Source organism: Pseudomonas sp. RIT288 (assembly GCF_000631985.1).
GTDB lineage: Bacteria > Pseudomonadota > Gammaproteobacteria > Pseudomonadales > Pseudomonadaceae > Aquipseudomonas.
Genome location: NZ_JFYN01000009.1, coordinates 115,344 through 165,150, shown reverse-complemented (window position 1 = coordinate 165,150; position 49,807 = coordinate 115,344). Strand labels below are relative to the sequence as shown.

Annotated in this window: 55 protein-coding genes (1 of these 55 running past the window's edge); 47 read left to right on the top strand and 8 right to left on the bottom strand. The window is 60.8% G+C overall.

Going from position 1 to position 49,807, the window contains the following annotated elements:
- Nucleotides 1-59 precede the first annotated feature (59 nt).
- A complete protein-coding gene (locus BW33_RS10575; RefSeq protein ID WP_047598816.1) occupies nucleotides 60-578 on the bottom strand; it encodes a DUF2062 domain-containing protein in 519 nt (172 codons plus the stop codon).
- A gap of 136 nt (nucleotides 579-714) precedes the next feature.
- Here BW33_RS10575 and BW33_RS10570 point away from each other — a divergent pair, with 136 nt between their 5' ends.
- The 12 genes from BW33_RS10570 to BW33_RS10515 all read left to right on the top strand — a co-directional run bounded on the left by BW33_RS10570 (nucleotide 715) and on the right by BW33_RS10515 (nucleotide 12,312).
- Entirely contained in the window at nucleotides 715-2,928 is a 2,214-nt protein-coding gene (locus BW33_RS10570) for a DNA internalization-related competence protein ComEC/Rec2 (RefSeq protein WP_047598815.1), read from the top strand.
- Between the two features lie 111 nt (nucleotides 2,929-3,039).
- Nucleotides 3,040-3,675, top strand: a complete 636-nt coding sequence (locus BW33_RS10565) for a MotA/TolQ/ExbB proton channel family protein (protein ID WP_007950766.1) — start codon at nucleotides 3,040-3,042, stop codon at nucleotides 3,673-3,675.
- A complete protein-coding gene (locus BW33_RS10560; RefSeq protein ID WP_027612340.1) occupies nucleotides 3,672-4,100 on the top strand; it encodes an ExbD/TolR family protein in 429 nt (142 codons plus the stop codon). Before BW33_RS10565 ends, BW33_RS10560 begins: the two co-directional genes overlap by 4 nt.
- Nucleotides 4,100-5,110, top strand: a complete 1,011-nt coding sequence (gene lpxK / locus BW33_RS10555; protein ID WP_047598814.1) for a tetraacyldisaccharide 4'-kinase — start codon at nucleotides 4,100-4,102, stop codon at nucleotides 5,108-5,110. Before BW33_RS10560 ends, lpxK begins: the two co-directional genes overlap by 1 nt.
- Before the next feature lie 21 nt (nucleotides 5,111-5,131).
- Entirely contained in the window at nucleotides 5,132-5,317 is a 186-nt protein-coding gene (locus tag BW33_RS10550) for a Trm112 family protein (RefSeq protein ID WP_003174668.1), read from the top strand.
- The gene (gene kdsB, locus BW33_RS10545) at nucleotides 5,314-6,078 is read left to right on the top strand and encodes a 3-deoxy-manno-octulosonate cytidylyltransferase (RefSeq protein WP_047598813.1); all 765 of its coding nucleotides are present in this window, start codon (nucleotides 5,314-5,316) and stop codon (nucleotides 6,076-6,078) included. The genes BW33_RS10550 and kdsB overlap by 4 nt, the downstream gene beginning before the upstream one ends.
- A complete protein-coding gene (locus BW33_RS10540; protein WP_047598811.1) occupies nucleotides 6,078-6,542 on the top strand; it encodes a low molecular weight protein-tyrosine-phosphatase in 465 nt (154 codons plus the stop codon). Before kdsB ends, BW33_RS10540 begins: the two co-directional genes overlap by 1 nt.
- Entirely contained in the window at nucleotides 6,539-7,558 is a 1,020-nt protein-coding gene (gene murB / locus BW33_RS10535; RefSeq protein ID WP_047598810.1) for a UDP-N-acetylmuramate dehydrogenase, read from the top strand. Before BW33_RS10540 ends, murB begins: the two co-directional genes overlap by 4 nt.
- A gap of 398 nt (nucleotides 7,559-7,956) precedes the next feature.
- The gene (locus BW33_RS10530) at nucleotides 7,957-8,427 is read left to right on the top strand and encodes a (2Fe-2S)-binding protein (RefSeq protein WP_047598809.1); all 471 of its coding nucleotides are present in this window, start codon (nucleotides 7,957-7,959) and stop codon (nucleotides 8,425-8,427) included.
- The gene (locus BW33_RS10525) at nucleotides 8,424-10,745 is read left to right on the top strand and encodes a xanthine dehydrogenase family protein molybdopterin-binding subunit (RefSeq protein ID WP_047598808.1); all 2,322 of its coding nucleotides are present in this window, start codon (nucleotides 8,424-8,426) and stop codon (nucleotides 10,743-10,745) included. The genes BW33_RS10530 and BW33_RS10525 overlap by 4 nt, the downstream gene beginning before the upstream one ends.
- The gene (locus tag BW33_RS10520) at nucleotides 10,745-11,725 is read left to right on the top strand and encodes an XdhC family protein (protein ID WP_047598807.1); all 981 of its coding nucleotides are present in this window, start codon (nucleotides 10,745-10,747) and stop codon (nucleotides 11,723-11,725) included. Before BW33_RS10525 ends, BW33_RS10520 begins: the two co-directional genes overlap by 1 nt.
- Complete coding sequence (locus BW33_RS10515; protein ID WP_047598806.1) at nucleotides 11,722-12,312, top strand: nucleotidyltransferase family protein; 591 nt, start codon at nucleotides 11,722-11,724, stop codon at nucleotides 12,310-12,312. Before BW33_RS10520 ends, BW33_RS10515 begins: the two co-directional genes overlap by 4 nt.
- Nucleotides 12,313-12,451: 139 nt before the next feature.
- Here the strand turns inward: BW33_RS10515 and rne are convergent, their stop codons facing one another.
- Nucleotides 12,452-15,694, bottom strand: a complete 3,243-nt coding sequence (rne, locus tag BW33_RS10510; protein WP_047598804.1) for a ribonuclease E — start codon at nucleotides 15,692-15,694, stop codon at nucleotides 12,452-12,454.
- Between the two features lie 699 nt (nucleotides 15,695-16,393).
- Between rne and rluC the strand changes: the two genes are divergently transcribed.
- Genes rluC through sppA form a run of 3 tightly spaced genes read left to right on the top strand, consistent with a single transcriptional unit; the run spans nucleotide 16,394 to nucleotide 19,017 of the window.
- A complete protein-coding gene (rluC, locus tag BW33_RS10505; protein WP_007950779.1) occupies nucleotides 16,394-17,356 on the top strand; it encodes a 23S rRNA pseudouridine(955/2504/2580) synthase RluC in 963 nt (320 codons plus the stop codon).
- Nucleotides 17,343-18,005: an HAD-IA family hydrolase gene (locus tag BW33_RS10500; protein ID WP_047598802.1), complete on the top strand. Its 663-nt coding sequence runs from the start codon at nucleotides 17,343-17,345 to the stop codon at nucleotides 18,003-18,005. The genes rluC and BW33_RS10500 overlap by 14 nt, the downstream gene beginning before the upstream one ends.
- A gap of 22 nt (nucleotides 18,006-18,027) precedes the next feature.
- The gene (sppA, locus tag BW33_RS10495) at nucleotides 18,028-19,017 is read left to right on the top strand and encodes a signal peptide peptidase SppA (protein WP_047598800.1); all 990 of its coding nucleotides are present in this window, start codon (nucleotides 18,028-18,030) and stop codon (nucleotides 19,015-19,017) included.
- A gap of 116 nt (nucleotides 19,018-19,133) precedes the next feature.
- On the opposite strand, the gene BW33_RS10490 is transcribed toward sppA, so the two are convergent.
- Nucleotides 19,134-19,712 (bottom strand): Maf family protein, encoded by a 579-nt coding sequence (locus BW33_RS10490; protein WP_047598799.1) that lies wholly within the window; start codon nucleotides 19,710-19,712, stop codon nucleotides 19,134-19,136.
- Between the two features lie 105 nt (nucleotides 19,713-19,817).
- Between BW33_RS10490 and BW33_RS10485 the strand changes: the two genes are divergently transcribed.
- The 27 genes from BW33_RS10485 (at nucleotide 19,818) to BW33_RS10355 (ending at nucleotide 44,858) form a co-directional block, all read left to right on the top strand.
- Nucleotides 19,818-20,345, top strand: a complete 528-nt coding sequence (locus BW33_RS10485; protein ID WP_003204262.1) for a YceD family protein — start codon at nucleotides 19,818-19,820, stop codon at nucleotides 20,343-20,345.
- A gap of 13 nt (nucleotides 20,346-20,358) precedes the next feature.
- Complete coding sequence (gene rpmF / locus BW33_RS10480; protein ID WP_003179396.1) at nucleotides 20,359-20,541, top strand: 50S ribosomal protein L32; 183 nt, start codon at nucleotides 20,359-20,361, stop codon at nucleotides 20,539-20,541.
- Nucleotides 20,542-20,545: 4 nt separating this feature from the next.
- Nucleotides 20,546-21,556 carry a phosphate acyltransferase PlsX gene (gene plsX, locus BW33_RS10475; RefSeq protein WP_081794203.1) on the top strand — a complete coding sequence of 337 codons (1,011 nt, stop codon included), beginning with the start codon at nucleotides 20,546-20,548 and terminating at the stop codon, nucleotides 21,554-21,556.
- A gap of 123 nt (nucleotides 21,557-21,679) precedes the next feature.
- Nucleotides 21,680-22,618 carry an ACP S-malonyltransferase gene (gene fabD / locus BW33_RS10470; protein WP_047598797.1) on the top strand — a complete coding sequence of 313 codons (939 nt, stop codon included), beginning with the start codon at nucleotides 21,680-21,682 and terminating at the stop codon, nucleotides 22,616-22,618.
- Nucleotides 22,619-22,634: 16 nt separating this feature from the next.
- A complete protein-coding gene (fabG, locus tag BW33_RS10465) occupies nucleotides 22,635-23,375 on the top strand; it encodes a 3-oxoacyl-ACP reductase FabG (RefSeq protein WP_027612356.1) in 741 nt (246 codons plus the stop codon).
- A 196-nt stretch (nucleotides 23,376-23,571) separates the two neighbouring features.
- Nucleotides 23,572-23,808, top strand: coding sequence for an acyl carrier protein (gene acpP / locus BW33_RS10460; protein WP_003175607.1), 237 nt, complete (start codon nucleotides 23,572-23,574; stop codon nucleotides 23,806-23,808).
- 108 nt (nucleotides 23,809-23,916) lie between these two features.
- Nucleotides 23,917-25,161 carry a beta-ketoacyl-ACP synthase II gene (gene fabF, locus BW33_RS10455; protein ID WP_027612357.1) on the top strand — a complete coding sequence of 415 codons (1,245 nt, stop codon included), beginning with the start codon at nucleotides 23,917-23,919 and terminating at the stop codon, nucleotides 25,159-25,161.
- Nucleotides 25,161-25,976 carry an aminodeoxychorismate lyase gene (gene pabC / locus BW33_RS10450; protein WP_047598796.1) on the top strand — a complete coding sequence of 272 codons (816 nt, stop codon included), beginning with the start codon at nucleotides 25,161-25,163 and terminating at the stop codon, nucleotides 25,974-25,976. The genes fabF and pabC overlap by 1 nt, the downstream gene beginning before the upstream one ends.
- A gap of 3 nt (nucleotides 25,977-25,979) precedes the next feature.
- Nucleotides 25,980-27,170: an endolytic transglycosylase MltG gene (gene mltG / locus BW33_RS10445; protein ID WP_047598795.1), complete on the top strand. Its 1,191-nt coding sequence runs from the start codon at nucleotides 25,980-25,982 to the stop codon at nucleotides 27,168-27,170.
- A gap of 19 nt (nucleotides 27,171-27,189) precedes the next feature.
- Nucleotides 27,190-27,822, top strand: a complete 633-nt coding sequence (gene tmk / locus BW33_RS10440) for a dTMP kinase (protein ID WP_047598794.1) — start codon at nucleotides 27,190-27,192, stop codon at nucleotides 27,820-27,822.
- Nucleotides 27,815-28,798, top strand: a complete 984-nt coding sequence (locus tag BW33_RS10435; RefSeq protein ID WP_047598793.1) for a DNA polymerase III subunit delta' — start codon at nucleotides 27,815-27,817, stop codon at nucleotides 28,796-28,798. Before tmk ends, BW33_RS10435 begins: the two co-directional genes overlap by 8 nt.
- A 42-nt stretch (nucleotides 28,799-28,840) precedes the next feature.
- Nucleotides 28,841-29,197: a PilZ domain-containing protein gene (locus tag BW33_RS10430; RefSeq protein WP_027612362.1), complete on the top strand. Its 357-nt coding sequence runs from the start codon at nucleotides 28,841-28,843 to the stop codon at nucleotides 29,195-29,197.
- Nucleotides 29,198-29,212: 15 nt separating this feature from the next.
- Nucleotides 29,213-29,998 (top strand): TatD family hydrolase, encoded by a 786-nt coding sequence (locus tag BW33_RS10425; RefSeq protein ID WP_047598790.1) that lies wholly within the window; start codon nucleotides 29,213-29,215, stop codon nucleotides 29,996-29,998.
- A 466-nt stretch (nucleotides 29,999-30,464) separates the two neighbouring features.
- Complete coding sequence (locus BW33_RS10420; protein WP_007950805.1) at nucleotides 30,465-31,103, top strand: TetR/AcrR family transcriptional regulator; 639 nt, start codon at nucleotides 30,465-30,467, stop codon at nucleotides 31,101-31,103.
- Between the two features lie 136 nt (nucleotides 31,104-31,239).
- Nucleotides 31,240-32,208, top strand: coding sequence for a GTP 3',8-cyclase MoaA (locus BW33_RS10415; RefSeq protein WP_047598789.1), 969 nt, complete (start codon nucleotides 31,240-31,242; stop codon nucleotides 32,206-32,208).
- A gap of 169 nt (nucleotides 32,209-32,377) precedes the next feature.
- The gene (locus tag BW33_RS10410) at nucleotides 32,378-32,983 is read left to right on the top strand and encodes a DUF4823 domain-containing protein (protein ID WP_007967613.1); all 606 of its coding nucleotides are present in this window, start codon (nucleotides 32,378-32,380) and stop codon (nucleotides 32,981-32,983) included.
- A 15-nt stretch (nucleotides 32,984-32,998) separates the two neighbouring features.
- Nucleotides 32,999-33,559 carry a DUF1285 domain-containing protein gene (locus BW33_RS10405; RefSeq protein WP_007967615.1) on the top strand — a complete coding sequence of 187 codons (561 nt, stop codon included), beginning with the start codon at nucleotides 32,999-33,001 and terminating at the stop codon, nucleotides 33,557-33,559.
- A gap of 191 nt (nucleotides 33,560-33,750) precedes the next feature.
- The gene (locus BW33_RS10400; protein WP_047598787.1) at nucleotides 33,751-34,467 is read left to right on the top strand and encodes a FadR/GntR family transcriptional regulator; all 717 of its coding nucleotides are present in this window, start codon (nucleotides 33,751-33,753) and stop codon (nucleotides 34,465-34,467) included.
- A gap of 129 nt (nucleotides 34,468-34,596) precedes the next feature.
- Nucleotides 34,597-35,472: an SMP-30/gluconolactonase/LRE family protein gene (locus tag BW33_RS10395; protein WP_047598786.1), complete on the top strand. Its 876-nt coding sequence runs from the start codon at nucleotides 34,597-34,599 to the stop codon at nucleotides 35,470-35,472.
- A 270-nt stretch (nucleotides 35,473-35,742) separates the two neighbouring features.
- Nucleotides 35,743-36,561 carry an SDR family oxidoreductase gene (locus BW33_RS10390; protein ID WP_047598785.1) on the top strand — a complete coding sequence of 273 codons (819 nt, stop codon included), beginning with the start codon at nucleotides 35,743-35,745 and terminating at the stop codon, nucleotides 36,559-36,561.
- A gap of 278 nt (nucleotides 36,562-36,839) precedes the next feature.
- Nucleotides 36,840-37,844, top strand: a complete 1,005-nt coding sequence (locus BW33_RS10385) for a substrate-binding domain-containing protein (protein WP_047598782.1) — start codon at nucleotides 36,840-36,842, stop codon at nucleotides 37,842-37,844.
- Between the two features lie 33 nt (nucleotides 37,845-37,877).
- Nucleotides 37,878-39,422: an L-arabinose ABC transporter ATP-binding protein AraG gene (gene araG / locus BW33_RS10380; protein WP_047598780.1), complete on the top strand. Its 1,545-nt coding sequence runs from the start codon at nucleotides 37,878-37,880 to the stop codon at nucleotides 39,420-39,422.
- 12 nt (nucleotides 39,423-39,434) lie between these two features.
- Nucleotides 39,435-40,403, top strand: a complete 969-nt coding sequence (araH, locus tag BW33_RS10375) for an L-arabinose ABC transporter permease AraH (protein ID WP_047598828.1) — start codon at nucleotides 39,435-39,437, stop codon at nucleotides 40,401-40,403.
- Nucleotides 40,404-40,592: 189 nt separating this feature from the next.
- The gene (locus tag BW33_RS10370; protein WP_047598779.1) at nucleotides 40,593-41,306 is read left to right on the top strand and encodes a GntR family transcriptional regulator; all 714 of its coding nucleotides are present in this window, start codon (nucleotides 40,593-40,595) and stop codon (nucleotides 41,304-41,306) included.
- Nucleotides 41,303-42,301, top strand: coding sequence for an ADP-ribosylglycohydrolase family protein (locus tag BW33_RS10365; protein ID WP_047598778.1), 999 nt, complete (start codon nucleotides 41,303-41,305; stop codon nucleotides 42,299-42,301). The genes BW33_RS10370 and BW33_RS10365 overlap by 4 nt, the downstream gene beginning before the upstream one ends.
- Before the next feature lie 168 nt (nucleotides 42,302-42,469).
- Nucleotides 42,470-43,936: a purine-cytosine permease family protein gene (locus BW33_RS10360; RefSeq protein ID WP_047598777.1), complete on the top strand. Its 1,467-nt coding sequence runs from the start codon at nucleotides 42,470-42,472 to the stop codon at nucleotides 43,934-43,936.
- Nucleotides 43,929-44,858, top strand: coding sequence for a PfkB family carbohydrate kinase (locus BW33_RS10355; protein WP_047598775.1), 930 nt, complete (start codon nucleotides 43,929-43,931; stop codon nucleotides 44,856-44,858). Before BW33_RS10360 ends, BW33_RS10355 begins: the two co-directional genes overlap by 8 nt.
- Before the next feature lie 116 nt (nucleotides 44,859-44,974).
- Here BW33_RS10355 and BW33_RS10350 read toward each other — a convergent pair whose 3' ends face one another.
- The 4 genes from BW33_RS10350 to BW33_RS10335 all read right to left on the bottom strand — a co-directional run bounded on the left by BW33_RS10350 (nucleotide 44,975) and on the right by BW33_RS10335 (nucleotide 46,878).
- On the bottom strand, nucleotides 44,975-45,355 hold the full coding sequence (locus tag BW33_RS10350; protein ID WP_047598774.1) for a Rho termination factor N-terminal domain-containing protein: 381 nt from the start codon (nucleotides 45,353-45,355) through the stop codon (nucleotides 44,975-44,977).
- Nucleotides 45,356-45,483: 128 nt separating this feature from the next.
- Entirely contained in the window at nucleotides 45,484-45,738 is a 255-nt protein-coding gene (locus BW33_RS10345) for a hypothetical protein (RefSeq protein WP_047598773.1), read from the bottom strand.
- Nucleotides 45,739-45,782: 44 nt separating this feature from the next.
- Nucleotides 45,783-46,127, bottom strand: a complete 345-nt coding sequence (locus tag BW33_RS10340; RefSeq protein WP_047598772.1) for a hypothetical protein — start codon at nucleotides 46,125-46,127, stop codon at nucleotides 45,783-45,785.
- A gap of 82 nt (nucleotides 46,128-46,209) precedes the next feature.
- Complete coding sequence (locus BW33_RS10335; protein WP_047598770.1) at nucleotides 46,210-46,878, bottom strand: HD domain-containing protein; 669 nt, start codon at nucleotides 46,876-46,878, stop codon at nucleotides 46,210-46,212.
- 223 nt (nucleotides 46,879-47,101) lie between these two features.
- Between BW33_RS10335 and BW33_RS10330 the strand changes: the two genes are divergently transcribed.
- The 4 genes from BW33_RS10330 (at nucleotide 47,102) to BW33_RS10315 (ending at nucleotide 48,999) form a co-directional block, all read left to right on the top strand.
- A complete protein-coding gene (locus tag BW33_RS10330; RefSeq protein ID WP_047598826.1) occupies nucleotides 47,102-47,581 on the top strand; it encodes a GNAT family N-acetyltransferase in 480 nt (159 codons plus the stop codon).
- A 314-nt stretch (nucleotides 47,582-47,895) separates the two neighbouring features.
- Entirely contained in the window at nucleotides 47,896-48,033 is a 138-nt protein-coding gene (locus tag BW33_RS30150; protein WP_236645208.1) for a hypothetical protein, read from the top strand.
- A gap of 16 nt (nucleotides 48,034-48,049) precedes the next feature.
- A complete protein-coding gene (locus tag BW33_RS10320; RefSeq protein ID WP_052032703.1) occupies nucleotides 48,050-48,493 on the top strand; it encodes a PAAR domain-containing protein in 444 nt (147 codons plus the stop codon).
- Between the two features lie 11 nt (nucleotides 48,494-48,504).
- Complete coding sequence (locus tag BW33_RS10315) at nucleotides 48,505-48,999, top strand: hypothetical protein (RefSeq protein WP_047598767.1); 495 nt, start codon at nucleotides 48,505-48,507, stop codon at nucleotides 48,997-48,999.
- Nucleotides 49,000-49,042: 43 nt separating this feature from the next.
- On the opposite strand, the gene BW33_RS10310 is transcribed toward BW33_RS10315, so the two are convergent.
- Nucleotides 49,043-49,489, bottom strand: coding sequence for a hypothetical protein (locus tag BW33_RS10310; protein ID WP_047598765.1), 447 nt, complete (start codon nucleotides 49,487-49,489; stop codon nucleotides 49,043-49,045).
- 190 nt (nucleotides 49,490-49,679) lie between these two features.
- Between BW33_RS10310 and BW33_RS10305 the strand changes: the two genes are divergently transcribed.
- Nucleotides 49,680-49,807, top strand: the beginning of a protein-coding gene (locus BW33_RS10305; RefSeq protein WP_047598764.1) for a 2-dehydro-3-deoxygalactonokinase. Its footprint extends 862 nt past the window's final position; the window shows 128 of its 990 coding nt (coding positions 1-128); it begins with the start codon at nucleotides 49,680-49,682; the stop codon falls past the right edge of the window.

The window sequence follows — 49,807 nt, the reverse complement described above, 5'->3', positions numbered from 1 at the left end:
GGAGCTCAGGCCAGACTGCACAAAACAAAACGGCCTCCACTGCGGAGGCCGTTTTGCATTCAGCGCATGCGGCTTTTCTTGCGCCGCGCCCATTGCCGCGCCACCCACCAGCGCCAGTACAGCATCACCGTGAAGTAGGCGAGGATGCCGAGTAGCAGTCCGCATACCACTGACCCCAGCAAAAACGGTTGCCACATGGTCGATAACTCTCCGCTGATCCATTCCCAGGTCAACGAATCGGGCAGGGTGCGGGCGGGCACATTTATCAACCAGGCCCCGGTCTGGTACGTGCAGAAAAACACCGCCGGCATGGTGATCGGGTTGGTCAGCCAGACCAGGCTGACGGCAATCGGCATGTTGCCGCGCACGGTGATCGCCAGAGCGGCCGCCACCAGCATCTGCGCCGGAATCGGCAGGAACGCCGCGAACAGGCCGACGGCCATCGCTCGGGCCACCGAATGACGATTGAGGTGCCAGAGGTTCGGGTCATGCAGCAACTTGCCGAGAAAGCGTAAGGATTTGTGTTCCCTGATGCTCGTCGGATCGGGCATGTAACGTTTGAATAAGCGCCGGGGCATAAGGCTTCTCGGTCGGTTAAGGCGGCAAGTATGTCTGGATTCTACGAAGCGCCCATTCAGACTTTGTGACAATTGTTGACGACGACCCGCCTTCATACCAGCTAAGCCTAATGCAGGAACTCTCAAGGACGGGCTTATGCGCACAGGGATGATGGCGCTGGCAGTCGGTCTGCTGGTACCGGTTTTTTTGCCGGTTTTACCGCCGGTCGGGTTGATGATGTTGTTGCCGCTGGTGGGTCTGGTGTTGCTGCCGTTTCGCAGCTATCCCGTGGCGCTTCTGCTATTCGGTTTCACCTGGGCTTGCGTCAGTGCGCAGGGGGCGTTGAATGATCGGCTGCCCGCAGCGCTTGACGGCGAAACCCGTTGGGTCGAAGGGCGGGTGGTCGGCTTGCCGCAAACCAGCGACGGCGTGGTGCGTTTCGAGATGGCCGATGCTCGCTCGCGACACGAGAAACTGCCGTCGTTGATGCGTCTGGCGTGGTACGCCGGGCCGCCGCTCAACAGCGGCGAGCGCTGGCGGCTGGCGGTAAAGCTCAAACGCCCCGGTGGTTTGCTCAATCCCGATGCCTTCGATTACGAAGCCTGGCTGCTGGCGCAACGCATCGGCGCGACCGGCACGATCAAGGATGGTCAGCGCCTGGCCGAGGCCAGTCGGGCGTGGCGCGACAGCATTCGGCAACGCTTGCTTGAAGTGGACGCGCAGGGCCGGGGCGGTGCATTGGCGGCGCTGGTGCTCGGTGACGGCTCCGGGCTCAGTCGCGAGGACTGGCAGATCCTGCAGGACACCGGCACCGTGCATCTGCTGGTGATTTCCGGTCAGCACATCGGGATGTTGGCGGCGGTCATCTATCTGTTGGTCGCCGGGCTGGCGCGCTACGGCTGGTGGCCGCTGCGCTGGCCCTGGCTGCCTTGGGCCTGTGGGCTGGCGTTTGCCGCGGCGCTCGGTTACGGCTTGCTCGCCGGGTTTGACGTGCCGGTGCAACGGGCCTGCGTGATGGTCGGGCTGGTGTTGTTGTGGCGTCTGCGCTTTCGCCATCTCGGCGCGTGGTGGCCGCTGTTGCTGGCATTCGATGCGTTGCTGTTGCTCGATCCGTTAGCCAGTCTGCGTCCCGGTTTGTGGCTGTCGTTCGCCGCGGTGGGGATTTTGATTTTCACCTTCGGCGGGCGACTCGGTGCGTGGAAATGGTGGCAGACCTGGACGCGCGCGCAATGGCTGATTGCGCTGGGGCTGTGCCCGGTGTTGCTGGCGCTGAACCTGCCGATCAGCCTCAGCGGGCCATTGGCGAATCTGCTGGCGGTGCCGTGGGTCAGTCTGCTGGTGCTGCCACCGGCGCTGCTTGGCACGCTGTTGTTGCCGGTGCCTTACGTCGGTGCAGGCTTGCTGTGGCTGGCCGGTGGTTTGATCGACTGGCTGTTTCGCGGCTTGTCGCTGATCGCCGGGGTGTGGCCAGCGTGGATCTCGCCGTCGCTGCCGTGGTGGGGCTTGCTGCTCGGCAGTCTCGGCGCTGGGTTATTGCTGTTGCCGCGCGGGGTGCCGTTGCGACCGTTGGGCTGGCCGTTGCTGTTGATTCTGCTGGCGCCGCCTCGCGAGCGGGTGGCCGAGGGCCTGGCCGAGATCTGGCAGCTCGATGTCGGTCAGGGCCTGGCGATCCTGATCCGCACGCGTCATCACGCGTTGCTCTACGACGCCGGTCCACGCTTCGGCGATTTCGATCTGGGGGAGCGGGTGGTGCTGCCGGCGCTGCACAAACTGGGGGTCAACCGCATCGATCTGATGCTGCTCAGTCATGCCGACGCCGACCATGCCGGTGGTGCGCTGGCGGTATCGCGGGGCCTGAAAGTGACTCGGGTGATCAGCGGCGATCCGCCGGGGCTGCCGGCCATCCTGCGGGCCGAGGCCTGTGAAAACGGGCGCCAATGGCAGTGGGACGGGGTGCGTTTTCAGCTGTGGCAATGGTCGGCGGCCCATGACAGCAATCAGCGTTCCTGCGTGTTGCAGATCGAGGCCAATGGCGAGCGTCTGCTGCTGACCGGCGATATCGACACGGCTGCCGAACGGGTTTTGCTGGAGAGTCCGTTGGCGGTGCCGACGCACTGGCTGCAAGCGCCACATCATGGCAGCCGCAGTTCATCTTCGATGGCGCTGCTTCGGGCATTAAGGCCGCACTCGGTACTGATCTCCCGGGGACAGGGCAATTCGTTCGGTCATCCACACCCGCTGGTGCTCGCGCGCTACCGCCAGCAAGGGCTGCGCATCTACGACAGCGCGCAGCACGGCGCCATCCATCTGCGCCTGGGCAGCTTTCAGGCGCCGTGGCTGATGCGTCAACAGCGGCGTTTCTGGCGTTGAAACACCATTGATCGCGGGATTGCCGAATGCGGCATCAGGTCGTCGGGGCGGCGGGTCTTAATCGCGAACCGGTATGGTAAAGTGGCGCACTTTTTCGAGGGGACTGTCACTGTGTGGGAATTGGTCAAATCCGGCGGCTGGATGATGTTGCCGATCATTCTGAGTTCCATCGCGGCCATGGCGATTGTCGCCGAGCGCCTGTGGACCCTGCGCGCCAGCCGCGTCACCCCCGAGCATCTGCTGGGCCAGGTCTGGGTCTGGATCAAGGACAAGCAGCTCAATAAAGAAAAGCTCAAGGAATTGCGCGCCAACTCGCCGCTGGGTGAAATCCTCGCCGCGGGCCTGGCCAACTCCAAGCATGGTCGCGAGATCATGAAGGAGTGCATCGAAGAAGCCGCCGCGCGGGTGATTCACGAGCTCGAACGCTACGTCAACGCGCTGGGCACGATTGCCGCCATGTCGCCGTTGCTGGGCCTGCTGGGCACGGTACTGGGCATGATCGACATTTTCAGCGCCTTCACCGGTTCCGGCATGACCACCAACGCCTCGGTCTTGGCCGGCGGTATTTCCAAGGCACTGATCACCACCGCTGCGGGCCTGATGGTCGGTATTCCGGCGGTGTTCTTCCACCGGTTCCTGCAACGCCGCATCGATGAGCTGGTGGTGGGCATGGAGCAGGAAGCGATCAAACTGGTCGAAGTGGTGCAGGGCGACCGTGACGTCGATCTGGCCGGGGAAAAAGCGTGAAATTCCGTCGCAAACCCCGGGAAACGATCGACATCAACCTCGCGTCGCTGATCGACGTGGTGTTCATCCTGTTGCTGTTTTTCGTGGTGACCACCACCTTCACCCGCGAAACCCAACTGCGCGTCGATCTGCCGGAGTCGGTCAGCGGATCGCCCGCCGAAGACCAGCAGCTCAAGCAGCTGGACGTCGCGATCAGCGCCGAGGGCGTGTTCTCGGTGAACAACAAGATTCTGCCGAAAAACGACCTGGCGACGCTGATGGAAGCCATGCAGAAAGAAGCCAACGGTGACACCAACATGCCGTTGTCGATCAGCGCTGACGGCAAGACCCAACACCAATCGGTGATCACCGCCATGGACGCGGCCGGCAAGCTCGGTTTCAGCCATCTGCGCATGACCACGGTCGAGGCGGCGCCCAAATCCTGATGAGCCTGTCCGATCGTTTGCTCGCCGCGTGGTATCAGGGGCATCCGGCCCTGACGCTGCTGCGGCCGCTGGAATTGCTCTACCGCCGCGTGGTGGTCAACAAGCGTCAGCGCTTTCTCGCCGGTGAAGGCCAGATTTATCAGCCGCCGGTGCCGTTGATCGTGGTCGGCAACATTACCGTTGGCGGCACCGGCAAGACGCCGATGATCCTGTGGCTGATCGATCATTGCCGACGCGCCGGCCTGCGGGTTGGTGTGGTCAGTCGTGGTTACGGCGCCAAACCGCCGCACCTGCCGTGGCGGGTCACCGCCGAGCAGAGCGCCGACATCGCCGGCGACGAGCCGCTGTTGATCGTGCAGCGCACCGGCGTGCCGCTGATGATCGATCCTGATCGCAGCGCGGCGGTCAAAGCCTTGCTCGCCAGTGAACCGCTGGATCTGATCCTCTCCGACGACGGCATGCAGCATTACCGCCTGGCCCGGGATCTGGAGCTGGTGCTGATCGACGCCGCCCGTGGTTTGGGCAACAAACGCTGCCTGCCGGCCGGTCCGTTGCGCGAGCCGATCGAGCGCCTGCAAAGCGTCGATGGCGTGCTGTTCAACGGTGCCACTGCGGATCGTGAAGACGGTTTTGCCTTTCACCTGCAACCAACTGCACTGGTCAATCTGCGCAGCGGCGAGCGCAAGCCGCTGGCGCATTTTGCGCCCGGTCAATCGGTGCACGCGGTGGCCGGGATCGGCAATCCGCAACGTTTCTTCAATACCCTCGAAGCGCTAGACTGGCGAGCAGTCCCCCATGCGTTTGCCGACCACGCCGAATACAGCGTGCAGGCCTTGAATTTCACACCGTCATTGCCGTTGGTGATGACCGAAAAGGATGCGGTGAAGTGCCGTGCCTTCGCAGCAGACGACTGGTGGTACCTGGCGGTCGATGCCGTGCCGTCACCGGCCTTCGTGACCTGGTTCGACACCCAGCTGATGCGCCTGCTGCCCGATCATCTTTTGCCTTAACTCTTTATCCAGGGAATGTTCATGGACACCAAATTGCTCGACATCCTCGCGTGCCCGATCTGTAAAGGCCCGCTCAAGCTCAGCGCCGACAAGACCGAACTGATCAGCAAGGGCGCCGGTCTGGCCTATCCGATCCGCGACGGCATCCCGGTGATGCTCGAAAGCGAAGCGCGTACCCTGACCACTGACGAGCGTCTGGATAAATGACCACTGCTTTCACCGTTGTCATCCCGTCGCGTTACGCCTCGACCCGCCTGCCGGGCAAACCGCTGCTGGAGATCGCCGGCAAGCCGATGATCCAGCATGTCTGGGAACAGGCGAGCAAAAGCAGTGCCAGCCGTGTGGTGGTCGCGACCGACGATGCGCGCATCGTCGAGGTCTGCAAGGCGTTCGGTGCTGAAGTGGTGCTGACCCGTGAAGACCACAATTCCGGCACCGATCGTCTGGCGGAAGTCGCGGCGAAGCTGGGCCTTGCGCCGGACGCGATCGTGGTCAATGTGCAGGGTGATGAGCCGTTGATCCCGCCGAGCGTGATCGATCAGGTCGCGGCTAACCTCGCCGCCCACACCGAAGCGCGCATGGCCACCCTGGCCGAGCCGATCGAAGACGTCGAAACCCTGTTCAACCCGAACGTGGTCAAGGTCGTCAGCGACCTCAATGGCCTGGCGCTGACCTTCAGCCGCGCAACCCTGCCATGGGCCCGCGACGCGTTCGCCAAGAGCCGCGAGCAGTTGCCGGAAGGTGTGCCGTATCGTCGCCACATCGGCATTTATGCCTACCGTGCCGGGTTCCTCCAGGATTTCGTGAGCTGGGGCCCGTGCTGGCTGGAAAACACTGAATCCCTCGAACAACTGCGTGCCTTGTGGCATGGCGTGCGGATTCATGTCGCCGATGCGTTGATCGCGCCGCCGACCGGGGTCGACACCGTTGAAGACCTCGAGCGCGTTCGTCGCCTGCTGGGGGCTTGATGCGCGTTCTGTTCGTGTGCCTGGGCAACATCTGCCGTTCGCCTACTGCCGAAGGTGTGTTGCGCCACAAATTGCGCGCAGCGGGGCTGGCGGATCAGGTCGAAGTGGCCTCCGCCGGCACCGGTGACTGGCACGTCGGCAATCCGCCGGACAAGCGCAGCCAGGCTGCAGCCAAAGTGCGTGGTTATGACCTGTCGACGCAGCGCGCGCAGCAGGTCAGCCGCGCCGATTTCGCCAGTTACGACCTGATTCTGGCCATGGACAACAGCAACCTGCGCAACCTCAAGGCGCTGCAACCGCCCACCGGCAAGGCCGAGCTGGACCTGTTCCTGCGCCGTTATGCCGGGGTGGTCGATGAAGTGCCGGATCCGTACTACGACGGCGATCAGGGCTTCGAGCAGGTGCTGGACCTGATCGAAGCCGCCTGTGACCAACTGTTGATCGAAGTGAAGGGACGGTTATGAGTTTGCAGGTGCAACCCCAGGTTTCGCTGAAACCGTTCAACAGTTTCGGCGTCGACGTTCGCGCGCAGTTGTTCGCCGAGGCCCACAGCGATGCCGATGTCCGCGAAGCGCTGGCCTACGCGACTGCCCATGATGTGCCATTGCTGGTGATCGGCGGCGGCAGCAACCTGCTGCTGACTGCTGACATCCCGGCGCTGGTGCTGCGCATGGCGACCCGAGGCATTCGACTGATCAGCGATGACGGCAGCCGCGTGGTGATCGAGGCTGAAGCCGGCGAGCCGTGGCATCCGTTCGTGCAGCACACGCTGGCGCTGGGTTTTTCCGGTCTGGAAAACCTCAGCCTGATCCCTGGCACCGTTGGCGCTGCGCCGATGCAGAACATTGGCGCCTACGGCGTCGAGATCAAGGATGTGTTCGCCGGGTTGACCGCGCTGGATCGCCAGACCGGCGAACTGCGTGACTTCAGTCTGCAAGAGTGCAACTTCGCCTACCGCGACAGTCTGTTCAAGCAGCAGCCGGGGCGTTGGCTGATCCTGCGCGTGCGCTTCAAGCTTGATCGGGTCGCGCATCTGCATCTGGAATACGGCCCGGTGCGTCAGCGCCTGACCGAGCAGGGCATCGCGCAACCGACTCCCAGCGATGTCAGCCGTGCGATCTGCAGTATCCGCAGCGAAAAACTGCCGGATCCGGCGGTGCTCGGCAATGCTGGCAGTTTCTTCAAGAATCCGCTGGTATCAGCGGCGCTGGTCGAACAGATCAAGGCGCAGCATCCGGATCTGGTGGCCTATGCGCAACCGGACGGGCAGATGAAGCTGGCCGCCGGCTGGCTGATCGAGCGCGCTGGCTGGAAAGGTTTCCGCGAGGCCGATGCCGGCGTGCATAAATTGCAGGCGCTGGTGCTGGTCAACTACGGCACCGCGACCGGTCTGCAGTTGCTCGATCTGGCGCAGCGTATCCAGAAAGATATTGCCGAACGTTTCAATGTCGAGCTGGAAATGGAGCCGAACCGCTATTGAAGCTACGCTTCAGGTCGGTATCCAAAGCCCTGCACTGATAAAAAAGTGCAGGGCTTTTTTGTTAACGGTGGGTTAACTTAGCCAGCTAACGATAACCGTCATTTGCTTCACCAAAGGCCCGGTGCAGACTTTCGCGTCGGCACAAGAGAGCCCGTGGCCAGATGCAAATCAGCAAGCGATGAATTCTGTGGCGAGGGAGCTTGCTCCCGCTGGGGCGCGTAGCGGCCCTCGCTTCAAGCAAAGAACTGCTGCGCAGTTCAGCGGGAGCAAGCTCCCTCGCCACAGGTTCAGTGTTTGGCTTCACTGATGTGTATTGGCCCATTAGCCTGAGTCGATCTGCGTGAACCACCGCCAGTTCTGCTCGACCCCATAACCACCAAGAATATGCGGGCGTGCCCATGATTACCCTGAAACTCAATGGCCAGAACCATCAACTGGATGTCACCGAAGACATGCCGCTGCTGTGGGCTATTCGTGACGTCGCCGGTTACAACGGCACCAAATTCGGCTGCGGCATGGGCCTGTGTGGCGCGTGCACCATCCATATCGACGGCTTGCCGGCGCGCAGTTGCATCACGCCGATCGGTTCGGTGATCGGGCAGAACGTCAGCACCATCGACAATCTGCACGCCGATCCGGTTGGCCAGGTTGTCCAGCAGGCCTGGCTCGACAGCGCCGTGGCGCAGTGCGGTTTCTGTCAGGGTGGGCAGATCATGTCCGCCACCGCGTTGCTCAAGACCAACCCCAATCCGAGTGACGAACAGATCGAAGAGGCCATGGTCGGCAACATTTGCCGTTGCGGTACGTACAACCGGATCAAGACCGCGATCCGTCAGGCCGCCACTCACCTGAAGGAGGCCAAGGCATGAGCCGCTTGCCGAATGATTTCGCCCTGAGCAATCTCAGCCGTCGCGGTTTTCTCAAAGGCGTTGGCGCTACGGGCGCATTGGTGCTGGCCGCGAGCTGGGGCTGGCAGGATGCACTGGCTGAAGACGCGCCGAAGAAGTTCGGCGCTGATGGCATGCCCAACGGCTGGATTGACGATCCCAAGGTTTACGTCAGCATCGCCGCGGATGGCACGGTCACCGTGGTCTGCAACCGCTCGGAAATGGGCCAGGGTGTGCGCACCAGCCTGACCATGGTAGTTGCCGACGAACTGGACGCCGATTGGGCCAAGGTCAAAGTCCAGCAAGCGCCGGGTGACGAAGTACGTTTCGGCAACCAGGACACTGACGGTTCGCGCAGCATGCGTCACTGGTATGAACCGATGCGTCGTTGCGGCGCGGCGGCCCGGACCATGCTCGAACAAGCCGCCGCCACGCAGTGGCAGGTGCCGGTGGGCGAGTGCCATGCGCAGTTGCACAAAGTCCTGCACAAACCATCCGGTCGCGAGTTGGGTTACGGCGAACTTGCCGCCGCAGCCAGCGCGCTGGCGGTGCCGGCCCGTGACAGCTTGCGCCTCAAGCAGCCGTCGGAGTTTCGCTACATCGGCAAGGAAGGTACCAAAGCCATCGACGGTGCCGACATCGTCAACGGGCGCGCGGTGTACGGCGCCGACGTGCATTTCGACGGCATGCTCTACGCCACCATTGCCCGTCCGGCGGTGTACGGCGGCAAGGTCAAGTCGCTGGATGACAGCGCGGCGCTGAAGGTTCCGGGTGTGCTGAAGGTGATGCAGATCGAAAGCCGTCCGCTGCCTTCGGAATTCCAGCCGCTGGGCGGCGTAGCGGTGATTGCCAGCAACACCTGGGCGGCGATCAAGGGCCGCGAGGCGCTGAAGATCGAATGGGACGACGGCCCCAACGCCAGTTATGACTCGATCGCTTACCGCAAGGAACTGGAAGCGGCGTCGCGCAAGCCCGGCAAAGTGGTGCGCAACACTGGCGATATCGACAAAGCCCTGAACGGCGCTGCCAGTAGTCTCGAAGCGTCTTACTATCTGCCGCATCTGGCCCAGGCACCGATGGAGCCGATGGTTGCCATCGCTCGCTACGACAAAGGTGTGTGTGAAGCGTGGGCGCCGAGTCAGGCGCCGCAGGTGACTCGCGAACGCATCGCCGAGCGCCTGGGTTTGCCGTTCGACAACGTCACCTTCAACGTCACGCTGCTCGGTGGTGGTTTCGGCCGTAAATCCAAGCCGGATTTTGTGGTTGAGGCGGCCATCCTTGCCAAAGAGTTCCCCGGTAAAGCCGTGCGGGTGCAATGGACCCGCGAAGATGACATCCACAACTCGTATTTCCACACGGTGTCCGCCGAGTATCTGAAAGCTGCTGTCGGCAAGGACGGCATGCCGTCCGGCTGGCTGCATCGCACAGTGGCGCCGAGCATTACTGCGCTGTTCGCTCCGGGCATGAACCATGAAGCGGCGTTCGAACTGGGCATGGGCTTTACCAACATGGCCTACGCGATTCCCAGCGTGCGCCTGGAAAACCCCGAAGCCACGGTGCATACCCGCGTCGGCTGGTATCGCTCGGTGTCGAACATTCCTCACGGTTTTGCGATCCAGAGTTTCGTCGATGAACTGGCGCACAAGGCCGGCGTCGATCCGCTCCAATATCAGATCAAGTTGCTCGGCCCGGATCGTCAGATCGACCCGCGCACCTTGAGTGAGGAGTGGAACTACGGCGAATCCCCCGAACGCTACCCGATCGACACCGGACGCATGCGCACGGTACTGGAAACCGCGGCCAAGGCTGCCGGTTGGGGGCGTCAATTGCCCAAGGGCCGAGGTCTGGGTCTGGCGGTGCATTACAGCTTTGTCACCTATGTGGCGGCGGTGATCGAAGTCGAGGTCAAGGATGACGGCACGCTGATCGTGCACAAGGCTGACATCGCCGTCGATTGCGGGCCGCAGATCAACCCTGAACGCATTCGCTCGCAGTTTGAAGGCGCCTGTGTGATGGGCCTCGGCAACGCAGTGCTGGGTGAAATCAGCTTCAAGGACGGTAAGGTCCAGCAGGACAACTTCCACATGTACGAAGTGGCGCGCATGTCGCTGGCGCCGAAGGAAGTTGCCGTGCATCTGGTGACGCCGCCGGGTGACGTGCCGTTGGGCGGAGTCGGTGAGCCGGGCGTGCCGCCGATTGCGCCGGCGCTGTGCAACGCGATCTTCGCCGCCACCGGCCAGCGCATCCGCAACTTGCCGGTGCGTTATCAGTTGCAGGGCTGGCAGAAGGCGCAAGCCTGATGGACAGCGCCGATCTCAACGTCTTGCGCAGCGTGCTCGAATGGCGCCGCGCCGGGCAGCGGGTGGTGCTGTTCAGCGTGGTGCAGACCTGGGGCACCGCGCCCTGGGCACCCGGCGCGATGCTCGCGTTGCGCGGGGACGGCGTGGTGATCGGCTCGGTGTCGGGCGGTTGTGTCGAGGATGACTTGATCGCTCGCCTGCACGACGGGCGCATCGCCAGCGACGGCCCGCCAGTGCAACTGATTACCTACGGGGTGACCCGGGAAGAAGCCGCACGGTTCGGCTTGCCGTGCGGTGGCACGTTACGCCTGACCGAAGAACGGGTCGCTGATCCGGCATGGGTCGCCGAGTTGCTCGCGCGATGTGAAGCGCACGAGATTGTCGCTCGCGAGCTGAACGTCGAAACCGGTGAAGTTGTGCTGTCAGCGGCGAGCAAATCCGATGTGCTGGCATTCGACGGCAAGACTTTGCGCGCCATTTATGGCCCACGCTGGCGTCTGCTGTTGATCGGCGCCGGACAGCTGTCGCGTTACGTGGCGGACATGGCCCGGTTGCTGGATTTCGAAGTGCTGATCTGCGATCCACGCACCGAGTTCGTCTACGATTGGGAAGAGCACCACGGTCGCCTTGTCCCGGGCATGCCGGATGACGCGGTGTTGAGCATTCAGACGGACGAACGCACAGCCATCGTCGCGCTGACCCATGATCCACGTCTGGATGATATGGCGTTGCTCACTGCACTCGATTCGTCGGCCTTTTATGTCGGTGCACTCGGTTCGCGGGTCAACAGCCAAAAGCGTCGGGACAATCTGGCTCAGCTAGGCTTGTCAGAAGCCGCCATTGCGCGATTGCACGGGCCGATCGGTCTGCACATTGGCAGTCATTCACCGGCGGAGATTGCCCTGTCGTTGTTGGCGGAGATTGTGGCGATCAAGAACGGCGTCGAGTTGAAACAGAAGAAAGTCCTGGAGGGTGCATGAGTCGATCCATCGCAGTGATTGTGCTGGCGGCGGGCGAGGGCAGTCGTTTTCGCCAGGTCGCCGGTGCCGACAAGGACAAGCTGCTGGTCGATTGCGCCGGGCGCGATGGCGCGGTGCGCTCGGTGATCGAGCAGGTGTTGGTGAATCTGCCGGCCAATCTCGACCAGCGGGTGCTGGTGACCACTGAAGCGCGGCCGCAAGCCATGCGTATGGCGCAGGCCTATGGTTGTGAGGTGGTCTCGATTGAATCGACGGGGATGGGTGACAGCATTGCGGCGGGCGTTGCGGCTTGTCCGGATGCAGACGGATGGTTGATTGTGTTGGGCGATATGCCGTTTATCTTGCCATCGAGTATTGAGCGGGTGGTGGCGGCGATGGCCGACGACGCCGTGAGCGTACCGGTGCAGGACGGCGAATTTGGGCATCCGGTGGGGTTCGGGCGTTCGTTCGGGCCGGGGTTGCAGGCGTTGAGTGGTGATCGCGGCGCCAGGCCGTTGTTCAAGCAGGGGCGGGTGGTTGAAGTGTCGGTGGATGATCCCGGGGTGTTGTGGGATATCGATGTGCCAGAAGCGTTGGTGTTCAAGTAAAGCCAGATAAAAAGATCGCAGCCTTCGGCATAGGTCTCCTGTAGGAGCTGCCGAAGGCTGCGATCTTTTGATCTTCTAAATGGAATAAAAAAGCCCCGCCGGGTTTTCACCGGGCGGGGCCTTTTATTGGCTTTCGGAATCAGACGAGCGGTTTAGGCTCGTGTTCTTTTTCCTCGGCTGCTTGGTGATGCTCGACCGCGTCCTGAACGGAGCGTGGTGCTTCGGCGATCACCGACTCAACCACCGCTTCTTCAGTCACGGAAGCAGCAACTTCTACGACTTCAGCAGCCGGAGCAGCAGCGGCAGCCAGTTCGGCTTCCTTCTGCAGACGCTCGGCTTCACGCTTGCGGCGACGCACTTCACGTGGATCGTTCGGTGCGCGGCCGTTTGGCGTCAGGGCGCTGACCGGTGCGGCTTCAACCACTGGAGCAGGTTCTTCGGCAACCACTGGCGCTTCGACCACCGGTGCTTCAACGACTGGCGCTGGAACAGGTTCAGCGGTTTCAAACACTGGCTGGGCAGCCTTGGCTTCTTCAACCACTGGGGCTTCTGCCACTGGCGCTGGCGTTTCAGCGACGGCAGGCTCGGCAACCCAGTTGAACGCGGTCTGTTCTTCGCGAACTTCACGCACGGTTTCGGTCACGGTTTCAGCGACGGTTTCAGCAACCGGCTCTGCGGCCACGACTGGCGCTTCAACGGCAGGTTCTGCAGCGGCTTCAACCTGAGGCAGAGTTTCTTGAACCGGTGCCACTTCGACTTCCGGAGCAGCAACCACTTCCACTGGGGTAGTGGCCTCAACAACCGGCGCTTCCACTGGAGCGGTTTCCTGAACAGCGGCGGTGGCGCGTTCGGCTTGCTCGTGAGCCTGTGCTTCGGCCGGGGCGCTGATCACGCTGCTGGCAACCGCGGCGGTCACGGCCAGGCCGGCAGCCAGATCGGCAGCGCTTGGTGCCGGTTCAGCGTTTTCGCCGGACTCGGACTCTTCCGAACCTTCGATCACGTTGCCGTTGGCATCACGCTGACGCTCGCGACGGTTGCTGCGACGACGCTGACCACGGGAGCGACGACGTGGACGATCGCCTTCGGCGTTGTCCTGACCGTCTTCCGGCAGTTGCTCTTCGTTGCTGTTCACTTCTTCTTCAGCGACCGCGGCAGCGGCCTGCTCGGCACGCGGTTGACGCTCTTCACGCGGCGGACGCGGTGCGCGCTCTTCGCGTGGCTGACGGGCCGGACGTTCTTCTGCGACCACAGCGGCAGCGGCAGCAGCTACGGGTGCAGCCGGAGCGGCGTCCAGTGGTTCGCGCAGTTCACGCACGCGCTCTTCCCGCTCGCCACGTGGCTTGCGGTCTTCACGTGGAGCACGTGGTGCACGTTCTTCACGCGGAGCGCGGGGTGCGCGTTCTTCTCGGGCGACTGGCGCCTCGGTGCGTGCTTCACGCGGCTCGCGAACTTCACGGGCTTCACGTGGCTGACGCTCTTCACGCGGCTCGCGTGGGGCGCGTTCTTCACGCGGTGCACGTTCTTCGCGCGGCTTGCGCTCTTCATCGCGGCGACCGTTACGGTTGCGGCTCTGCTGACGACCGTTGCGACGCTCTTCGTTGCGGGCCGGACGCTCGGTGGCCGGTTTTTCAACGACGACCGGAGCGGCAGGCTCTTCTTTGGTCGCGAACAGGCTGACCAGCGATTTCACCAGGCCCTTGAACAGGCTTGGCTCTGGCGCGGCAACCGGAGCCGGTGCAGCAGCGGCAGGCGCGGCAGCTTCGGTCGGCACCGGAGCGTTGGCGCGGGCCGGAGCAGTCTTGACCGCAGCTTCCTGGCGAACCAGGGTACGGGTCGCAGCGGCTGGCTGGACTTCTTCGACTTCGGCAGCGGCAGCAGCGATTTCGTAGCTGGACTGGTTGGTCGCAGCTTCCGGACTGTCGTCACGCAGGCGCTGAACTTCGAAGTGCGGGGTTTCAAGGTGATCGTTCGGCAGAATGACGATACGGGCACGGGTGCGCAGTTCGATCTTGGTGATCGAGTTGCGTTTTTCGTTGAGCAGGAACGCGGCGACCGGGATCGGCACCTGAGCGCGCACTTCGGCAGTGCGGTCTTTCAGGGCTTCTTCTTCGATCAGGCGCAGGATTGCCAGCGACAGCGATTCGACGTCACGGATGATGCCGGTGCCGTTGCAGCGTGGGCAGACGATGCCGCTGCTCTCGCCCAGCGATGGACGCAGGCGCTGACGGGACATTTCCAGCAGGCCGAAGCGCGAGATGCGGCCGATCTGCACGCGAGCGCGGTCGGCTTCCAGGCATTCGCGGACTTTCTCTTCCACGGCGCGCTGGTTCTTGGCAGGAGTCATGTCGATGAAGTCGATGACGATCAGGCCGCCGATGTCGCGCAGGCGCAACTGACGGGCGATTTCTTCGGCGGCTTCAAGGTTGGTCTGCAGAGCGGTTTCTTCGATGTCGCTGCCTTTGGTGGCGCGCGCCGAGTTGATGTCGATGGACACCAGGGCTTCGGTCGGATCGATGACGATGGAACCACCGGAAGGCAGTTCGACGACGCGCTGGAAAGCGGTCTCGATCTGGCTTTCGATCTGGAAACGGTTGAACAGCGGAACGCTGTCTTCGTACAGCTTGATCTTGCTGGCGTACTGCGGCATCACCTGGCGGATGAAGGTCAGGGCTTCGTCCTGGGCTTCAACGCTGTCGATCAGCACTTCGCCGATGTCCTGGCGCAGGTAATCGCGGATGGCGCGGATGATCACGTTGCTTTCCTGGTAGATCAGGAATGGCGCGGAGCGATCCAGCGAGGCTTCTTTGATGGCGGTCCACAGTTGCAGCAGGTAGTCGAGGTCCCACTGCATTTCTTCGCTGCTGCGGCCCAGGCCGGCAGTGCGCACGATCAGACCCATGTCGGCTGGTGCAACCAGGCCGTTCAGCGCTTCACGCAGTTCGTTGCGCTCCTCGCCTTCGATGCGGCGGGAGATGCCGCCGGCACGCGGGTTGTTCGGCATCAGTACGAGGTAACGACCGGCCAGGCTGATGAAGGTGGTCAGGGCGGCGCCCTTGTTGCCACGTTCTTCTTTTTCGACCTGAACGATGACTTCCTGGCCTTCGCTCAGGACGTCCTTGATGTTGACGCGGCCTTCAGGGGCTTTCTTGAAGTATTCGCGGGAGATTTCTTTGAGGGGCAGGAAGCCGTGGCGCTCGGAGCCGAAATCGACAAAGGCAGCCTCAAGGCTTGGTTCGATGCGAGTGATACGGCCTTTGTAGATGTTGGCCTTCTTCTGCTCGCGTGCACCGGATTCGATGTCCAGGTCGTAGAGGCGTTGGCCATCTACCAGTGCAACACGCAACTCTTCGGGTTGAGTTGCGTTAATCAGCATTCTTTTCATGTAGTACCGTCGGTTTCCGGGCTGCCGGAAACGGCGTTCGGCACACACGACTTCTCACGGTCGGTGTCAGGTGCGTCGGGAGTGGTTGGCCATTCCCGTGTCCAGCGATGTCAGGCCAATTGGGCCGATATCGCGACGTACGCGTCCTGCTTGCTGTGGCTACTTAAGCACTCAGTCAGGAGGAGGAATCAACCAGCGGCTGTGGACGAGATGAAGCGTCTTGATAAAGCCTATTGCTACACAGTCCGGCGGTTGTGCATCTCCACCCTACACGTATCCCTGATAATTCGGGTGCTGCCGCGCGCAGAATCCGCAGCGGGTTGGCATTTACCGTGAGCTCCGAAAGGGGAGGTCACGCATCATGGCTAATTCAGGCGATGTTTCCGAAGCCTTCGCTCGGGGTCATCTGCAGCTGACTGCACTTTGTGAACTGGCCTCGAATATTTGCCTGTCAGGCGAGTGAAAACTCTGCTCGACGGTGTAATTCAGGCCTCATGTCACCTGCGCTTGTTACAACTGCAAACTCCACCGTTACGTAGCGAAAGCCCCGTAGGACGGCCTCGCGTCCTGGTGAATTGCGTTGGTCAGGGCCGGTTTTTGACCGTGGTTCCGCTGTCCAGGCCGCTTTTGGCGGCGTTCGCGACTATAGCAGCAATGATTAAGTGCTTCAATTCCATAAAAATTGTTATCATCGGCGGCATGACAACTACTGCCCCTTCGACTCCAGGCGTTCAACTGCTTGAAGTCTCGCCGGAGTATGCCGGCCAACGAATCGACAATTTCCTCCTTGCCCGGCTCAAAGGCGTGCCCAAGACCTTGATTTACCGCATTTTGCGTAAAGGTGAAGTGCGCGTGAACAAGGGGCGGATCAAGCCCGAATACAAGCTGCAGGCCGGCGATATCGTGCGCGTGCCGCCCGTTCGTGTGCCTGAGCGCGACGAGCCGGTGCCATTGGCTCAAGGCCTGTTGCAGCGCCTGGAAGCCTCGATTGTCTACGAAGACAAAGCCCTGATCGTGATCAACAAGCCCGCCGGCATTGCGGTTCACGGCGGCAGTGGCTTGAATTACGGGGTGATCGAAGCCTTTCGTCAGTTGCGCCCCGATGCCAAGGAGCTGGAGCTGGTTCACCGTCTCGACCGTGACACTTCCGGCCTGCTGATGATCGCCAAGAAGCGCAGCATGTTGCGCCATTTGCACGCCGCCTTGCGCGGCGATGGTGTCGACAAGCGCTACATGGCGCTGGTTCGCGGCAACTGGGCGACCTCGATCAAGCAAGTCCGTGCCGCGCTGGGCAAGAGCAACCTGCGCTCCGGCGAACGGATGGTCGAGGTCGACGAGGAGGAGGGCAAGGAGTCGGTGACCGTGTTCAAGGTCCTGCGCCGTTTCGGCGATTTTGCCACTCTGATCGAAGCCAAGCCGATCACCGGTCGCACGCATCAGATCCGCGTCCATACGTTGCACGCCGGGCATTGCATTGCGGGCGACACCAAGTACGGCGACGACGGTTTCAGCAAGGAAATCCGTGATCTGGGCGGCAAGCGTCTGTTCCTGCACGCCTACATGCTGACCGTGCCGCTGCCCGATGGCGGTGAGCTCAAGTTGCAGGCGCCAGTGGATGAAATGTGGGCCAAGACCGTGGAGCGATTGAGTGCGCCCATCTGATTACAAACTGCTGATTTTTGATTGGGACGGCACCCTCGCCGATTCCATTGGTCGGATTGTCGAGGCGATGCATTCTGCGTCCGGGCGTTCCGGTTTCGAGTTGCGTGATGATTTTGCCGTCAAGGGCATCATCGGTCTGGGCTTGCCCGAGGCGATCCGCACCTTGTATCCGGACATCAGCGATGCCGAGATGACCTTGTTTCGCGAGTATTACGCTGATCACTACATCGCAGCAGAAGCCGTGCCTTCGCCGTTGTTCGAAGGTGTAGTCGAGTCGATGGCGTCGTTTCGCGAGCAGGGTTATCACCTGGCGGTTGCGACCGGCAAGAATCGTCGCGGACTGGATCGGGTGCTCAAGGCCAATGGCTGGGAAGATTATTTCGATATTACCCGCGCCGCGGACGAGACCGCGAGCAAGCCGCACCCGCTGATGCTCGAGCAGATTCTCGCGCATTGTCGCGTGCGGCCCGAGCAGGCGCTGATGGTCGGGGATTCGTCCTTCGATCTGCTGATGGCACGCAATGCGGGCATGGCGTCGGTGGCGGTCAGCTATGGCGCGCAGTCGATCGAGTCGCTGCAGCAGTTCGAACCGCGCCTGTCGATCGACCGTTTTAGTGAATTGCACGCCTGGCTGGGGCAGCAGGCTTAATACGTTTTTGCTGGGGTAGCGCATGACCGACGAATGGAAAGCACCGGCCAAGGCAAGTGCCGACGGCGGTGACGAGAAAAGCTGGAAGCTGCTGGAAAAGACTTTATTGGCCAGTGTGCAGGAGCAGCGTCGCTCACGGCGTTGGGGGATTTTCTTCAAGCTGCTGACGTTTGTTTATCTGTTTGTTGCGTTGATCCTGTTCACGCCGCTGATGGACATGGAAAAGAGCGCCACCCGTGGGCCGAACTACACCGCGCTGATCGACGTCACTGGCATGATTGCCGACAAGGAGCCCGCGAGCGCTGACAACATCGTCGGCAGCCTGCGTGCAGCCTTCGAGGACAAGAAGGTCAAGGGCGTGATCCTGCGGATCAACAGTCCTGGTGGCAGTCCGGTGCAGTCGGGTTATGTGTATGACGAGATCAAGCGTTTGCGCAGCCTGCACCCGGATACCAAGGTGTACGCGGTGATTTCCGATCTCGGTGCGTCCGGTGCCTATTACATCGCCAGTGCTGCGGATCAGATCTATGCCGACAAGGCCAGTCTGGTCGGCTCCATCGGTGTAACGGCCGCCGGTTACGGGTTTGTCGGCACCATGGACAAGCTGGGCGTCGAGCGTCGCACTTACACCTCGGGCGAGCACAAGTCGTTTCTGGATCCGTTTCAGCCGCAGAAGCCTGACGAAACCGCGTTCTGGCAGACCGTGCTGGATACCACGCACAAACAGTTCATTAATAGCGTCAAGCAGGGTCGTGGCGATCGCCTGAAGGACAAGGAGCATCCGGAGTTGTTTTCCGGTCTGGTCTGGTCGGGCGAGCAGGCGCTGCCGTTGGGGCTGATCGATGGGTTGGGCAATGCCAGCTCGGTGGCGCGGGATGTGATTGGCGAGAAGGAGTTGGTGGACTTTACTGTTCAGGAATCGCCGTTTGATCGCTTCTCGAAGAAGCTCGGTGCCAGTGTGGCTGAGCAGTTGGCGATGTGGATGGGGTTTCACGGGCCATCGTTGCGTTAATTTACCGGTAGATCAAAAGATCGCAGCCTGCGGTAGCTCCTACAGGTTTCATGTCACCGCAAAAACGCGATCGGACATGAAACCTGCAGGAGCTGCCGCAGGCTGCGATCTTTGCGTTAAGGGATCTGCACGCCTTCAGCCAGCAGCATGTCGATCAGGCGAATCAGTGGCAGACCGATCAGGCTGGTGGCATCAGGCCCTTCGGTGGACTGGAACAGACTCACGCCCAAACCTTCGGCCTTGAAGCTGCCGGCGCAGTCGTAGGGTTGCTCCAGGTGCAGGTAGCGTTCGATGCGCGCCTCGTCGAGCTGGCGCATGTGCACGGTAAACGGCACGCAGTCGACCTGGCATTGGCCGGTCTGGCTGTTGAGCAGGGCCAGGCCGGTGAGGAAGGTCACGCTGGCACCGCTGGCGGCCAGCAGTTGCTCGCGAGCCTTGTCGAAGGTGTGTGGCTTGCCGATGATCCGTTCGCCGAGCACTGCGACCTGGTCCGAGCCGATGATCAGGTGAGCAGGGTGGTTGGCGACCAGTGCCCGGGCTTTCTGTTCGGCGAGGCGCTTGACCAGTTCGATGGCGGATTCGCCCGGTCGGTGGCTTTCGTCGATATCCGGCGAGCTGCAGACGAACGGCAGGTGCAGGCGGGCGAGCAATTCCCGGCGATAAGTCGAGCTTGAGGCGAGTAATAAAGGCAGCATTGGCGTCTCCTGAGGCAGGTGCGAATTCTAGCGGAGGCACGCAAGTGACGGACAGGGCACAATTTCCTTTGACATGGGTGGGGGCATCCCTATAATGCTGCGCCTATGTTGAATGACCCGATTCCACCTCACGTTGACCCGCGCAAATTGGCTGACCGTGGCACCACCCTTCAAGGTGAACTGCTGCTGGCCGATTTGAAGAGACTCTGCGACCCGCTTTCCGACGATGTCGGTACGGTGCAGGCCAAATTCGTTTTTGAACGAGATGAACGTAAATCTGTGGTGATCCACAGCTTTATCGACACCGAAGTCAAAATGGTTTGCCAGCGTTGTCTTGAGCTGGTCACCCTGCCGATCCACAGCGAATGCAGTTACGCTGTAGTGAAGGAGGGTGCGAATACCCAGTCGTTACCGAAAGGTTATGACGTGCTGGAACTGGGCGAAGATCCATTGGATCTGCAGTCACTGATCGAGGAGGAGCTTCTGCTCGCCTTGCCCATTGTGCCTGCTCATCATCCGGAAGAATGCCAGCAGCCGGCGGGAGCAGATGAGCCCGAACCGAGCGAGGACGAGGTAACGCGGTCCAACCCGTTCAGTGTATTGGCGCAGTTAAAGCGTGACCCAAACGTTTAGGAGTTAATCAATTATGGCTGTTCAGCAGAACAAAAAATCCCGCTCTGCCCGTGACATGCGCCGTTCGCACGACGCTCTCGAGGCTAGCACCCTGTCTGTAGAAAAAACCACTGGTGAAGTTCACCTGCGTCACCACGTATCGCCAGAAGGCGTATACCGTGGCCGTAAAGTGATCGACAAGGGCGCTGACGAGTAATCACTTGTCCGCTCAAGTCATCGCGATTGACGCAATGGGCGGGGACTTCGGTCCCCGCAGCATTGTTCAGGCCAGCCTTGCTTGCCTTTCTGCTACGCCCTCGCTGCACCTGACCCTCGTCGGTCAACCCTCCCTACTTGAAGAACTGATCAACGGCCAATCGGCTGCCGATCGCGCACGCCTGACGATTGTCCCGGCGTCCGAAGTCATCACCATGGACGAAAAGCCGACCCAGGCCTTGCGTGGCAAGCCGGACTCGTCGATGCGTGTCGCCCTGGAACTGGTGCGTGACGGCAAGGCTCAGGCCTGTGTCAGCGCAGGCAATACCGGGGCGCTGATGGCGCTGTCGCGATTCGTGCTCAAGACCTTGCCGGGTATTGACCGGCCAGCGATGGTGGCGGCGATTCCGACGCAGGAGGGTTATTGCCAGTTGCTCGATCTGGGCGCGAACGTCGATTGCAGCGCCGAGCATCTGTTGCAGTTCGCGGTGATGGGGTCGGTGGCCGCGCAGACGCTGGGCATTGCCCGGCCGCGTGTCGCATTGCTGAATATCGGCACCGAAGACATCAAGGGCAATCAGCAGGTCAAGCTGGCGGCGACCCTGCTGCAGGCAGCGCGCGGCATCAACTACATCGGTTTTGTCGAGGGTGATGGCCTGTATCGCGGCGAGGCGGATGTGGTGGTCTGTGACGGTTTTGTCGGCAATATCCTGCTCAAGTCCAGCGAAGGCGTGGCGACGATGATCGCGGCGCGCATCGAGGCCTTGTTCAAGAAAAATTTTGCTTCCCGCGTGGTAGGTGCTTTGGCCCTGCCATTGATGAAGCGTCTGCAGGCGGATCTGGCGCCGGCGCGACATAACGGCGCAAGCTTCCTCGGCTTGCAGGGTATCGTGGTGAAAAGTCACGGTTCGGCCGGGGTTCAGGGCTTTCAGAGTGCGATTCAGCGCGCGCTGATCGAAATTCAGGAGAACCTGCCCGAACGCCTCCACGGTCGTCTGGAGGATTTGTTGTCTTAGGCGTTTTCGTCCGACAATGCTTAAATGTGACCGCCCGGTTCAAAGGGCCATCCAACTGTCAGTTTCTTGCGTCCCCCTGCGGGGCGTCATTTTTCGACGACAAGATCATTAGGGGCTTGTTACATGTCTGCTTCCCTCGCATTCGTCTTTCCAGGACAGGGTTCGCAGTCCCTCGGCATGCTCGCCGAGCTGGGCGCGGAATATCCATTGATCCTCGAAACATTCAAAGAAGCCTCTGAGGCTCTGGGCTATGACCTGTGGGCGCTGACCCAGCAGGGCCCGGAAGAGCTGCTCAATCAAACCGACAAAACCCAACCGGCCATCCTGACCGCTTCGATCGCCCTGTGGCGTCTGTGGCTGGCTGAAGGCGGCGCGCGTCCGGCATTTGTTGCTGGTCACAGCCTGGGTGAATACAGCGCGCTGGTTGCTGCCGGCAGTCTGAGCCTGGCTGACGCGGTGAAGCTCGTTGAGCGCCGTGGCCAGCTGATGCAGGAAGCCGTTCCGGCCGGGCAGGGCGGCATGGCTGCCATCCTCGGTCTGGAAGACGCTGATGTGCTGGCAGCCTGTGCTGAAGCGGCGCAAGGCGAAGTGGTCAGCGCGGTGAACTTCAACTCGCCGGGCCAGGTGGTGATTGCCGGTGCCAAGGCTGCGGTCGAGCGTGCCATCGAAGGCTGCAAGGCCCGTGGCGCCAAGCGTGCCATGCCGTTGCCGGTGAGCGTGCCGTCGCACTGCGAACTGATGCGTCCGGCTGCCGAGCGCTTTGCCGAATCCATCGCCGCCATCGACTGGCAGGCACCGCAGATCCCGGTCGTACAGAACGTCAGCGCGCAAGTGCCAGCCGATCTGGAAACCCTCAAGCGTGATCTGCTTGAACAACTGTACAAGCCCGTTCGCTGGGTTGAATCGGTTCAGACCCTGGCTGCCAAAGGCGCGACCAATCTGATCGAATGCGGTCCGGGCAAAGTCCTGGCCGGTCTGAACAAACGTTGCGCCGAAGGCGTTTCGACTTCCAATCTCAATACCCCAGACGCTTTCGCTGCCGCCCGTGCAGCGCTGGCCTGAATCAGGAGAAACTTGCATGAGTCTGCAAGGTAAAGTTGCACTGGTCACTGGTGCAAGCCGCGGTATCGGCCAGGCTATCGCACTGGAACTGGGTCGTCAGGGCGCCATCGTTGTTGGCACCGCGACCTCCGCCAAGGGTGCCGAGGCGATTGCTGCCACGCTCAAGGAGCACGGCATTCAAGGTACCGGTCTGGAACTGAACGTCACCAGCGACGAATCTGTTGCCGCCGTGATCGCGAGCATTCAGGAACAGTTCGGTGCGCCGGCGATTCTGGTCAATAATGCCGGTATCACCCGCGATAACCTGATGATGCGCATGAAAGACGATGAATGGTACGACGTGATCGATACCAACCTGAACAGTCTGTATCGCCTGTCCAAGGGCGTTTTGCGTGGCATGACCAAGGCGCGCTGGGGCCGAATTATCAGTATTGGCTCGGTGGTGGGTGCCATGGGCAACGCAGGCCAAGTAAACTATGCAGCCGCCAAGGCCGGTCTGGAAGGTTTCAGCCGTGCGATGGCGCGTGAAGTCGGTTCGCGTTCGATTACGGTCAACTCGGTAACCCCGGGGTTCATCGACACCGATATGACCCGCGAACTGCCGGAAGCACAGCGTGAAGCCTTGCAGACGCAGATTCCGCTGGGCCGTCTGGGACAAGCTCAAGAGATCGCTTCGGTGGTCGCTTTTCTTGCATCCGACGGTGCGGCATACGTCACTGGGGCTACAATCCCGGTGAACGGTGGGATGTACATGTAAGTAAAATGTGACGGATTGCTTCAAAAAAATGTCATACGAGCTGTCTAAAATCCGTTATAAAGCTGCAATCTATTTATAGGCAGAGGGCCGCAGGGTTTGAGGAGTGAAGCTTTCAGTTGAAAAGCTGAAAAGCCTTTCTATACACTTACCCACTGGCCAGCTGCCTGAATTTGTCCATTAGGAGTGAAAACAAGGTATGAGCACCATCGAAGAGCGCGTCAAGAAAATCGTTGCCGAGCAACTGGGCGTTAAAGAAGAAGAAGTGGTCAACACTGCTTCCTTCGTTGAAGACCTGGGTGCTGACTCCCTTGACACCGTTGAGCTGGTGATGGCTCTGGAAGAGGAATTCGAGACCGAAATCCCTGACGAAGAAGCTGAGAAGATCACTACTGTACAAGCTGCAATCGACTACGTTACTAGCCACCAGGCGTAATAGTTTGTAATCGTTGTCTGCTGTCATGGAAAAACCGCACTGCCATCATGGCGTGCGGTTTTTTCTTTAGGCCTGATGCAAAGTCGTCATTTGAAAAAGGAGAGTGCTGTGTCGCGTAGACGCGTCGTAGTCACCGGTATGGGTATGTTGTCGCCACTGGGTACGGATGTGCCGAGCAGTTGGCAGGGCATTCTGGCTGGCCGCAGTGGCATTGGTCTGATCGAACACACCGACCTTTCTGCCTATTCCACCCGTTTTGGCGGCTCGGTAAAGGGCTTCAATGTCGAGGAATACCTGTCGGTCAAGGAAGCACGCAAGCTCGACCTGTTCATTCAGTACGGTCTGGCCGCGGGGTTTCAGGCTGTTCGCAACGCCGGTCTGGAAGTCACCGACGCCAACCGTGAGCGCATTGGCGTGGCCATGGGCTCGGGCATCGGCGGTCTGACCAACATCGAAGAAACCAGCCGTACCCTGCATGAGACGGGCCCGCGTCGAATCTCGCCATTCTTCGTGCCAGGCTCGATCATCAATATGATTTCCGGTTTTCTGTCCATCCACCTGGGTGCACAGGGGCCGAACTACGCCATTTCCACTGCCTGTACCACCGGTACGCACTGCATTGGCATGGCCGCGCGCAACATCATGTACGACGAGGCCGACGTAATGATCGCCGGCGGTGCCGAAATGGCCGCGTGCGGTCTGGGCATGGGCGGCTTCGGCGCGTCCCGTGCGCTGTCGACGCGCAACGATGAGCCGACCCGCGCCAGTCGTCCATGGGACAAGGGCCGTGATGGTTTTGTGCTGTCTGACGGTGCCGGTGCGCTGGTCCTCGAAGAGCTCGAGCACGCCAAGGCCCGTGGGGCCACGATCTACGCCGAGCTGATCGGCTTCGGCACCAGTGGCGATGCGTTCCACATGACGTCGCCACCCGCGGACGGCGCCGGGGCAGCGCGCTGCATCACCAATGCGCTGCGCGATGCGAAGATCAATATCGACCAGGTGCAGTACATCAACGCCCACGGTACCTCGACCCCGGCCGGCGACCTTGCCGAAGCCAACGCGATCAAGACCGTGTTCGGTGAGCACGCCTACAACCTGGCGGTCAGCTCCACCAAGTCCATGACCGGTCACCTGCTGGGTGCGGCGGGCGCGGTCGAGGCGATCTTCAGTGTGCTGGCGATCAACAGCCAGGTAGCCCCGCCAACCATCAACCTCGACGAGCCGGATGAAGGCTGCGATCTCGATTTCGTGCCGCACACTGCGCGCAACATGGACATCGACGTCGTACTGTCCAACTCCTTCGGGTTTGGCGGCACCAACGGCACATTGGCGTTCCGTCGGTTCGCTGGGTGATGGACAGCTGGGTCGACGGTCAGCCGGCTGACGCTCTGTCGCTGAAAGATCGCGGCCTGGCTTACGGCGATGGTCTGTTCGAGACCATTGCCGTGCACGGCGGCCAGCCGGTCTTGCTGGATCGTCACCTGACGCGTCTGGCCGAGGGTTGCTCACGTCTGGCCATCGCCGTGGATATCGAACTGATTCGCAGCGAGCTGCTGGCTTATGCCGTGGCAATGGGCGAGGGCGTGCTCAAGCTCATTCTCACCCGTGGTGATGGCTTGCGCGGCTACGCGTCCGATCCTGCGGCGCAGGGCCGCCGCATTCTGCAAGGCAACCCGCCTGCGGTTTATCCTGCCGTGCATGGCGAGCAGGGCGTGCGCCTGTTTCCCTGCGTCACACGGTTGTCGAATCAGCCGTTGCTGGCCGGGCTCAAGCATCTGAATCGTCTGGAGCAAGTGCTCGCCCGTGCCGAATGGCGCGATGGCGAACACGCTGAAGGCTTGATGCTCGACCAGGCTGGGCGGGTCATCGAAGGCGTGTTCAGCAATCTGTTTCTGGTGCGCGACGGCGTGCTGATCACCCCGGATCTGAAGCGCTGTGGTGTAGCCGGAGTGATGCGTGCTGAAATATTGTTTCAGGCCGAGTCATTGGCCATCCCCACTCAAATCACCGACATCAGCCTCGAACAGCTGCAATGGGCTGATGAAGTCTTCATGTGCAACAGCGTGTATGGCGTCTGGCCGGTACGCGCCTACGCTGCACTGAGCTGGCCGGTTGGCCCGCTCACCCGTAAACTGCAAACCATTGCCCGTGCGCTACTGGATGCCTGATTCGTGAGACGTAAACTCTTGCTGCTGCTGGAAACCGGACTGGTTCTGGCAGGGCTGCTGATGGGCGCCAGCGCCTGGAAAATTCATTCGGCGCTGGAACAGCCCCTGAACATCACGCAGGAAGAACTGCTGGATGTGCCGAAAGGCTCGACGCCGACCCGTACCTTTCTTGAACTCGAAACCGATGGGGTCATCAAGGACGCCTTCTGGTTGCGCATTTATTGGCGCTTCAACCTGGCCGGTACGCCGATCCACAGCGGCGAATACCGCATGCAGCCGGGCATGACCGTCAACGGTCTGATCGACTTGTGGAAGCGTGGCGACGTGGTGCAATACAGCCTGACGCTGGTCGAGGGCTGGAATTTCCACCAGGTCCGCGCCGCGCTGGCCAAAGATGAAAAGATCGAGCAGACCCTCAAGGGTTTGAGCGACAGCGAAGTGATGGAGAAAATCGGTCATCGCGGATTGTTCCCCGAGGGTCGATTCTTCCCGGACACTTATCGCTTCGTGCGGGGTTTCTCCGACGTCGACTTGCTGAAGAAAGCCTTTGATCGTCTCGATGAAGTGTTGGCCAAGGAGTGGGAGAACCGCTCGGCCGATGCCCCGTACAGTGAGCCTTACCAAGCGCTGATCATGGCCTCGCTGGTGGAAAAGGAAACCGGTGTGCCGCAGGAGCGTGGGCAGATTGCCGGCGTGTTCGTGCGCCGTATGGCGCTGGGCATGCAGTTGCAGACCGACCCGACCGTGATCTACGGCTTGGGCGATCGCTACACTGGCAAGCTGACCCGTGCTCATCTCAAGGAGCCGACGCCGTACAACACCTATGTGATCCCCGGATTGCCGCCGACGCCGATTGCCATGGTCGGCCGCGAGGCGATTCATGCCGCGCTCAATCCGGTGGAAGGCAACAGTCTGTATTTTGTCGCCCGTGGCGATGGTAGCCATGTGTTCTCCGATGATCTGGATGCGCACAACAATGCAGTGCGCGAGTTCCAGCTCAAGCGCCGCGCCGATTACCGCTCCAGCCCGGCCCCGGCGAATGCGCCGGCCGCTCCGGCTACCGATGAAGCGGTTCCCGCTGCTTCCCCGGATACCGCTCCTGAGGCGCTGCCACAGGTTCCAGCTCAGGATCCTGCGCCAGTCCCGACCCCTGCTGCCGAGCCTGAGACGGCGGCACCGCAAAACGCGCAATGACTTTGATTAAGGACTGCCTGTGACTGGCTTGTTTATTACCCTGGAAGGCCCGGAAGGCGCGGGCAAGAGCACCAACCGCGAATACCTCGCCGAGCGCCTGCGCGCCGAAGGTATCGAAGTGCTGCTGACTCGCGAGCCCGGCGGTACGCCACTCGCCGAACGCATCCGCGACGTGCTGCTGGCCCCGGCCGATGAAGTCATGAACCCCGACACCGAGCTGTTGCTGGTGTTCGCCGCGCGCGCCCAGCATCTGGCTGAAGTGATCCGCCCGGCGCTGGCTCGTGGCGCTGTGGTGCTGTGTGATCGTTTCACTGACTCGACGTACGCCTATCAGGGCGGCGGTCGCGGTTTGTCGCTGGAACGCATTGCTGCGCTGGAGACGTTCGTGCAGGGCGACCTGCGTCCGGATCTGACGCTGATTTTCGATCTGCCAGTGGAAATCGGCCTGGCTCGCGCCACTGCCCGTGGTCGGCTGGATCGCTTTGAGCTGGAAGGCCGGGCGTTTTTCGAAGCGGTACGCAGTGCGTTCCTCAAGCGCGCCGAAGCCGATCCTGCGCGCTATGTGCGCATCGATGCCGGTCAGCCATTGGTCAAGGTTCAGCAATCGCTGGATACCCTGATTCCGAACTTGCTGGAGCTGATTCGTGGCTGAGGCCTATCCATGGCAGGACAGCCTCTGGCAGCAACTGGCCGGACGTAGCCAGCACGCCCACGCGTACCTGCTGCACGGCCCGGCGGGTATCGGCAAGCGCGCGCTGGCCGAACGTCTGATGGCCAGCCTGCTCTGTCAGCGTCCGACACCGCAAGCGTGCGGCGAGTGCAAGTCCTGCCTGCTGCTCAAGGCCGGCAGCCATCCGGACAACTACATCCTTGAGCCGGAGGAAGCCGACAAGGCGATCAAGGTCGATCAGGTGCGCGATCTGGTCAGTTTCGTGGTGCAGACCGCGCAACTGGGCGGGCGCAAGGTGGTGCTGATCGAGCCGGTGGAGTCGATGAACATCAACGCCGCCAACGCCTTGCTCAAGAGCCTCGAAGAGCCGTCCGGCGATACGGTGCTGTTGCTGGTCAGCCACCAGCCTAGCCGTTTGCTGCCGACGATCAAGAGCCGTTGCGTGCAGCAGGCGTGTCCGCTGCCGGGTGAGGCCATGAGCCTGCAATGGCTGGCACAGGCGCTGCCGGAATGCTCTGAAGAGGAGCGCGTCGAATTGCTGACGCTGGCAGCCGGCTCGCCATTGGCGGCGGTCAACCTGCAGTCCCAGGGCGTGCGCGAACAGCGGGCGCAGGTGGTCGAAGGGGTGAAGAAGCTGCTCAAGCAACAGCAATCGCCGACGCAGTTGGCCGAAGAGTGGAAAAACATTCCGATGCTGCGCCTGTTCGACTGGTTCTGCGACTGGTCGAGCCTGATCCTGCGCTATCAACTGACCCAGGATGAAAACGGTCTCGGCCTGACCGATATGCGCAAAGTCGTGCAGTACCTGGCGCAGAAAAGCGCCCAGGGCAAAGTCCTCGATATTCAGGACTGGATTCTCGCCCAGCGGCAGAAAGTCCTGAGCAAAGCCAACCTCAACCCGGCACTGCTGCTGGAAGCGTTGTTGGTGCAATGGGCGGGATTGCCTGGCCAAAGATAAGAATGTGTACCTAGACTCTGAACATCAGCAGTGGAGGTCAACATGAATGAAGCCATTAGCCCGGGGCCGCGCAACGGCATCCTGTCCCTGACGATCAAGGACAAATCGGTGCTTTACGCCGCCTACATGCCGTTCATCAAGAACGGTGGCCTGTTCATCCCGACCAACAAGAGCTACAAGTTGGGCGACGAGGTGTTCATGCTGCTGAACCTGATGGACGAGGCCGAGAAGATTCCGGTGGCCGGCAAGGTCGCCTGGATCACCCCCAAAGGCGCGCAGGGCAATCGTGCCGCCGGCGTCGGCGTGCAATTCAACGAGGGCGACAACACCGCCCGCAGTCGCATCGAAACCCATCTGGCCGGAGCACTGAAATCCGACCGTCCCACTCATACGATGTAAGTAGCCGTCTCTTTTATGCTCGTAGATTCCCATTGTCACCTTGATCGCCTCGACCTCGCCGCCCATGACGGCTCGCTGGATGCTGCACTCGATGCGGCTCGCCAGCGCGGGGTAGGGCACTTTCTGTGCATCGGCGTGAGTGCCGACAACGCCGCTGACGTCAAAGCCCTCGCCGAGCGCTATGACGACGTCGATTGCTCGGTCGGTGTGCACCCATTGGATGTGCAACCGGGCGCGGCGCCGGCGCTGGACTGGCTGCTACACGAACTCAATCACCCGAAAGTGGTGGCGATCGGTGAAACCGGTCTGGATTATCACTACGAACCGGAAGCTGCCGAGCTGCAGCAGGAATCCTTCCGTTTGCATCTGCAAGCCGCACAGCAGACCGGTAAGCCAGTGATCATCCACACCCGTGGCGCCCGTGCCGATACCCTCGAACTGCTGCGCGAAGCCGCGTTGCCCCAGGCCGGTGTGCTGCATTGCTTCACCGAAGACTGGGATATGGCCAAGGCTGCGTTGGACATGGGTTATTACATTTCCCTGTCGGGCATCGTCACCTTCCGCAACGCCGACGCCCTGCGTGATGTGGCGAGCAAGGTGCCGGCCGATCGCCTGCTGGTGGAGACCGACTCGCCGTATCTGGCGCCGATCCCTTATCGCGGCAAACCGAACCTGCCGCAGTACGTGCGTGAAGTAGCGGAGTTTCTGGCGATGCTGCGTGGGGAAAACTACGAGCGGTTTGCCGAGCAGACCACCGAAAACTTCAAGCGGCTGTTTCCCTTGGCGCATGTAAAAGGCTGACCGTGTAGGAGCTGCCGCAGGCTGTGATCTTTTGATGTTGTTTTTAAAGAATCAAAATCAAAAGATCGCAGCCTGCGGCAGCTCCTACCGGTGCGATGGGCGTAAATGACAGGAATTTTCGGCAAATCGCAGGCAAAAAAAACCCGGGTTCTGGGGGGTGAATCCGGGTTAAGACCATTAGGAGTAAAACAAAGGCACGCGGTCCCTTGGTACCTTTATCGGCACGGCACTTGGGGGAGATGCCGCCCGACAGTTCAAGTATTGATCAGTCTGGCGTCCAGTCCAGTTAGCCGGTCGGGGTTTTTAAACAAATTTGGAATACGTGCGCTTCAGTTGAGTTCTCATTGCACCCCTGGCGTTCGCAAAATGAACAGGAAACACAGATATGGTCGGATGATCCGTGCATTTCTGTGCAAGTTAGGCATAATACGCGGCTTCGAATTTTGACCCCTACAGACCTTTTCTTATGCACAAAGAACCTCGTAAGGTCCGTGAGTTTCGTCGCCGCGAGCAAGAAATTCTCGATACCGCGCTCAAGCTGTTCCTCGAACAAGGTGAAGACAGTGTCACCGTCGAGATGATTGCTGATGCCGTGGGTATCGGCAAAGGCACGATCTACAAGCATTTCAAATCCAAGGCCGAGATCTATCTACGCCTGATGCTCGATTACGAGCGTGATTTGAACGAGCTGTTGCATTCGGCCGATGTCGACAAGGACAAGGAAGCGCTGTCCCGTGCCTACTTCGAATTCCGCATGCGCGACCCGCAGCGCTATCGCCTGTTCGACCGTCTCGAAGAGAAGGTCGTAAAAGGCAATCAGGTGCCGGAAATGGTCGAGGAGCTGCACAAGATCCGTGCCTCGAACTTCGAACGCCTGACCTTGCTCATCAAGGGCCGGATCAGCGAAGGCAAGCTCGAAGACGTGCCGCCGTACTTCCACTACTGCGCGTCCTGGGCGCTGGTGCACGGTGCGGTGGCGCTGTATCACTCGCCGTTCTGGAGCAATGTGCTGGAAGATCAGGAAGGTTTCTTCCAGTTCCTGATGGACATCGGCGTGCGTATGGGCAACAAGCGCAAGCGCGATCCGGAAACGCCAAGCAGCTGAATCATTCAGCGGTCTTATTGCGCCATGATTTCGCTACATGACGCAGTACTGCAGGAATATACTCAGGCATAGGGCTTGCTAAAACTTGATTTGTGAGTCAAGTTTTAGCGGCTCGAAACTCATCGCCGGAGTGATCATGATCGTTGACCGTCAAGGCAGGCGTTTTCGCAATTTGCGCATCAGCCTGACTTCAGCCTGCAATTACGCCTGTACCTACTGCGTGCCCAACGGCAAGCGGCTGGTGGCTGCGCAGGATGAACTGTCGGCCGAGGCCATGGCCCGCGGTGTGGCTTATCTGATCGAAGCCGCCGGCATCGAACGCTTGCGCATCACCGGTGGCGAGCCGCTGGTCAGCCCCAAACTCGAATCTTTCATGAGCGCTGTCGGCAAGATGGGGCTGGAAGACATCAGCCTGACCACCAACGGTCAACTCCTGGCGAAAAAGCTCCCGTTGCTGGTGGACGCCGGTCTGCGCCGGATCAACGTATCCCTCGATACCCTGGATGCCGGCGCGTTCCGCAGTATCGCCCGTGGCGGCGATCTGGCGACCGTGCTCGATGGCATGGAGCAGGCGAAAGCGGCGGGGATGAAGATCAAGGTCAACATGGTGCCGTTGCGCGGACAGAACCTTGATCAGGTGATGCCGCTGCTCGATTACTGCCTGGAGCGTGGCTACGAGCTGCGTTTCATCGAGTTGATGCGCATGGGCCACCTCGCCACCGACTCCAATGCCTTCCTGCAACAGTTCGTCAGCCTGCAGCAACTGCTGAGCCTGATCGGCGAGCGCTACGAGTACGCCCAGGCCGATGCGCCGGTGGATGCCACCGCCGTGCGCTATGCGATTCCGGGCCTCGGCCATTTCGGCGTGATCGCCAACGAAAGCGTGCCGTTCTGCCGAACCTGTTCGCGTTTGCGTCTGTCGTCGACCGGTTGGCTGCATGGCTGCCTGTCGTCGAGCAATCGCCACTATGTCGGTGATCTGCTCGACAAGCCGCGTCATCAGGCATTGCCGGCTTTGCAGCGTCTTCTGGTCAAGGCGCTGGGCGACAAGCAGGAAGTGGCATTCTCCGGTGGTGCGACCGTCATGAAGATTATCGGCGGCTGATCCCTCTTTTTCGCGAGCAGGCTCGCTCCCACAGGGTTTTTCGCAATCCTGTGGGAGCGAGCCTGCTCGCGAAAGCAGTCCATCATTCGACAAAGATCCTGAGCTGGCGCAAAAGCTGCATCCAACGGCCATTCGCCGGTTTTCCGTCACCGGCTTCTGGAGGATGAGGATGCGTAGCCTGGTTTTGCTGCTGGCCGTTTTGGCGCTTGGCGGCTGTATGACTGTCAGCGATATGGCCGAAGGCACTCGCTATCAGATGAGCGACGCGGGGCTGCTGGATCACAGCGACAGTCGCCGGGTGAACAATTTCCGCATTCAGCCGGATTCGTTCATCTACATCGCTCAGGGCGCATTCGCACCGCCGGGTGGCTCGTATCCGCGCCCGAACGTGGTGGCCGAAGAAGCCTTCAAGGGCTTTGTCGAATACTTCCCGATGGTCCGCCGTGCCCGTGCCCCGGAAGGTCTTGATCAGGCGATGGGCGAGGCCCGCGATGCCGGCGCGCACTACCTGCTGTACACCCGTTTCGCCAAGGCTGACGACCGCATCGGCAACTCTGACGAGTGGCTCGATCAGGAAGCCGTGGATCGCCTCGGCATCGACGGCGGCGTGATTCAGATCATGTTGATCGAGACCAGCACCCAGTATTTGATTGATACTGCACGCATCAAGAGTCGTGGCGGTTTACTGACGTTCCACGATAACAAGCCGGAAGACCTGATCGGCCCGCCGCTGGCGCAATATGCGCGTAGCCTGCTGGGAGTCGGCGACCAATAAACCAAGGAGTACGCCATGAGTGGCCCGCAAAAAGCCAATGACCTGTTGGGACAGATCCCCAAAACCAAAGGCCTGCCGCCGGTGCACTTGTGGAATCCGGACTTCTGCGGCGACATCGACATGCGCATCGCCCGCGACGGCACCTGGTATTACCTGGGCACGCCGATCGGGCGCAAGCCGATGGTCAAGCTGTTCTCCACCATCATTCGCCGCGACGGCGATGATTACTTCCTGATTACCCCGGTCGAAAAGGTCGGGATCAAAGTCGACGATGCGCCGTTCGTGGCGATTGCCGTTGAGGTCGAAGGCGAGGGCGAGGCGCAGGTCCTGCGTTTCACCACCAACGTTGAAGAGACCGCCGAGGCCGGGCCGGAACATCCGATCCGCGTCGAGATCGACCCAACAACCCAGGAACCTGCGCCTTACGTGCATGTGCGCACCAACCTCGAAGCGCTGATTCACCGCAATGTGTTTTACCAACTGGTGGAACTGGCGGTCAGTCGCGAAATCGACGGGCAGCGCTGGTTGGGCGTGTGGAGCGGCGGCGAGTTCTTCCGCATCGGCCTCGAACCTTAAAACAACCCCCTGTAGGAGTGAGGTTGCTCGCGATAGCGGTGGATCAGTCAATGTTGATGGTGACTGACACACCGCTATCGCGAGCAGGCTCACTCCTACAGGGGGTTTATGGTTCAGCAGAAAATCCCGATTGACTGTTAATCATATGATCATTAGCGTGGACACCCATCGCCAACTGCTTTGAGGTTTCCATGTCCAGCAGCTTTCATGCGTCAACGGTCGATTGGCTGGGCAGCTGGATTGCCGCTGGCCAGGTCAAGCCGGGGCAGGCGATCAAGGTCGAGGCGGATCTGGGCGAGCAGCTCGGCGTCAGCCGCACGGTGATTCGAGAAGCGATCAAGACCCTGGTCGCCAAAGGCATGCTCGAAGTCGGGCCGAAGGTCGGCACTCGCGTGTTACCGGTGCGGCGCTGGAACCTGTTCGATCCGCAAGTCGTCGGCTGGCTCTCACGCAACGGCTTGCCGGAAAATTTCGTCGATGACCTGCTCGACCTGCGCCGCACCATCGAACCGATGGCCGTGCGCTGGGCCTGCGAGCGCGCCAGCCTGGAGCAGATTCACGCGGTGCAACTGGCCTACAACGCGTTGGAGCGGGCGGTCGACAGCGGCATCGATTACAACCGTGCCGACCAGGCCTTCCACGAATGCATTCTGGCGGCCAGCCACAATCAGTTCATCGAGCAAATGGTTCCCGCCCTCGGCGCCTTGCTCGCCGTGTCGTTTGAGGTCTCGGCCGCCGACCCCGATGAACTGCGTCGCACATTGCCGATCCACAAAGACATGGCCGACGCCATCGCCGCCCGTGACTCCGCGCGCGGCGTGTGGGCCTGCATGACCCTGATTGACAACGCCGACCTGGCAATCAAACGCTTTTACCCACAGGTGATGGCCGACAAAAAAGCCAGCTGAGAACACCAATCCCCCTGTAGGAGTGAGCCTGCTCGCGATGGCGGTGTGCCGGTCGCCATCAATGTCACTGACCCACCGCCATCGCGAGCAGGCTCACTCCTACAGTTAAAACAACATGAAGGATTCCATATGCCGTTGACCGCCGTAACCCAACACCGCGCCAAGCTCGGCGAAGGGCCATTCTGGGACGCCCCGACCCAGGCACTGTACTGGGTCGATATCGCCGGCCAACAGGCGCTGCGGCTGATCGGCAACAACGTGCAGATCTGGCAGATGCCCGAGCACGTTTCCGCGTTCATCCCGTGTGCCAGCGGCGATGCGCTGGTGACCCTGAGCAGCGGCGTGTATCGACTGGATCTTGATTCCCCCGGCCTTGAGCCGCACCTGACGCTGTTCTGCATCGCCGACCCGCAACCGGGCAATCGGCCCAATGAAGCGCGCTGCGATGGTCAGGGGCGATTGTGGCTCGGCACCATGCAGAACAACATCGGCAACAACGGCGAAGACCTGCCGATCGTGCGCCGCTCCGGTGGCCTGTTCCGTATCGATCCCGATCAGCGCGTCACGCCATTGTTGCGCGGTCTGGGGATTCCCAACACGCTGCTGTGGAGCGACGACGGCACCAGACTGCTGTTCGGCGATAGCCTCGACGGGGCGCTCAATCGCTATTTCATTCACACCGACGGCAACCTGGATAACGCCGAGATCTGGTATGGCCCTGACCAGAATGGCGGCCCGGACGGGTCGGCAATCGACACCGAGGGATTCGTATGGAATGCCCGTTGGGATGGCAGTTGCCTGCTGTGCCTGACGCCCGAAGGGCAAGTCGAGCGCAAAATCGATCTGCCTGTCAGCCGGCCAACCAGTTGCGTATTCGGCGGCGAAGACCTGAAAACCCTGTACATCACCAGCGCCCAGAGTCCGCACAACCATCCGCTGGATGGCGCAGTCCTGTCGATGCGGGTCGATGTACCGGGCAAACTCTGTACGCGGTTTGCGGGCTGAATCCCAAAATATGGGATGCAAAATTATATATTGAGATTATTTGTCGGTCGGGTTTATAGTCGGCTCCAGCAGTAACACGCACTCACACTTAAAAAGAACAAAACAGGTGAAGTGATGCAGCGAACCTCTATCGCACTCCTCAGCGGGGTCAGCGTCTCGCAACGGCCCGGCGTCGCTCGCCGCGCCTGCCTGTTTCGTTTTCACAGTTTTCCAGACCGGACATCGGCAGATGCCCGGTTTTTTTGTGCTGACGAACAGGAGTCCTGATCCATGGCTGAACCTCTTTCCTTGCCGCCGGTGCCCGCGCCGCCGAAGGGTGAGCGTTTGAAAAACAAAGTGGTGCTGCTGACCGGCGCCGCGCAAGGCATCGGTGAAGCCATTGTTGCCACGTTCGCCTCGCAGCAGGCCAGACTGGTGATCAGCGATATTCAGGCAGAGAAGGTCGAGAAGGTTGCCGCCCAGTGGCGCGACAAGGGCTACGACGTGCAGGCGATCAAGGCTGACGTCTCGCGCCAGCAAGACCTGCACGCCATGGCCAGACGGGCGATCGAGCTGCACGGGCGCATCGACGTGCTGGTCAACTGCGCCGGGGTCAACGTGTTCCGCGACCCGCTGCAAATGACCGAAGAAGACTGGCGTCGTTGCTTCGCCATCGATCTGGACGGCGCCTGGTACGGCTGCAAAGCTGTGCTGCCACAAATGATCGAGCAGGGCGTTGGCAGCATCATCAACATCGCTTCGACCCATTCCAGCCACATCATTCCCGGCTGCTTCCCGTACCCGGTGGCCAAGCACGGTCTGCTTGGGCTGACCCGGGCACTGGGCATCGAATACGCGGCGAAGGGCGTTCGGGTCAATGCCATCGCGCCGGGCTATATCGAGACGCAACTCAACGTCGATTACTGGAACGGCTTTGCCGATCCGCAGGCCGAGCGTCAACGCGCATTCGATCTGCATCCGCCGAAACGCATCGGCCAGCCGCTCGAAGTGGCGATGACCGCAGTGTTCCTGGCCAGTGATGAAGCGCCGTTCATCAACGCCTCGTGCATCACCATCGATGGTGGGCGCTCGGTGATGTACCACGACTGAATCGATCGGGTTTCAGGAGGTGAACTCCGCGTGAAATCCAATCATCATACGATATGACTATTTTCAACAGGCTTTGCAGCAGTACGTGTCACGCCACCACACCTGTGGCGAGGGAGCTCGCTCCCGCTCGGCTGCGCAGCAGTCGTAAATTCGGGCTGCGCGGTGTGTTTGATTGACCGAGGTAACCGGTTTCAGGGCCGCTTCGCAGCCCAGCGGGAGCAAGCTCCCTCGCCACAAACTGTTTAATTTGCTCAAAAAAAATAACAAGGAGTCAGCTTATGAAACGTCGTTTCGGGATTCGTACCCTGTGCAGTGCCGCGCTGGCGGTCACCGCGTTCAGTCTGAGCAGTACGCTGCTCGCTGCCGATGCCGTGAAAATCGGTTTTCTGGTCAAACAGGCTGAAGAGCCGTGGTTCCAGACCGAGTGGGCCTTCGCCGAGAAAGCCGCCAAGGACAAAGGCTTCGAACTGATCAAGATCGCCGTGCCAGACGGCGAGAAAACCCTCTCGGCCATCGACAGCCTCGCGGCCAATGGCGCGAAAGGCTTCGTGATCTGCCCGCCGGATGTTTCGCTCGGCCCGGCGATCATGGCCAAAGCCAAACTCAATGACCTCAAAGTGATTGCCGTCGATGATCGTTTCGTCGACGCCAACGGCAAGTTCATGGAAGACGTGCCGTACCTCGGCATGGCGGCGTTCGAAGTCGGCCAGAAGCAGGGCAACGCGATGGTTGCCGAAGCGAAGAAGCGCAACTGGGACTGGAAAGACACCTACGCGGTGGTCAACACCTACAACGAGCTCGACACCGGCAAGAAGCGCACCGACGGCTCGGTCAAATCCCTGGAGGACGCCGGCCTGCCGAAGGATCACATCCTCTTCGCGGCGCTGAAAACCCTCGACGTGCCGGGCAGCATGGACGCCACCAACTCGGCGCTGGTCAAGCTGCCAAGTGCAGCGAAGAACCTGATCATTGGCGGCATGAACGACAACACCGTGCTCGGCGGCGTACGCGCGACCGAAGCCGCCGGGTTCGCTGCGGCCAACGTGATTGGCATCGGCATCAATGGCACTGACGCCATCGGCGAGCTGAAAAAACCTAACAGCGGTTTCTTCGGTTCGATGCTGCCAAGCCCGCACATCGAAGGCTACAAGACCGCCGAGATGATGTACGAGTGGGTCACCACCGGCAAAGAACCGCCGAAATACACGGCGATGGACGACGTCACCCTGATCACCCGCGAGAACTTCAAGCAAGAGCTGGAAAAAATCGGCCTGTGGAATTGATGGCTGCTCGATCGGTGTGAAGAGGTGACTCAGATGCACGCGCAAGTACAGACACATGAAAGCAGCGCCGGCGGCAGCCTGCGCTTCAACGGGATCGGCAAGACCTTCCCCGGGGTCAAGGCGCTGGACGCCATCAGCTTCGTTGCCCATCCGGGGCAGGTGCACGCCTTGATGGGCGAGAACGGCGCCGGTAAATCGACCCTGCTGAAAATCCTCGGCGGCGCCTACATTCCGAGCAGCGGCGAGTTGCAGATCGGCGAGCAGACCATGGCGTTCAAGTCGACCGCCGACAGCATCGGCAGCGGCGTCGCGGTGATTCACCAGGAGCTGCATCTGGTGCCGGAAATGAGCGTGGCCGAGAACCTGTTTCTCGGCCATCTGCCGGCCAGTTTTGGCCTGATCAATCGTGGCGTCCTGCGCCAGAATGCCTTGGCCTGTCTCAAGGGCCTGGCCGATGAAATAGATCCGCAGACCAAGGTCGGGCGCCTGTCGCTCGGCCAGCGGCAACTGGTGGAAATCGCCAAGGCGCTGTCCCGTGGCGCGCATGTGATCGCCTTCGATGAGCCGACCAGCAGCCTCTCGGCGCGCGAAATCGACCGTTTGATGGCGATCATCAGCCGCTTGCGTGACGAGGGCAAAGTGGTGCTCTACGTCTCGCATCGCATGGAAGAAGTGTTCCGCATTTGCGACGCGGTGACGGTGTTCAAGGATGGCCGTTATGTGCGCACCTTCGATGACATGAGCCAGTTGACCCACGATCAACTGGTGACCTGCATGGTCGGGCGCGACATTCAGGACATCTACGATTACCGCAGCCGTCCACGCGGCGCGGTGGCGTTGAAGGTCGACGGTTTGCTCGGCCCTGGGCTGCGTGAGCCGGTGAGTTTCGAGGCGCACAAGGGCGAGATTCTCGGGCTGTTCGGCCTGGTCGGGGCCGGGCGCACCGAACTGTTTCGCTTGCTCAGCGGGCTTGAGCGCAACACCGCCGGACGCCTTGAATTACGCGGGCATGAACTGAAATTGCGCTCACCGCGTGACGCGATTGCCGCCGGGATCCTGCTGTGCCCCGAGGACCGCAAAAAAGAGGGGATCATCCCGCTGGCCAGCGTTGCCGAGAACATCAACATCAGCGCGCGCGGTGCCAATGCGAGCCTCGGCTGCCTGCTGCGCGGGCTGTGGGAAAAGGGCAACGCCGACAAGCAGATCAAGGCGCTGAAAGTCAAAACCCCGCACGCCGGTCAGCAGATCAAATTCCTGTCCGGCGGCAATCAGCAGAAGGCGATTCTCGGTCGCTGGCTGTCGATGCCGATGAAGGTGCTGCTGCTCGACGAGCCCACTCGCGGCATCGACATCGGGGCCAAGGCCGAGATTTACCAGATCATCCATAACCTGGCCGCCGACGGTATTTCGGTGATCGTGGTGTCCAGCGACCTGATGGAGGTGATGGGCATTTCCGACCGCATTCTGGTGCTCTGCGAAGGCGCGCTGCGCGGCGAAGTCAGCCGCGACCAGGCCAATGAATCCAACCTGCTGCAACTGGCTTTGCCGCGCCATCGCGCTGACGGCGTGGCGAACTGAGAGGTGACTATGATGACCATCCAAAACAAGGCGCTGCCGACTCCCCGCAAACCGCTGGACCTGCGGCGCTTCCTCGATGACTGGGTCATGCTGCTGGCGGCCGTCGGTATCTTCGTCGCCTGTACCTTGCTGATCGACAACTTCCTCTCGCCGCTGAACATGCGCGGGCTGGGCCTGGCGATTTCCACCACCGGCATTGCCGCGTGCACCATGCTCTACTGCCTGGCGTCAGGTCACTTCGACTTGTCGGTGGGCTCGGTGATCGCCTGCGCCGGGGTCGTCGCGGCGGTGGTGATGCGTGACACCAACAGCGTGTTCCTCGGCGTCAGCGCGGCGCTGGTGATGGGCCTGATTGTCGGGCTGATCAACGGCATCGTGATTGCCAAGTTGCGGGTCAACGCGTTGATCACCACGCTGGCGACCATGCAGATCGTTCGCGGTCTGGCCTACATTTTTGCCAACGGCAAAGCGGTGGGCGTGTCGCAGGAGTCGTTCTTCGTCTTCGGCAACGGCCAGTTGTTCGGTGTGCCGGTGCCGATCCTGATCACCATCGTCTGCTTCCTGTTTTTCGGCTGGCTGCTGAACTACACCACCTACGGGCGCAACACCATGGCCATCGGCGGCAACCAGGAAGCGGCGTTGCTTGCCGGGGTGAATGTCGATCGGACCAAGATCATCATCTTCGCCGTGCACGGCGTGATCGGTGCGCTGGCCGGGGTGATTCTCGCTTCGCGCATGACCTCCGGGCAGCCGATGATCGGCCAGGGTTTTGAACTGACGGTGATCTCGGCGTGTGTGCTCGGCGGTGTGTCGCTGAGCGGCGGGATCGGCATGATCCGCCACGTGATTGCCGGGGTGCTGATTCTGGCGATCATCGAGAACGCGATGAACCTGAAGAACATCGATACGTTTTATCAGTACGTGATTCGCGGTTCGATTCTGCTGTTGGCGGTGGTGATCGACCGCCTCAAACAACGCTGACACCCTCTCATCCTTGTGGGAGCGAGCCTGCTCGCGAAAGCGCTGAATCAGTCGCCGAAATATTGACTGACCCGACGTCTTCGCGAGCAGGCTCGCTCCCACAAGGAACCGCATCTGTCCCCCCGCCTTCCGTCTGATCTCCTAAATTCTCCTTGCCCGTTCACGCCCGTTTCGGGTATCACTTTGTACATGATTAGACAGGTACGATTTGACAAGAAACAACGGGTGGTCGACGAACTCGTCCGGCGCATCGAAAGCGGCCTCATGGAGGACGGCTTTCTGTTGCCCGGCGAGCATCAGTTGGCTCAGGAATTCAACGTCAGCCGTGGCACGTTGCGCGAAGCGCTGGCTGAACTGAAGCGGCGCAATTACATCGCTACGCAGAGCGGGGTCGGCTCCATCGTCACTTTCGACGGTGTCGCGCTCGACCAGCGCAGTGGCTGGGCGCAGGCCTTGGCCGACAGCGGGGCGCTGATCAACACCGAAGTGTTGCGTCTGGAAGCGGTGACGCGTCCCGATCTGCTTTCGCGCTTCGGCACTGACCAATTCATCACCCTCGACCGCCGTCGCCGCGCCAACGACGGCACGCTGGTGTCCCTCGAACGCTCTTTGATGCCGGCCACCGGCGGCCTGGAAAGCCTGCCGCGCGTCGGTCTGATCGACAACTCGCTGACCATCACCCTGGCGGCCTACGGCTACATCGGCGAGCGCGGTGATCAGTGGATCGGCGCCGAACCGCTGAATGCCGAAGACGCTGAGCTGCTCGGGCGCCCGGTGGGAACCGTGTTCCTCAAGGCCCTGCGTACCACCTACGACCGGCAGAACCGTTTCATGGAGCAGGTCGAAAGCCTGCTCGACCCGGTGCATTTCCGCCTGCACCTGCAATTTGGAGAAACGAAATGACCGCGCTCGACCGTGCCCTTGGTGCGTTTTATGGCCTGGCCCTCGGTGACGCGCTGGGCATGCCGACGCAATCGCTGAACCGCGAAACGATCAAGACCCGCTTCGGCAAAATCACTGATTTGCAGGACGCCGGTCCTCTGCAACCGATCGCCGCCAACATGCCCAAAGGCTCGATCACCGACGACACCGAACAGGCGATTCTGGTCGGTCAGTTGCTGGTCGAAGGCAAGGGCCGGATCGAACCGGCAGTCCTCGCCCAACGACTGATCGAATGGGAAGCGGAAATGCAGGCCAAGGGTTCGCAGGATCTGCTCGGACCATCGACCAAACGCGCCATTGAAATGATTCTCGCCGGCCACTCGCCGGAGGAGGCCGGGCGTTACGGCACCACCAACGGCGCGGCGATGCGCATCACTCCGGTGGGCATTGCCGCAAACGTCGCCGATCCCGAACGTTTCATCGCGGCCGTGGTGCAGGCCTGTCAGGTCACCCACAACACCACGCTGGGGATTTCCAGCGCGGCGGCGGTGGCGGCGGTGGTTTCGGCCGGGATCAACGGCATGGATCTGGGCGAGGCGCTGAACCTCGGTCAGCAGATTGCGCAACAGGCCGAGGCACATGGTCACTGGGTGGCCGGCGGTCGCATCGCCTCGCGCATCAGTTGGGCGCGAACCATCAGTGTCGACAGTGACAAGGCGCTGCTGGCGGATCTGCTGTACGACGTGATCGGCACTTCGGTGGCATCGCAGGAATCGGTGGTGGTCTCGTTCGCCCTGGCGCAGCAAGTGGCCGTTGGCGAGATGAGCGCGTTCGATGCGTTGTGCATGGCCGCCAGCCTTGGCGGCGACACTGACACCATCGCGGCGATTCTTGGCGCCATGCTCGGGGCCTGCCTGGGCCTTGAGAGCTGGCCGGCGCCGATGATTGCCACGGTCAAGGCGGTCAATCATCTGGAGCTTGAACCGTTGGTGAAAGGACTCCTCACTTTACGCTGAGGACCCCGTGTAGGAGCTGCCGAAGGCTGCGATCTTTTGATCTTCAGCAGTCTTCAGGCAGCCGGAAAATCAAGATCAAAAGATCGCAGCCTGCGGCAGCTCCTACAGGAGATGTGCGGGTTATTGAATTGCCCATAAACACAAGAATGGCAAACAGGAGCACTGTTCATGAGTTCATCAAACGCCGGGCAAGGTGCCGGGCAACTGGAAACCCGGGGGATCGAGCCGGTGCCGGAAGCCGAGTGCAACGGTCATCCGTTGCAGCTGTTCTGGGTCTGGTTTGCCGCCAACATTTCCATTCTCGGACTGCCGTTGGGCGCCACGCTGGTGGCGTTTCGCGGGCTGGCGATCTGGCAGGCGATCATCGTTGCCATCGTCGGCGCCGCCGGTTCGTTCGCCGTGGTCGGGATCATCTCGATTGCCGGCCGCCGTGGCCGTGCGCCGAGTCTGACCTTATCCCGGGCGATCTTCGGCGTACGCGGCAATATCGGCCCGACGCTGGTCTCGCTGATGTCGCGTCTGGGTTGGGAAACCGTCAACACCACCACCGCGGCATTCGTGCTGCTGTCGCTGTGTTCGATCCTGTTCGGCTCGCCGGTTGAAGCGAAGAGTGCACCGCTGCTGACATTGATCTTCATCGCGATTTTCGTGCTGCTGACCCTGTCGGTTTCCGGCCTCGGTCACGCCACCTTGCTGGTGATCCAGAAGTGGGCGACCTACGTGTTCGGCGCGCTGAACATTCTGGTTGGCGGCTTCCTCTGCGCCACCATCGACTGGAGCGCAGTGTTCAACGCTACACCGGCGCCAATGAGCGCGATGATCATCGGCATCGGCACCATGGCTGCCGGTACCGGGATCGGCTGGGCCAACGCCGGTGCGGACATGTCGCGCTATCAGCACCGCAGCGTCAAGGCTGTACGGCTGGTCGCTTCGGCGGCGTTCGGCGCGGGGATTCCGCTGGTGCTGCTGATTACCCTCGGCGGCCTGCTGTCGGTGGGCAACAACGATCTGGCATCGGCGACAGATCCGATCGTGGCGATCCGCGACATGCTGCCGACGTGGATGGCTGTGCCGTACCTGATCACCGCGTTCGGCGGTCTGCTGCTGTCGAATAACCTCTCGGTGTACTCCGCCGGTTTGACCACGCTGACCCTCGGCCTCAAGGTCAAACGTGTCTACGCGGTGGTGGTCGACATCGTGGCGATCTTCGCCGGTTCGATCTATTTCATGCTGATCGCCGACAGCTTCTACGGCCCGTTCATTACCTTCATTTCCCTGCTGGCGGTGCCGATCACTGCGTGGGTCGGGATCTTCGTGGTCGACCTGCTTCACCGTCATTACTACAGCCCCAAAGACCTGCTCGATGTCAGCCCGAGCAGCGCCTACTGGTATCGCGGTGGCATCGAGTGGCGCGCGTTCGGCGCGTGGGCGATTGCCATCGTGCTCGGCTTCGGTTTCACCACCATCGGCACCACCGCCGAGAACGTCTGGTTCAAGGGCTTGTTGTCCGACTCCTGGTTGGGCCACAACGGTCTGGGCTGGATCGTGACCTTCGTGGTGGCCGGTGGCATTTACCTGGTTCTCGGCGGGGCGAAAGATCGCCGTGCTGCGCAAATCGAGAATGCTCATGCCTAAGATGTTGCACACCGGCCAGGTCATCATCGACCTGGTCATGGCCGTGGATCAGTTGCCGCAAATCGGTGGCGATGTGTTGGCGCAGTCTGCCGCTTTCGAGGCTGGCGGCGGTTTCAACGTGATGGCGGCTGCCGTGCGTAATGGTTTGCCAGTGGTCTATCTCGGTCGCCACGGCACTGGGCGTTTTGGTGATCTGGCGCGTCAGGCGATGAATGCTGAAGGCATTCAAATCGGCATCGAACAACCGGCACAGCGCGACACCGGTTTGTGCGTGGCGCTGACCGACTCATCGGCCGAACGCAGTTTCATTTCCTATATCGGCGCCGAAGGCGAGGTCACGCAAGACGACCTGAACAGCGTGGCCGCCGAGGCGGGCGATTACGTTTATGTGAGCGGTTACAGCCTGCTGCATGCAGGCAAGGCGCAAGGCCTGCTGGACTGGACGCTGGCGCTGCCGCAGGCGATCAACGTGGTGTTCGATCCGGGGCCGTTGGTCGAGTCGCCGGACTCGCCGTTGATGCAGGCGCTGCTGCCGCGCATCGATGTGTGGACCAGCAACAGCGTCGAGGCGCTGCGCTTTAGCCAGGCGACTGACATTGCTCAAGCGCTGGATCGGTTGGCGGATCATCTGCCCAAGGATGTGCTGATGGTGGTGCGCGATGGGCCACAGGGTTGCTGGATTCAGCAGCGTGGCGAGCGTCGGCATGTGCCGGGCTTTGCTGTGAAAGCCGTGGACAGCAACGGGGCAGGTGATGCCCATACCGGGGTGTTTGTCGCCGGGCTGGCGCAGGGTTTGAATGCGCATGAGGCGGCGCGGCGGGCGAATGCCGCGGCGGCTTTGGCAGTAACGCGGTGGGGGCCGGCGACTGCGCCGGGGGCGGCTGAAGTGGATGGGTTTATCCGCGAGTTGTGCGGCGACTGATTCATCGCTTTCGCGAGCAGGCTTGCTCCCACAGGCGGATTTGCATCGTTCACGAGTCCCTTTGTGGGAGCGAGCCTGCTCGCGAAGGGGCCATACGGCCCGGCACATAATCTGGATTAGCCCGCCTTGCGCAACGCCGCAATCAACTCATCCTTGCGCATCGAAGAACGCCCGGCAATATTCTTCGCTCGCGCCTCCTTGCGCAAACTATCGACAGTCTGCGTTTCCCGCGAGGCCTTGCCGTCACGCGCATGTCCCTCGCGACTGGCCACTGCCCGTCGTGACGACTCCTTGCGATCGTTGGACTTGGCACTCGCCGGTTTCTTGCGTCCGGAACCACCAGCCTTTTCGCCACCGCCCGACTGTTTGTTGACCGTCGCCCAGGCCCGCGCTTCGGCTGCATCCTTCGACAAGCCTTTTTTCTCGTAGCTGTCTTCGATGTGTTCGGCCTTGCGCTTCTGTTCGGCGGTGTATTTGTCCTTGCTTCCACGAGGCATGGGATTTCTCCTTGCATCGGTAGATGAGTTTGGGTGTAGGAGCTGCCGCAGGCTGCGATCTTTTGATCTTGAAAGATCGCAGTCTGCAGCAGCTCCTGCATGATCATGCGTTCACACAATCACAGCTTCTAGACATCAAGCTTTCGCGCTGCTTCAACCCCAGCCGCACTGAGCTTGATCGGCAGGTTCAACGAGTGTTCGCCGGCCTCGTTGCAGGTCACATGACCGTGGTGGATCAGTCCGCGCTCCTGCAGGGCGGCGAGGGCGCTGGCCACCACTTTCTCACCGCGATAGTTGTCCAGCACCTCTTTGCCCAGTCCGCTCGGATGGGCGTGCAGCAGACGAGTGAGGACTTCTTTTTCCAGGTTTTTATCGACGTTCATGGTTACCTCTTCATGGGTGTGAATAGGACGCTCGCGTCGGCGAACTACTGGCCGCCGCCCTCGGAACCCGAACCACCAGTGGTGGTTTTCGAGCCGATGCCGGGGCCGGCGTTATCGGGTGTGGCGGGGGAGTCAGGGGTGTTCATGCCACCCTGGCGGCCGGGGTCACTGCCTTGGGTGCGTGGGTCGGTGCCAGTGGCAGGTGGCTGGTTGATCAAGGGTACGCCGGAGCCATCGGTGTTCATGCCGGGGGCACTGTTGATGGCGGGCGCGCGTGGCGGTGGAACCGGGTCGGTGGGGCCAGTGCCCGCTGCGGTAGTGGAGGCGGCGAAAACCGCAGGACTAAGCAGGGCGGCGAAAACGAGGGCAGTCAACCTTGACGGGATCATAGGGCTTCTCCAGTGATTGGAATCCTTACCTGTCGTTGGTCTGCTCTTGAATCGGATTGGTGCCTGATGAACGACGAACGGTCTACTGGCGAGGCGCGGCATCGATACCGATTTCTTCCTTGAACTGCTCCATGAAACCCTTCAGGCGTTGATGACGGATCTGCGCCAGACGCTGACCGGTGGCAGTCTGGAAACCGTCGGCGAGGTGCAGCAGTTTTGTCTGAAAGTGGTCGAGGCAGAAGCGTGTGTCGTCGTAGTCGCGCTCCTTGGCTTCAGGGTCGAGCGGGTCGTACAACGCACTGCCCATGCGTCCGGCAACGTAAAAGGTGCGGGCGACACCGAGCATGCCCAGCGAGTCGAGCCGGTCGGCGTCCTGGACCAGTTTCGCTTCGAGGGTGAGTGGGGTGATGTTGGCGGAGAAACTGTGGGCTTCGATAGCGTGGGTGACGGCGCTGATTGTGCTGTCGGGCCAGTGCAGGTTCGCCAGGACCATGGAGGCTTTTTCCGCTGCCAGACGCGAAGCTTGCGCGCGCAGGGGCGAGTTCTTCTCGACAGCCACGCAGTCGTGCAGCAGCACAGCAGCGAGCAACACCTGCAGATCGCCGCCTTCTGTCTGGTGCAACGTGCGTACGTTGTGCCAGACCCGTTGCAGGTGCGCGAGGTCATGGGCGCCGTCGTCGCACGGCTCCAGAGCGTGGGGCAGCAACTCGGCGGCGAGTGAGGTGAGCGGCGCGAAAGCAGTGGCGTTCATGAGCATCCTTGAAGACTTACCCGAATTTTTGAAGCGCATGATACTTCTGTGGTGAGGGGATTTATCCCCGATGGCGTGCGAAGCAGTCCCATTTTTCAGGGCTGCTGCGCTCCCCATCGCGGATAAATCCCCTCATCACAAGGTTCTCTACCAGGTATGGAATGTGACGAGCGCCGTCCACGGCCTTAATATGGCGCTTTCCATTTTCCGACAAGGCCCGTCCATGACGATCGAAATCCGCCCGGCGACCCCCAGCGATGCGCCGCAAATCCTCGCCTTCATCACCGAACTGGCAGATTTCGAAAAGGCCCGCCACGAAGTGATCGCCAACGTCACCGACATCGAGCGCAGCCTGTTCGGCGAAGGCGCTACCGCCCACGGCCTGATCTGCCTGCGTGACGGTGTGCCGATCGGTTTTGCGGTGTTCTTCTTCAGCTATTCGACGTGGCTTGGCAGCAACTGTCTGTACCTCGAAGACCTCTACATCACCCCCGAGCAACGCGGAGGCGGTGCTGGTAAAACCCTGTTGCGGCATCTGGCGAAAATCGCCTGCGACAACGACTGCGGCCGCTTCGAATGGAGCGTGCTGGACTGGAACACCCCGGCCATCGAATTCTACAAATCCCTCGGTGCGCAACCGCAGGAAGAGTGGGTGCGCTATCGCATGGATGGCAAGGTGTTGCGTGAATTTGCCGAAGGCTGAGGGCATGATGGCAATCCAATGTTGAATTGATTACTGCCACCGCTCTAGTCCGGCATTCTACGCGCGATTTTTGCGCGCTCACGGACGACACCTGCAATGCTTCTGGCAAAACTTCTCCACGCCCGTGGAGCCTTCGCTGCGTCACTGAGTGAGCGGCGATGAGTGGACTGCGGGCGTCAATGCGTCTGTATGGCCTGGTGAAAAACTAAGGCTCTGACAACCCTCAGCGTCGACCGGTAGACATCCTGTGCATCGTCAATCGCACGGGTGACAAAGCCATTTGCGCGTTTGTGTCGCGGCTCGACGCCGAGCTCATGGCACGCAGCGCCGGCCTGGATGAATACCGTGTGATCGCATTGCGCCAATTCGAACCGGACGCGTTTATCGAAGCGCAGCAGGGCTGGCTGACGCTGCACATCTGTTGCGGTTTCGTCGCCCCCGCCAACCTCTGAAGCAAGGAGCTTTGAACTGAGTGGTAAACCCGCCGCCCGCGTCACCGACCCGACCGCCTGCCCATTGCCAGGCCATGGTACCAACCCGATCGTTTCCGGCTCGCCCGACGTCTTCTTCGCTGGCCTCGCCGCTGCGCGCATGACCGATAAATCAGCCTGTGGCAGCGCGATCACCGGCGCTGTTTCCGGGACTGTATTCATCAATGGCCTGAACGCCGCCACGCTCGACAGCACCGGTGGGCACGGCAATGTCGTGGTCGGTGGTTCGGGCACGGTGATTATTGGACAAAGTGGTGGAGGGGCGGCGTTTAGTGGACTGTTGCCGATGCCAGTGCATTTCGATGATCGGATGCAAGTGATTAACGAGATAACGGGGGAGCCTATGGCTAATCATCCTTACGCGATTCAACGCGGCGATGGGCGTGTAGAGCATGATGGAATCGGTGGTGTTGCATTTTAAAGGAAGGAAATGTGCGTAAGTTAATTCTGATTTTGATGTTTTCGATGTGTGCTTCATGTGCGATCAGCCACGGAAAACCTACTGCCAAAATCGAGTATTTGGGGGTAGAGCGCTACTTGGATCGAAACATTTACCAAGTCAGTTTTTCCTCCGACGTCGATGTCGACAAACTCTTCAAGTCCAAGATAAGTCAGTCGCTGCTTTGCGCGTTGGGGGAGAGTAGGGATTTTTCGCAGTCGCGCAATCTGAATGAATATGGTGAAGGATGGATTGAGCCTCTGAAGCCTGCAGACGGATCAACTTTCAAAGCGGATCTCATGTTTTATCGTGTGAAAGACTCAACGAGTGAAACGCTGATGAGCAGCAAGGACTTAAGCGCTGTATTGGCGGGGCGAAAAACAATCGCATGCAAAGTCAGAATCAACTCCTACTCCTACAAAATCTACTATTCAGACGTGATGAATATTCCTGTTGCCGAGCTGCTAAAGGAAATTGACCAGTATTGAGATCGGGCTTCTCGCCTGATCACAAGAAGCCTTGTTCTGATGCTCACTTCTCTGCGGATTCCCAATGACCGCTGAGCAATCCATCAAGTGTCTTTCGCACGGAAATCTTGAAAGCCCCGGCCTTCTCTTCATCGAAGGCCGCTTTCCAGTAGGTGTAGCCCTGACTGAAATCCGGAATCTGCGCCGTCTCTCCCACGCGGCGAGTCAGGCTACGCCGCAAAGCCTCGGTCTGAAAAGGCAGGTGGGGCATTGCGGTGAACTCGCCTCCGGTGACCGGGTTGGTCATCCGAATGCCATCAACGCGGATATGCACGACGGTGCCGTAGTGCGGATAGCTTTCGATTTTGAGGATGGTCAAGGTCGAGGCTTCTTCACCCGGCCGGGTTTTGTAGGCCCAGATATCGCCCTCTCTGATAGCGGGCAAGGCACTGGCAATCGCCGCGAAGCAGAGTGCGCTGCAGAGCAGTAACGCCTTTAAAGCGGTTTTCATTTTGTCTTCCTTGAACCTGTCGAGAGCGGTCGTCGCGTGAGTGGGATCGGCATTTTAGAGATTTGGCAGAGAAACGGCTGTTACACTTGTAAATCCCATAATATGGGAATGATATTTATATATTGAGATTTTCCTGCGCCAAGGTTTATAGTCCGTCGCACTCACTGCCAAAAACAAAACAGGTGAAGCGATGCAAGCGCAATTGATCGCGCTCGACTGGGGGACGACCTCATTACGTGCTTACAAACTCGCGGCGGGCGGGATGGTGCTGGAGCAGCGTGCGCTGTCGTCCGGGATCATGCAGTTACCGAAGACGCC

Excerpts from the sequence above, each read along its gene's own strand:
- BW33_RS10575 (WP_047598816.1), bottom strand. The coding sequence starts at position 578 with ATGCCCCGGCGCTTATTCAAACGTTACATGCCCGATCCGACGAGCATC.
- BW33_RS10570 (WP_047598815.1), top strand. The coding sequence starts at position 715 with ATGCGCACAGGGATGATGGCGCTGGCAGTCGGTCTGCTGGTACCGGTT.
- lpxK (WP_047598814.1), top strand. The coding sequence starts at position 4,100 with ATGAGCCTGTCCGATCGTTTGCTCGCCGCGTGGTATCAGGGGCATCCG.
- BW33_RS10550 (WP_003174668.1), top strand. The coding sequence starts at position 5,132 with ATGGACACCAAATTGCTCGACATCCTCGCGTGCCCGATCTGTAAAGGC.
- kdsB (WP_047598813.1), top strand. The coding sequence starts at position 5,314 with ATGACCACTGCTTTCACCGTTGTCATCCCGTCGCGTTACGCCTCGACC.
- BW33_RS10540 (WP_047598811.1), top strand. The coding sequence starts at position 6,078 with ATGCGCGTTCTGTTCGTGTGCCTGGGCAACATCTGCCGTTCGCCTACT.
- murB (WP_047598810.1), top strand. The coding sequence starts at position 6,539 with ATGAGTTTGCAGGTGCAACCCCAGGTTTCGCTGAAACCGTTCAACAGT.
- BW33_RS10530 (WP_047598809.1), top strand. The coding sequence starts at position 7,957 with ATGATTACCCTGAAACTCAATGGCCAGAACCATCAACTGGATGTCACC.
- BW33_RS10525 (WP_047598808.1), top strand. The coding sequence starts at position 8,424 with ATGAGCCGCTTGCCGAATGATTTCGCCCTGAGCAATCTCAGCCGTCGC.
- BW33_RS10520 (WP_047598807.1), top strand. The coding sequence starts at position 10,745 with ATGGACAGCGCCGATCTCAACGTCTTGCGCAGCGTGCTCGAATGGCGC.
- BW33_RS10515 (WP_047598806.1), top strand. The coding sequence starts at position 11,722 with ATGAGTCGATCCATCGCAGTGATTGTGCTGGCGGCGGGCGAGGGCAGT.
- rne (WP_047598804.1), bottom strand. The coding sequence starts at position 15,694 with ATGAAAAGAATGCTGATTAACGCAACTCAACCCGAAGAGTTGCGTGTT.
- rluC (WP_007950779.1), top strand. The coding sequence starts at position 16,394 with ATGACAACTACTGCCCCTTCGACTCCAGGCGTTCAACTGCTTGAAGTC.
- sppA (WP_047598800.1), top strand. The coding sequence starts at position 18,028 with ATGACCGACGAATGGAAAGCACCGGCCAAGGCAAGTGCCGACGGCGGT.
- BW33_RS10490 (WP_047598799.1), bottom strand. The coding sequence starts at position 19,712 with ATGCTGCCTTTATTACTCGCCTCAAGCTCGACTTATCGCCGGGAATTG.
- BW33_RS10485 (WP_003204262.1), top strand. The coding sequence starts at position 19,818 with ATGTTGAATGACCCGATTCCACCTCACGTTGACCCGCGCAAATTGGCT.
- rpmF (WP_003179396.1), top strand. The coding sequence starts at position 20,359 with ATGGCTGTTCAGCAGAACAAAAAATCCCGCTCTGCCCGTGACATGCGC.
- fabD (WP_047598797.1), top strand. The coding sequence starts at position 21,680 with ATGTCTGCTTCCCTCGCATTCGTCTTTCCAGGACAGGGTTCGCAGTCC.
- fabG (WP_027612356.1), top strand. The coding sequence starts at position 22,635 with ATGAGTCTGCAAGGTAAAGTTGCACTGGTCACTGGTGCAAGCCGCGGT.
- acpP (WP_003175607.1), top strand. The coding sequence starts at position 23,572 with ATGAGCACCATCGAAGAGCGCGTCAAGAAAATCGTTGCCGAGCAACTG.
- pabC (WP_047598796.1), top strand. The coding sequence starts at position 25,161 with ATGGACAGCTGGGTCGACGGTCAGCCGGCTGACGCTCTGTCGCTGAAA.
- BW33_RS10430 (WP_027612362.1), top strand. The coding sequence starts at position 28,841 with ATGAATGAAGCCATTAGCCCGGGGCCGCGCAACGGCATCCTGTCCCTG.
- BW33_RS10425 (WP_047598790.1), top strand. The coding sequence starts at position 29,213 with ATGCTCGTAGATTCCCATTGTCACCTTGATCGCCTCGACCTCGCCGCC.
- BW33_RS10420 (WP_007950805.1), top strand. The coding sequence starts at position 30,465 with ATGCACAAAGAACCTCGTAAGGTCCGTGAGTTTCGTCGCCGCGAGCAA.
- BW33_RS10415 (WP_047598789.1), top strand. The coding sequence starts at position 31,240 with ATGATCGTTGACCGTCAAGGCAGGCGTTTTCGCAATTTGCGCATCAGC.
- BW33_RS10410 (WP_007967613.1), top strand. The coding sequence starts at position 32,378 with ATGCGTAGCCTGGTTTTGCTGCTGGCCGTTTTGGCGCTTGGCGGCTGT.
- BW33_RS10405 (WP_007967615.1), top strand. The coding sequence starts at position 32,999 with ATGAGTGGCCCGCAAAAAGCCAATGACCTGTTGGGACAGATCCCCAAA.
- BW33_RS10400 (WP_047598787.1), top strand. The coding sequence starts at position 33,751 with ATGTCCAGCAGCTTTCATGCGTCAACGGTCGATTGGCTGGGCAGCTGG.
- BW33_RS10395 (WP_047598786.1), top strand. The coding sequence starts at position 34,597 with ATGCCGTTGACCGCCGTAACCCAACACCGCGCCAAGCTCGGCGAAGGG.
- BW33_RS10390 (WP_047598785.1), top strand. The coding sequence starts at position 35,743 with ATGGCTGAACCTCTTTCCTTGCCGCCGGTGCCCGCGCCGCCGAAGGGT.
- BW33_RS10385 (WP_047598782.1), top strand. The coding sequence starts at position 36,840 with ATGAAACGTCGTTTCGGGATTCGTACCCTGTGCAGTGCCGCGCTGGCG.
- araG (WP_047598780.1), top strand. The coding sequence starts at position 37,878 with ATGCACGCGCAAGTACAGACACATGAAAGCAGCGCCGGCGGCAGCCTG.
- araH (WP_047598828.1), top strand. The coding sequence starts at position 39,435 with ATGACCATCCAAAACAAGGCGCTGCCGACTCCCCGCAAACCGCTGGAC.
- BW33_RS10370 (WP_047598779.1), top strand. The coding sequence starts at position 40,593 with ATGATTAGACAGGTACGATTTGACAAGAAACAACGGGTGGTCGACGAA.
- BW33_RS10365 (WP_047598778.1), top strand. The coding sequence starts at position 41,303 with ATGACCGCGCTCGACCGTGCCCTTGGTGCGTTTTATGGCCTGGCCCTC.
- BW33_RS10360 (WP_047598777.1), top strand. The coding sequence starts at position 42,470 with ATGAGTTCATCAAACGCCGGGCAAGGTGCCGGGCAACTGGAAACCCGG.
- BW33_RS10355 (WP_047598775.1), top strand. The coding sequence starts at position 43,929 with ATGCCTAAGATGTTGCACACCGGCCAGGTCATCATCGACCTGGTCATG.
- BW33_RS10350 (WP_047598774.1), bottom strand. The coding sequence starts at position 45,355 with ATGCCTCGTGGAAGCAAGGACAAATACACCGCCGAACAGAAGCGCAAG.
- BW33_RS10345 (WP_047598773.1), bottom strand. The coding sequence starts at position 45,738 with ATGAACGTCGATAAAAACCTGGAAAAAGAAGTCCTCACTCGTCTGCTG.
- BW33_RS10340 (WP_047598772.1), bottom strand. The coding sequence starts at position 46,127 with ATGATCCCGTCAAGGTTGACTGCCCTCGTTTTCGCCGCCCTGCTTAGT.
- BW33_RS10335 (WP_047598770.1), bottom strand. The coding sequence starts at position 46,878 with ATGAACGCCACTGCTTTCGCGCCGCTCACCTCACTCGCCGCCGAGTTG.
- BW33_RS10330 (WP_047598826.1), top strand. The coding sequence starts at position 47,102 with ATGACGATCGAAATCCGCCCGGCGACCCCCAGCGATGCGCCGCAAATC.
- BW33_RS30150 (WP_236645208.1), top strand. The coding sequence starts at position 47,896 with ATGGCACGCAGCGCCGGCCTGGATGAATACCGTGTGATCGCATTGCGC.
- BW33_RS10310 (WP_047598765.1), bottom strand. The coding sequence starts at position 49,489 with ATGAAAACCGCTTTAAAGGCGTTACTGCTCTGCAGCGCACTCTGCTTC.